The sequence below is a fragment of the Phytobacter sp. genome (genome assembly GCF_059074235.1).
Map to the genome: position 1 here is coordinate 514,491 of NZ_JCACPZ010000001.1, position 53,423 is coordinate 567,913.

Annotated in this window: 59 protein-coding genes and 3 pseudogenes (1 of these 62 only partly in view); 48 read left to right on the forward strand and 14 right to left on the reverse strand. The window is 53.5% G+C overall.

The genetic code is table 11. The annotated features are described in order from the left end of the window. The 8 genes from hofQ to trpS all read left to right on the forward strand — a co-directional run. Positions 1 to 946 carry the 3' portion of a DNA uptake porin HofQ gene (gene hofQ / locus AC5JPW_RS02355; protein ID WP_494238064.1) on the forward strand. The gene continues 305 nt to the left of window position 1, outside the view, so only the last 946 of its 1,251 coding nucleotides appear in the window; its start codon lies off the left edge, out of view; the stop codon is at positions 944 to 946. Positions 947 to 1,239: 293 nt separating this feature from the next. Then, complete coding sequence (gene aroK / locus AC5JPW_RS02360) at positions 1,240 to 1,761, forward strand: shikimate kinase AroK (protein ID WP_494238065.1); 522 nt, start codon at positions 1,240 to 1,242, stop codon at positions 1,759 to 1,761. Positions 1,762 to 1,816: 55 nt separating this feature from the next. After that, complete coding sequence (gene aroB / locus AC5JPW_RS02365; protein ID WP_494238066.1) at positions 1,817 to 2,905, forward strand: 3-dehydroquinate synthase; 1,089 nt, start codon at positions 1,817 to 1,819, stop codon at positions 2,903 to 2,905. 89 nt (positions 2,906 to 2,994) lie between these two features. Then, entirely contained in the window at positions 2,995 to 4,296 is a 1,302-nt protein-coding gene (gene damX / locus AC5JPW_RS02370; RefSeq protein WP_494238067.1) for a cell division protein DamX, read from the forward strand. 67 nt (positions 4,297 to 4,363) lie between these two features. After that, complete coding sequence (dam, locus tag AC5JPW_RS02375) at positions 4,364 to 5,185, forward strand: adenine-specific DNA-methyltransferase (RefSeq protein WP_494238068.1); 822 nt, start codon at positions 4,364 to 4,366, stop codon at positions 5,183 to 5,185. A 74-nt stretch (positions 5,186 to 5,259) separates the two neighbouring features. Continuing rightward, on the forward strand, positions 5,260 to 5,937 hold the full coding sequence (gene rpe, locus AC5JPW_RS02380; protein ID WP_494238069.1) for a ribulose-phosphate 3-epimerase: 678 nt from the start codon (positions 5,260 to 5,262) through the stop codon (positions 5,935 to 5,937). Then, entirely contained in the window at positions 5,930 to 6,691 is a 762-nt protein-coding gene (gph, locus tag AC5JPW_RS02385) for a phosphoglycolate phosphatase (protein ID WP_494238070.1), read from the forward strand. The genes rpe and gph overlap by 8 nt, the downstream gene beginning before the upstream one ends. Beyond that, positions 6,684 to 7,688 carry a tryptophan--tRNA ligase gene (gene trpS, locus AC5JPW_RS02390; protein WP_494238071.1) on the forward strand — a complete coding sequence of 335 codons (1,005 nt, stop codon included), beginning with the start codon at positions 6,684 to 6,686 and terminating at the stop codon, positions 7,686 to 7,688. Before gph ends, trpS begins: the two co-directional genes overlap by 8 nt. Before the next feature lie 93 nt (positions 7,689 to 7,781). On the opposite strand, the gene cysG is transcribed toward trpS, so the two are convergent. From cysG to nirB, 4 genes are all read right to left on the reverse strand, one after another. Beyond that, positions 7,782 to 9,146 (reverse strand): siroheme synthase CysG, encoded by a 1,365-nt coding sequence (cysG, locus tag AC5JPW_RS02395; RefSeq protein ID WP_494238072.1) that lies wholly within the window; start codon positions 9,144 to 9,146, stop codon positions 7,782 to 7,784. Between the two features lie 139 nt (positions 9,147 to 9,285). Further along, positions 9,286 to 10,095: a nitrite transporter NirC gene (gene nirC, locus AC5JPW_RS02400; protein ID WP_494238073.1), complete on the reverse strand. Its 810-nt coding sequence runs from the start codon at positions 10,093 to 10,095 to the stop codon at positions 9,286 to 9,288. A 69-nt stretch (positions 10,096 to 10,164) separates the two neighbouring features. Continuing rightward, complete coding sequence (gene nirD, locus AC5JPW_RS02405; RefSeq protein ID WP_494238074.1) at positions 10,165 to 10,491, reverse strand: nitrite reductase small subunit NirD; 327 nt, start codon at positions 10,489 to 10,491, stop codon at positions 10,165 to 10,167. Next, the gene (gene nirB / locus AC5JPW_RS02410; RefSeq protein WP_494238075.1) at positions 10,488 to 13,031 is read right to left on the reverse strand and encodes a nitrite reductase large subunit NirB; all 2,544 of its coding nucleotides are present in this window, start codon (positions 13,029 to 13,031) and stop codon (positions 10,488 to 10,490) included. The genes nirD and nirB overlap by 4 nt, the downstream gene beginning before the upstream one ends. A 242-nt stretch (positions 13,032 to 13,273) precedes the next feature. Between nirB and AC5JPW_RS02415 the strand changes: the two genes are divergently transcribed. The 6 genes from AC5JPW_RS02415 to argD all read left to right on the forward strand — a co-directional run bounded on the left by AC5JPW_RS02415 (position 13,274) and on the right by argD (position 18,067). Continuing rightward, the gene (locus AC5JPW_RS02415; RefSeq protein WP_494238076.1) at positions 13,274 to 14,569 is read left to right on the forward strand and encodes a cytosine deaminase; all 1,296 of its coding nucleotides are present in this window, start codon (positions 13,274 to 13,276) and stop codon (positions 14,567 to 14,569) included. A 152-nt stretch (positions 14,570 to 14,721) separates the two neighbouring features. Continuing rightward, the gene (ppiA, locus tag AC5JPW_RS02420) at positions 14,722 to 15,294 is read left to right on the forward strand and encodes a peptidylprolyl isomerase A (RefSeq protein WP_494238077.1); all 573 of its coding nucleotides are present in this window, start codon (positions 14,722 to 14,724) and stop codon (positions 15,292 to 15,294) included. Positions 15,295 to 15,401: 107 nt separating this feature from the next. Next, positions 15,402 to 15,572, forward strand: a complete 171-nt coding sequence (locus AC5JPW_RS02425; RefSeq protein ID WP_494238078.1) for a YhfG family protein — start codon at positions 15,402 to 15,404, stop codon at positions 15,570 to 15,572. Next, positions 15,562 to 16,164 (forward strand): putative adenosine monophosphate-protein transferase Fic, encoded by a 603-nt coding sequence (locus tag AC5JPW_RS02430; RefSeq protein ID WP_494238079.1) that lies wholly within the window; start codon positions 15,562 to 15,564, stop codon positions 16,162 to 16,164. The genes AC5JPW_RS02425 and AC5JPW_RS02430 overlap by 11 nt, the downstream gene beginning before the upstream one ends. A gap of 30 nt (positions 16,165 to 16,194) precedes the next feature. After that, entirely contained in the window at positions 16,195 to 16,767 is a 573-nt protein-coding gene (pabA, locus tag AC5JPW_RS02435) for an aminodeoxychorismate synthase component 2 (RefSeq protein WP_494238080.1), read from the forward strand. 79 nt (positions 16,768 to 16,846) lie between these two features. After that, a complete protein-coding gene (argD, locus tag AC5JPW_RS02440) occupies positions 16,847 to 18,067 on the forward strand; it encodes a bifunctional acetylornithine/succinyldiaminopimelate transaminase (RefSeq protein ID WP_494238081.1) in 1,221 nt (406 codons plus the stop codon). On the opposite strand, the gene AC5JPW_RS02445 is transcribed toward argD, so the two are convergent. Further along, entirely contained in the window at positions 18,064 to 20,142 is a 2,079-nt protein-coding gene (locus AC5JPW_RS02445; protein WP_494238082.1) for a YccS/YhfK family putative transporter, read from the reverse strand. The two genes, argD and AC5JPW_RS02445, sit on opposite strands and share 4 nt — an antisense overlap. 48 nt (positions 20,143 to 20,190) lie before the next feature. After that, on the reverse strand, positions 20,191 to 20,823 hold the full coding sequence (gene crp / locus AC5JPW_RS02450) for a cAMP-activated global transcriptional regulator CRP (RefSeq protein ID WP_000242758.1): 633 nt from the start codon (positions 20,821 to 20,823) through the stop codon (positions 20,191 to 20,193). A 308-nt stretch (positions 20,824 to 21,131) separates the two neighbouring features. Here crp and AC5JPW_RS02455 point away from each other — a divergent pair, with 308 nt between their 5' ends. Further along, positions 21,132 to 21,536: an OsmC family protein gene (locus tag AC5JPW_RS02455; protein WP_494238083.1), complete on the forward strand. Its 405-nt coding sequence runs from the start codon at positions 21,132 to 21,134 to the stop codon at positions 21,534 to 21,536. Between the two features lie 69 nt (positions 21,537 to 21,605). On the opposite strand, the gene AC5JPW_RS02460 is transcribed toward AC5JPW_RS02455, so the two are convergent. The 4 genes from AC5JPW_RS02460 to AC5JPW_RS02475 all read right to left on the reverse strand — a co-directional run bounded on the left by AC5JPW_RS02460 (position 21,606) and on the right by AC5JPW_RS02475 (position 24,565). Continuing rightward, positions 21,606 to 22,475, reverse strand: coding sequence for a phosphoribulokinase (locus AC5JPW_RS02460; protein WP_494238084.1), 870 nt, complete (start codon positions 22,473 to 22,475; stop codon positions 21,606 to 21,608). 41 nt (positions 22,476 to 22,516) lie between these two features. Beyond that, a complete protein-coding gene (locus AC5JPW_RS02465; protein WP_494238085.1) occupies positions 22,517 to 22,735 on the reverse strand; it encodes a YheU family protein in 219 nt (72 codons plus the stop codon). Between the two features lies 1 nt (position 22,736). Further along, positions 22,737 to 23,753, reverse strand: a complete 1,017-nt coding sequence (locus AC5JPW_RS02470; protein WP_494238086.1) for a hydrolase — start codon at positions 23,751 to 23,753, stop codon at positions 22,737 to 22,739. A gap of 92 nt (positions 23,754 to 23,845) precedes the next feature. Continuing rightward, positions 23,846 to 24,565, reverse strand: a complete 720-nt coding sequence (locus AC5JPW_RS02475; protein ID WP_494238087.1) for an NUDIX hydrolase — start codon at positions 24,563 to 24,565, stop codon at positions 23,846 to 23,848. 193 nt (positions 24,566 to 24,758) lie between these two features. On the opposite strand from AC5JPW_RS02475, the gene prs reads away from it, so the two are divergent. The 10 genes from prs (at position 24,759) to mdcH (ending at position 34,394) form a co-directional block, all read left to right on the forward strand. Then, positions 24,759 to 25,619: a ribose-phosphate diphosphokinase gene (gene prs / locus AC5JPW_RS02480; protein WP_494238088.1), complete on the forward strand. Its 861-nt coding sequence runs from the start codon at positions 24,759 to 24,761 to the stop codon at positions 25,617 to 25,619. A 13-nt stretch (positions 25,620 to 25,632) separates the two neighbouring features. After that, positions 25,633 to 27,123, forward strand: coding sequence for a nicotinate phosphoribosyltransferase (locus tag AC5JPW_RS02485; protein ID WP_494238089.1), 1,491 nt, complete (start codon positions 25,633 to 25,635; stop codon positions 27,121 to 27,123). A gap of 213 nt (positions 27,124 to 27,336) precedes the next feature. Next, positions 27,337 to 28,992 carry a malonate decarboxylase subunit alpha gene (mdcA, locus tag AC5JPW_RS02490; protein ID WP_494238090.1) on the forward strand — a complete coding sequence of 552 codons (1,656 nt, stop codon included), beginning with the start codon at positions 27,337 to 27,339 and terminating at the stop codon, positions 28,990 to 28,992. After that, positions 28,992 to 29,849, forward strand: coding sequence for a triphosphoribosyl-dephospho-CoA synthase (locus AC5JPW_RS02495; protein ID WP_494238091.1), 858 nt, complete (start codon positions 28,992 to 28,994; stop codon positions 29,847 to 29,849). The genes mdcA and AC5JPW_RS02495 overlap by 1 nt, the downstream gene beginning before the upstream one ends. 9 nt (positions 29,850 to 29,858) lie before the next feature. Further along, the gene (gene mdcC / locus AC5JPW_RS02500) at positions 29,859 to 30,158 is read left to right on the forward strand and encodes a malonate decarboxylase acyl carrier protein (protein ID WP_494238092.1); all 300 of its coding nucleotides are present in this window, start codon (positions 29,859 to 29,861) and stop codon (positions 30,156 to 30,158) included. Continuing rightward, positions 30,151 to 30,984: a biotin-independent malonate decarboxylase subunit beta gene (locus tag AC5JPW_RS02505; protein WP_494238093.1), complete on the forward strand. Its 834-nt coding sequence runs from the start codon at positions 30,151 to 30,153 to the stop codon at positions 30,982 to 30,984. Before mdcC ends, AC5JPW_RS02505 begins: the two co-directional genes overlap by 8 nt. Beyond that, positions 30,984 to 31,784, forward strand: coding sequence for a biotin-independent malonate decarboxylase subunit gamma (gene mdcE, locus AC5JPW_RS02510; RefSeq protein WP_494238130.1), 801 nt, complete (start codon positions 30,984 to 30,986; stop codon positions 31,782 to 31,784). Before AC5JPW_RS02505 ends, mdcE begins: the two co-directional genes overlap by 1 nt. A 122-nt stretch (positions 31,785 to 31,906) precedes the next feature. Then, positions 31,907 to 32,866, forward strand: coding sequence for an AEC family transporter (locus tag AC5JPW_RS02515; protein WP_494238094.1), 960 nt, complete (start codon positions 31,907 to 31,909; stop codon positions 32,864 to 32,866). A 2-nt stretch (positions 32,867 to 32,868) separates the two neighbouring features. Further along, positions 32,869 to 33,486, forward strand: a complete 618-nt coding sequence (locus AC5JPW_RS02520; RefSeq protein WP_494238095.1) for a malonate decarboxylase holo-ACP synthase — start codon at positions 32,869 to 32,871, stop codon at positions 33,484 to 33,486. Positions 33,487 to 33,497: 11 nt separating this feature from the next. After that, complete coding sequence (gene mdcH, locus AC5JPW_RS02525) at positions 33,498 to 34,394, forward strand: malonate decarboxylase subunit epsilon (protein WP_494238096.1); 897 nt, start codon at positions 33,498 to 33,500, stop codon at positions 34,392 to 34,394. A gap of 44 nt (positions 34,395 to 34,438) precedes the next feature. On the opposite strand, the gene AC5JPW_RS02530 is transcribed toward mdcH, so the two are convergent. Together AC5JPW_RS02530 and AC5JPW_RS02535 are read right to left on the reverse strand one after the other, a co-directional pair. Continuing rightward, entirely contained in the window at positions 34,439 to 35,371 is a 933-nt protein-coding gene (locus AC5JPW_RS02530) for a LysR family transcriptional regulator (protein WP_494238097.1), read from the reverse strand. Positions 35,372 to 35,389: 18 nt separating this feature from the next. Next, positions 35,390 to 37,294, reverse strand: coding sequence for an ABC transporter ATP-binding protein (locus AC5JPW_RS02535; RefSeq protein ID WP_494238098.1), 1,905 nt, complete (start codon positions 37,292 to 37,294; stop codon positions 35,390 to 35,392). A gap of 172 nt (positions 37,295 to 37,466) precedes the next feature. Between AC5JPW_RS02535 and kefG the strand changes: the two genes are divergently transcribed. The 4 genes from kefG to slyD all read left to right on the forward strand — a co-directional run bounded on the left by kefG (position 37,467) and on the right by slyD (position 40,728). Continuing rightward, the gene (kefG, locus tag AC5JPW_RS02540) at positions 37,467 to 38,018 is read left to right on the forward strand and encodes a glutathione-regulated potassium-efflux system ancillary protein KefG (RefSeq protein ID WP_494238131.1); all 552 of its coding nucleotides are present in this window, start codon (positions 37,467 to 37,469) and stop codon (positions 38,016 to 38,018) included. Then, positions 38,018 to 39,823: a glutathione-regulated potassium-efflux system protein KefB gene (gene kefB / locus AC5JPW_RS02545; RefSeq protein WP_494238099.1), complete on the forward strand. Its 1,806-nt coding sequence runs from the start codon at positions 38,018 to 38,020 to the stop codon at positions 39,821 to 39,823. Before kefG ends, kefB begins: the two co-directional genes overlap by 1 nt. A 10-nt stretch (positions 39,824 to 39,833) precedes the next feature. Then, entirely contained in the window at positions 39,834 to 40,034 is a 201-nt protein-coding gene (locus AC5JPW_RS02550; protein ID WP_437887669.1) for a YheV family putative zinc ribbon protein, read from the forward strand. 94 nt (positions 40,035 to 40,128) lie between these two features. After that, on the forward strand, positions 40,129 to 40,728 hold the full coding sequence (slyD, locus tag AC5JPW_RS02555; protein ID WP_494238100.1) for a peptidylprolyl isomerase: 600 nt from the start codon (positions 40,129 to 40,131) through the stop codon (positions 40,726 to 40,728). 58 nt (positions 40,729 to 40,786) lie between these two features. Here the strand turns inward: slyD and AC5JPW_RS02560 are convergent, their stop codons facing one another. Next, entirely contained in the window at positions 40,787 to 41,005 is a 219-nt protein-coding gene (locus tag AC5JPW_RS02560) for a protein SlyX (protein WP_458045518.1), read from the reverse strand. Positions 41,006 to 41,239: 234 nt separating this feature from the next. On the opposite strand from AC5JPW_RS02560, the gene fkpA reads away from it, so the two are divergent. The 11 genes and pseudogenes from fkpA to bfr all read left to right on the forward strand — a co-directional run bounded on the left by fkpA (position 41,240) and on the right by bfr (position 49,442). Beyond that, complete coding sequence (gene fkpA, locus AC5JPW_RS02565; RefSeq protein WP_494238101.1) at positions 41,240 to 42,067, forward strand: FKBP-type peptidyl-prolyl cis-trans isomerase; 828 nt, start codon at positions 41,240 to 41,242, stop codon at positions 42,065 to 42,067. A gap of 163 nt (positions 42,068 to 42,230) precedes the next feature. Continuing rightward, the gene (locus tag AC5JPW_RS02570; RefSeq protein WP_007369798.1) at positions 42,231 to 42,953 is read left to right on the forward strand and encodes a helix-turn-helix transcriptional regulator; all 723 of its coding nucleotides are present in this window, start codon (positions 42,231 to 42,233) and stop codon (positions 42,951 to 42,953) included. Continuing rightward, the gene (gene tusD, locus AC5JPW_RS02575; protein WP_494238102.1) at positions 42,953 to 43,339 is read left to right on the forward strand and encodes a sulfurtransferase complex subunit TusD; all 387 of its coding nucleotides are present in this window, start codon (positions 42,953 to 42,955) and stop codon (positions 43,337 to 43,339) included. Before AC5JPW_RS02570 ends, tusD begins: the two co-directional genes overlap by 1 nt. Next, entirely contained in the window at positions 43,339 to 43,698 is a 360-nt protein-coding gene (tusC, locus tag AC5JPW_RS02580) for a sulfurtransferase complex subunit TusC (RefSeq protein ID WP_494238103.1), read from the forward strand. The genes tusD and tusC overlap by 1 nt, the downstream gene beginning before the upstream one ends. Positions 43,699 to 43,705: 7 nt before the next feature. After that, positions 43,706 to 43,993, forward strand: a complete 288-nt coding sequence (gene tusB / locus AC5JPW_RS02585) for a sulfurtransferase complex subunit TusB (protein ID WP_494238104.1) — start codon at positions 43,706 to 43,708, stop codon at positions 43,991 to 43,993. 124 nt (positions 43,994 to 44,117) lie between these two features. Then, positions 44,118 to 44,492, forward strand: a complete 375-nt coding sequence (gene rpsL, locus AC5JPW_RS02590; RefSeq protein ID WP_003023654.1) for a 30S ribosomal protein S12 — start codon at positions 44,118 to 44,120, stop codon at positions 44,490 to 44,492. Between the two features lie 95 nt (positions 44,493 to 44,587). Continuing rightward, complete coding sequence (rpsG, locus tag AC5JPW_RS02595; protein WP_004106370.1) at positions 44,588 to 45,058, forward strand: 30S ribosomal protein S7; 471 nt, start codon at positions 44,588 to 44,590, stop codon at positions 45,056 to 45,058. A gap of 96 nt (positions 45,059 to 45,154) precedes the next feature. Beyond that, a complete protein-coding gene (gene fusA / locus AC5JPW_RS02600) occupies positions 45,155 to 47,269 on the forward strand; it encodes an elongation factor G (protein ID WP_494238105.1) in 2,115 nt (704 codons plus the stop codon). A gap of 67 nt (positions 47,270 to 47,336) precedes the next feature. Then, entirely contained in the window at positions 47,337 to 48,521 is a 1,185-nt protein-coding gene (gene tuf, locus AC5JPW_RS02605; protein ID WP_494238106.1) for an elongation factor Tu, read from the forward strand. Positions 48,522 to 48,697: 176 nt separating this feature from the next. Continuing rightward, complete coding sequence (bfd, locus tag AC5JPW_RS02610; RefSeq protein WP_437889941.1) at positions 48,698 to 48,892, forward strand: bacterioferritin-associated ferredoxin; 195 nt, start codon at positions 48,698 to 48,700, stop codon at positions 48,890 to 48,892. A 72-nt stretch (positions 48,893 to 48,964) separates the two neighbouring features. Continuing rightward, positions 48,965 to 49,442: pseudogene (gene bfr, locus AC5JPW_RS02615) on the forward strand (bacterioferritin). Here the strand turns inward: bfr and AC5JPW_RS02620 are convergent. Continuing rightward, positions 49,426 to 49,945: pseudogene (locus AC5JPW_RS02620) on the reverse strand (prepilin peptidase). The pseudogenes bfr and AC5JPW_RS02620 overlap by 17 nt on opposite strands. Before the next feature lie 4 nt (positions 49,946 to 49,949). On the opposite strand from AC5JPW_RS02620, the gene AC5JPW_RS02625 reads away from it, so the two are divergent. From AC5JPW_RS02625 to AC5JPW_RS02660, 8 genes and pseudogenes are all read left to right on the forward strand, one after another. After that, a complete protein-coding gene (locus AC5JPW_RS02625) occupies positions 49,950 to 50,267 on the forward strand; it encodes a hypothetical protein (protein ID WP_494238107.1) in 318 nt (105 codons plus the stop codon). Between the two features lie 21 nt (positions 50,268 to 50,288). Beyond that, positions 50,289 to 50,600, forward strand: coding sequence for a 30S ribosomal protein S10 (rpsJ, locus tag AC5JPW_RS02630; protein ID WP_001181005.1), 312 nt, complete (start codon positions 50,289 to 50,291; stop codon positions 50,598 to 50,600). 32 nt (positions 50,601 to 50,632) lie between these two features. After that, positions 50,633 to 51,263, forward strand: a pseudogene (gene rplC, locus AC5JPW_RS02635) (50S ribosomal protein L3). Positions 51,264 to 51,273: 10 nt separating this feature from the next. After that, positions 51,274 to 51,879, forward strand: coding sequence for a 50S ribosomal protein L4 (gene rplD, locus AC5JPW_RS02640; RefSeq protein WP_494238108.1), 606 nt, complete (start codon positions 51,274 to 51,276; stop codon positions 51,877 to 51,879). Next, positions 51,876 to 52,178, forward strand: a complete 303-nt coding sequence (gene rplW, locus AC5JPW_RS02645; protein ID WP_004868363.1) for a 50S ribosomal protein L23 — start codon at positions 51,876 to 51,878, stop codon at positions 52,176 to 52,178. Before rplD ends, rplW begins: the two co-directional genes overlap by 4 nt. A 17-nt stretch (positions 52,179 to 52,195) precedes the next feature. Next, a complete protein-coding gene (gene rplB, locus AC5JPW_RS02650; RefSeq protein ID WP_230353535.1) occupies positions 52,196 to 53,017 on the forward strand; it encodes a 50S ribosomal protein L2 in 822 nt (273 codons plus the stop codon). Positions 53,018 to 53,033: 16 nt separating this feature from the next. Next, positions 53,034 to 53,312 (forward strand): 30S ribosomal protein S19, encoded by a 279-nt coding sequence (gene rpsS / locus AC5JPW_RS02655; protein ID WP_001138115.1) that lies wholly within the window; start codon positions 53,034 to 53,036, stop codon positions 53,310 to 53,312. Between the two features lie 14 nt (positions 53,313 to 53,326). Then, positions 53,327 to 53,423 (forward strand): large ribosomal subunit protein uL22 (locus tag AC5JPW_RS02660; RefSeq protein ID WP_494238132.1); only part of this gene is annotated, 97 nt, incomplete at its 3' end.

The following is a 53,423-nucleotide window of genomic DNA, read 5'->3' on the forward strand; positions in this document are numbered from 1 at the left end:
GCAGCAGCGGGATGCACGCGAAGCGGCTCTGGAAAAACAAAAACAAAACTTGCCTCTTGAGGATCGTAGCCTGACATTGCGCTACGCCGATGCTGATGAACTGGCTAAAACGGGAGCAAAACTGCTCGGGCCTAAGGGGAGTATCACCGTTGATAAACGCCTGAATCGCTTGCTGATACGTGACAATAGAGCTGCACTCATCGCATTGGAAAAATGGGTGGTGCAAATGGATCTTCCTGTTGAGCAGATAGAGCTGGCGGCGAATATTGTCACCATTAATGAAAAAAGCCTGCGCGAACTAGGGGTAAAATGGGGATTAGGCGATGCCACGAAACCCGCTAAACGGGGGCAAGTGTCGACACTTTCAGCCGATGTATCCGTGGAAAGCGCCAGTACGCGGGTGGGGTTTAACATTGGTACGATTAACGGTCGCTTGCTGGATCTTGAACTGTCTGCGCTTGAGCAAAAACAGCAACTGGAGATCATTGCCAGCCCGCGTCTGCTGACTTCCCATATGCAACCGGCCAGCATCAAGCAGGGGAGTGAAATTCCGTATCAGGTTTCTAGCGGGGAGAGTGGTGCAACCTCGGTGGAATTCAAAGAGGCGGTACTGGGTATGGAGGTGACTCCCACTGTTCTCCCGGAAGGACGTGTACGCCTGAAGCTGCGCATTACCCAGAATGTGCCCGGGCAAGTCCTTCAACAGGCCGACGGCGAAGTGCTGGCTATCGATAAGCAGGAAATCGAAACACAAGTGGAAATTAAAAGCGGAGAGACGCTGGCGCTGGGTGGCATTTTTTCGCAAAAAAACAAAACCGGAACCGACAGTGTGCCCGTTCTGGGGAGTATTCCCTGGGTCGGAAGGTTATTTCGTCATGATGGTAAAGATAATGAACGCCGGGAACTGGTGGTCTTTATTACACCACGCCTGGTCCCTGTTCGTTGATTGATACATATTACATGCCGCTTTTTCTGCTGAACTCGATACAGGTGTTTGACGTGAGAGATGATTTAGCTTACAAGGAGTACCGATTTGAGAGTCAGCGAATGCCAGCTACCCTAAATGGTGTCTACGGGTAGTTAGTGATTTATTCAGTTGCCAAAACGGTCATAGTACTGAGATAATTTTTGGTCTGACTCTCGAACTTACGTATATGAGGTTTCAGTTCATGTCCTGCTCCGCAAGGTGTCAACGAAGCAGGTTTATCATCAACGAATAGTCTTAGTAGTACCGAAAAAATGGCAGAGAAACGCAATATCTTTCTGGTTGGGCCTATGGGTGCCGGCAAAAGCACTATTGGGCGTCAGTTAGCTCAACAACTCAATATGGAATTTTACGATTCTGATCAAGAGATTGAGAAACGAACCGGAGCTGATGTGGGCTGGGTCTTCGATGTAGAAGGTGAAGAAGGTTTCCGCGATCGCGAAGAAAAGATCATCAATGAGCTGACGGAAAAGCAGGGAATTGTACTGGCTACCGGCGGCGGCTCTGTGAAATCTCGCGAAACCCGTAATCGTCTCTCCGCCCGAGGTGTCGTGGTTTATCTGGAAACCACCATCGAAAAACAATTAGCTCGTACACAACGTGACAAAAAACGTCCACTTCTGCAGGTGGAAACGCCGCCGCGTGAAGTGCTGGTGGCGCTGGCTGATGAACGCAATCCACTCTATGAAGAGATTGCCGACGTTACCATTCGTACTGACGATCAGAGCGCAAAAGTTGTCGCAAACCAGATAATTAATATGCTGGAAAGCAACTGATTCTGGCTCAACTCACAGGCCTGCGGGTTTAAGCATTTAAGGTGGATGTCGCGTCATGGAGAGGATTACAGTCACTCTTGGGGAACGTAGTTACCCTATCACCATCGCGGCTGGTTTGTTCAACGACCCAGCTTCCTTCTTACCCCTGAAGTCTGGTGATCAGGTTATGCTGGTCACCAACGAAACACTGGCTCCACTCTATCTCGACAAAGTCCGTCAGGTGTTGGAAACGGCGGGTGTGAAGGTTGACAGCGTGGTCTTACCGGATGGCGAGCAGTATAAGAGCCTGACGGTGCTGGACACTGTTTTTACCGCACTTTTGCAAAAACCCCACGGTCGTGACACAACGCTTGTTGCACTGGGTGGCGGAGTGGTCGGTGATCTCACCGGCTTCGCTGCAGCCAGCTATCAGCGCGGCGTTCGTTTTATTCAGGTTCCTACCACTTTGCTTTCTCAGGTCGACTCCTCAGTCGGCGGGAAAACAGCGGTAAACCACCCTCTTGGCAAAAACATGATTGGTGCGTTCTATCAACCGGCCTCAGTCGTGGTTGATCTTGATTGCCTTTCTACATTGCCAGCACGCGAGCTGTCGTCCGGTCTGGCTGAAGTCATTAAATACGGCATCATTCTTGATGGCGCATTTTTCGACTGGCTGGAAGAAAACCTGGATGCATTATTGCGTCTGGACGGCAAGGCGATGGCCTATTGTATTCGTCGTTGTTGTGAGCTGAAAGCCGAAGTTGTGGCTGCTGACGAGCGCGAAACAGGCTTACGTGCTTTACTCAATCTGGGACATACCTTTGGTCATGCAATAGAAGCCGAAATGGGTTACGGCAACTGGCTGCATGGCGAAGCCGTCGCCGCGGGTATGGTGATGGCTGCCCGAGCCTCTGAACGTTTGGGTCAATTTAGTCAAGAAGACACGCAGCGCATTATTGCCCTGCTCAAACGCGCCGGGTTACCTGTAAGCGGACCGCAGGAAATGTCTGCTCAGGCGTACATTCCACATATGCTGCGTGACAAAAAAGTGTTGGCTGGCGAGTTACGTTTAGTGCTCCCGCTGGCGATAGGGAAGAGTGAAGTACGTGGCGGAGTGTCACAAGAAGTTGTTCTTGGCGCTATTGCTGATTGCCAGCAGGCGTAACAATTAGAAAGGTTTGCCGCGTACGCGCGGTGTTTAAATTCGGGTTTTATGCACAGGTGGTTGGCATAAGCCTTTGAGTGGGGTGTTAAATGGATGAATTCAAACCAGAAGACGATCTGAAACCCGATCCAAGCGATCGTCGTACTGGTCGTTCTCGTCAATCTTCAGAGCGCGTCGATGAGCCGCAGATCAACTTTGATGACGTTGATCTGGAAGCTGACGATCACCGTCCTTCGCGTTCCCGCAAGGTGCGGGATGAGCGTGACGAGTACGAAGAAGAATACGAAGCGGAAGAGGAGTCACTTGACGAGGAACGTGCTGAACGCCGTCCACGCAAGCGTAAGAAAGCGGCTGCAACTAAGCCGGCTTCCCGCCAGTACGTCATGATGGGTGTGGGCATTCTTGTGCTCCTGTTACTCATCGTGGGAATTGGCTCAGCCCTCAAAGCGCCGTCCACCCCTGCGGCGAATCAAGCTGCATCGACTGAAAAGAATATCGACCTTTCTGGCAACAGTGGCACTGCAGCCGATCAAGCGAATGGCGCACAGCCTGCTCCAGGCAACTCCGCTACCCAAGATACTGCTGCGAATGCGAATGCATCCCGCGATATCTCTCTGCCGCCAATTTCTTCGACACCTTCTCAAAGTCAGGCCCCTGCTGCGCCGGAAGGCCAGCAACGTCTGGAAGTGCAGGGTGATCTGAACAGTGCACTGTCTACGCCACAGGGTCAGACTCAAATTAATAACGTTGTCGCCAACAGTACGTTGCCGACCGAACCTGCAACCGTTGCTCCGGTACGTGGCGGTAATGCCAATACTGCACATAGCGCAGCGGTGGAAAACAACGTTGCTGCTTCACGTCCAGAACGTAAACAGATGGTGATCGAGCCGAAGCCGCAGGTTAAGCAACCTGTAGCCAAAGCTGAACCGAAATCAGTTACGCCTCCTGCTGCTCAGCAGCCTAAGCATACTGAAACCGTAGCGGCAGCACCGGTCAAATCACCTGCTGCGACAGCTACCGCACCGAAAACGCCAGCGGCAACCGCTGCTCCTGCGTCTGCTCCTGTTGCGACCGCTGCGGCGCCGGCTGCTAGCGGAGGGGCTACGGGTAACGTGGGTTCGCTGAAATCTGCACCGGGTAGCCACTACACGCTACAGCTGAGCAGCTCATCTAACTCCAGCAACCTGAATGCCTGGGCGAAAAAGGAAAATCTGAAAAACTTCGTGGTTTATCAGACGACCCGTAATGGTCAGCCCTGGTATGTGCTGGTGAGCGGTGTGTACGCTTCGAAAGAAGATGCCAAGCGCGCAGTTGCAACCTTGCCATCTGATGTACAGGCGAAAAACCCGTGGGCGAAGCCGCTGCACCAGGTTCAGGCCGATCTCAAGTAATGTTTAAAGCGCAGGATGCTGTCGGAGCTGTCTCCACAGCCGGAGAGAGTGTAATCAATCATCCAGCATGAAAAAAAATCGCGCTTTTCTAAAATGGGCAGGGGGGAAATACCCCCTGCTTACCGATATTGAACGACATTTGCCTTCGGGTGATTGTCTTATCGAACCCTTCGTCGGTGCGGGTTCTGTTTTCCTCAATACTTCATATTCCCGTTATATTCTTGCGGATATCAACAGTGACCTGATAAGCCTTTACAACATCGTCAAAGACAATGTTGACGGTTATGTTGAAGCTGCACGGGCGCTGTTTACCCCGGAAACTAACCAGTCTGACGTTTACTACCAACTGCGTAGTGAGTTTAACCAGAGCCGGGATCCATTGCGTCGTGCTGCGCTCTTTTTGTATCTCAATCGCCATGGTTATAACGGACTCTGCCGCTACAATTTGCGCGGAGAATTTAACGTACCGTTTGGCCGTTATAAAAAGCCCTACTTCCCGGAAGCGGAGTTGTATCATTTCGCCGAAAAGGCGCAGAATGCCTTCTTTTACTGCGAATCCTACGCGGACAGTATGGCGCGTGCGGATGCCAGGTCAGTTGTGTACTGCGATCCACCGTATGCCCCGCTTTCTGCAACGGCGAACTTCACGGCTTACCATACCAATAGTTTTACTCTCGAGCAGCAGGCACACCTCGCCTCTATTGCGGAGAATCTGGTAAGCAACAGAATCCCGGTATTGATTTCCAACCATGACACGGCGCTTACCCGTGAATGGTACAGTCAGGCAAAACTGCATGTGGTGAAAGTGCGACGCAGCATTAGCAGCAACGGCGGGACACGCAAAAAGGTGGATGAACTGTTGGCGCTGTATCGTCCGACGACCGTGTAGCTCCTGTTTTCGCCGTCGTTACGCGTTCACCTTAGCCTGTAAAATGACTTTATTTTCTTCTCAAGGAGATGCGGATGACACAGTTTTTGATTGCCCCTTCGATTCTCTCAGCTGACTTCGCCCGTCTGGGTGAAGATACAGCAAATGCGCTGGCCGCAGGTGGCGACGTGGTGCATTTTGACGTGATGGACAACCATTACGTGCCGAATCTGACCATGGGGCCGATGGTGCTCAAAGCACTGCGTAACTATGGCATCACCGCACCGATTGACGTGCACCTGATGGTGAAACCGGTTGACCGTCTGGTCCCGGATTTTGCTGCCGCAGGCGCAAGCATCATTACCTTCCACCCGGAAGCCTCCGAGCACGTTGACCGCACGCTGCAACTGATTAAAGAGCAGGGCTGTAAAGCCGGGCTGGTCTTTAACCCGGCGACGCCGCTGAGCTATCTCGACTACGCGATGGATAAGCTGGATGTCATTTTGCTGATGTCGGTTAACCCGGGCTTCGGTGGTCAGTCTTTCATTCCTCATACCCTGGACAAACTGCGTGAAGTGCGCCGTCGCATTGACGAGTCAGGCTTTGATATTCGTCTTGAAGTCGACGGGGGGGTAAAAGCCAGCAACATTCGTGATATCGCTGCTGCTGGCGCGGATATGTTTGTTGCAGGTTCTGCGATCTTCGATCAGCCGGACTACAAAAAAGTTATTGATGAAATGCGCAGTGAACTGGCAAAGGTAAGTCATGGATAAATTGCAGGCAATTCGCGGGGTCGCATTTGACCTCGACGGGACACTGGTCGACAGCGCGCCGGGTTTGACCACGGCAGTAGACAACGCGCTCTATGCGCTGGAACTCCCTCAGGCCGGTGAAGAGCGCGTGATCACCTGGATTGGTAACGGTGCGGATGTGCTGATGTCGCGTGCACTGACCTGGTCTTTGCAGGAGCGTAATGCACAGCGTAGCTCTTCAGGCAAACCTGCCGTCAGTGCCGCGGATATCCCGCAGGAAGAGCAGGCGTTCATGCTGCGTAAGCTGTTCGATCGCTACTATGCGGAGTCGGTTGAAGAGGGGAGTTTCCTGTTCCCGGATGTTGCCCAGACGCTGGAAGCTCTTCATGCCAAAGGCCTGCCGCTGGCGCTGGTAACCAACAAGCCAACGCCGTTTGTTGCGCCTCTGCTTGAAGCACTCGGCATTGCCGGATATTTCAGTGTGGTCATCGGTGGTGACGACGTGAAGAACAAGAAGCCGCACCCGGAGCCGCTGCTGCTGGTTGCGGAGAAGCTGGGCCTGGCACCGAATGAGCTCTTGTTTGTGGGTGATTCCCGTAACGATATCCTCGCAGCTCAAGCGGCAGGCTGTTGCTCCGTAGGCCTGACCTATGGTTACAATTACGGCGAAGCCATTACCTTAAGCGAGCCGGACTATGTGTACGACCGCTTCAACGAATTACTGCCCGCACTCGGGCTTTCGCACAGTGAAAATCAGGACGTGAAACATGACTAAACCCATCGTATTTAGTGGCGCACAGCCTTCAGGTGAATTGACCATTGGTAACTACATGGGTGCGTTGCGTCAGTGGGTAAACATGCAGGATGACTATCACTGCATCTACTGCATCGTTGACCTGCATGCCATCACAGCGCGTCAGGATCCTGAGAAGCTGCGTAAAGCGACTCTGGACACACTGGCGCTCTATCTGGCATGCGGAATCGATCCTGAGAAAAGCACCATCTTCGTCCAGTCTCATGCGCCGGAACATGCGCAGTTGGGTTGGGCGCTGAACTGCTATACCTACTTCGGCGAACTGAGCCGTATGACGCAGTTCAAAGACAAATCTGCACGCTACTCTGAAAACATCAATGCCGGGCTGTTTGACTACCCGGTGCTGATGGCAGCGGACATCCTGCTGTATCAGACCAATCTGGTGCCGGTCGGCGAAGACCAGAAACAGCATCTTGAGCTGAGCCGTGATATCGCCCAGCGCTTCAACGCGATCTACGGCGATATCTTTAAAGTGCCTGAGCCGTTCATCCCGAAATCCGGTGCACGTGTGATGTCTCTGCTGGAACCGACCAAGAAGATGTCCAAGTCTGACGATAACCGTAATAACGTTATCGGCCTGCTGGAAGACCCGAAATCAGTCGTTAAGAAGATCAAACGTGCCATGACCGACGGTGATGAGCCGCCTGTTATACGTTACGACGTCAAAGAGAAGGCGGGCGTTTCTAATCTGCTGGATATTCTCTCCGGGGTCACTGGTCAGAGCATTCCTGAGCTGGAACAGCACTTTGAAGGCAAAATGTATGGTCATCTGAAAGGGGAAGTCGCGGAGGCCGTCTCTGGCATGCTGACTGAGCTTCAGGAGCGCTACCACCGTTACCGCAACGATGAAGCCTTCCTGCAGAAGATCATGAAAGAGGGTGCAGAGAAAGCCAGCGCGCATGCTTCTCAGACGCTGAAGGCCGTGTATGAAGCCATTGGCTTTGTCGCGAAGCCGTAGGTAAAAGCAAAATGGCAACCTCGGTTGCCATTTTTAGTCTGTACGCCCTCACCCGTGGGTGAGGGCATCAGGCTGTTATAGCCATGATTTTTGCTAGAACCACTTCAACTTATCGCGCAGGCCCACCACGCGGCCCACAATAATTAGCGCCGGACTTTCCACCTGCTGCGCCAGTTCACCAAGCTGCGTTAGCACACCGCTGACGACACGCTGTTTCACTGACGTGCCGTTTTCCACCAGCGCCACGGGCATATCAACCTGCATGCCGTGTTCCATCAGTTTTTGCTGGATGGTTGCCGCCTGATTCAGGCCCATATAGAAGACCAGCGTCTGTTTTTCGGCAGCCAGATTAGCCCAGTCCAGCTCGCCACCGGTTTTCAAATGTCCCGTCACCAGTCGCACGCTTTGCGCGTAATCGCGGTGAGTCAGCGGAATGCCGGAGTAGGCAGAGCAGCCGGATGCTGCGGTAATACCCGGCACCACTGAGAACGGAATACCTGCATGGCATAAGGTTTCCAGCTCTTCACCGCCGCGCCCGAAGATAAACGGGTCACCGCCCTTCAGGCGTACCACGCGTTTGCCCTGCTGGGCTTCATGCAGCAGGATCTGGTTAATCTCTTCTTGTGGAACGCAGTGATAACCGGCGCGTTTGCCGACGAACACGCGGTCTGCATCACGACGCACCAGATTCATGATCTCGTCGGAGACCAGGCGGTCATATACCACCACGTCAGCCTGTTGGATCTGTTGCAAACCTTTGAGCGTCAGTAATCCTGGATCGCCCGGACCTGCGCCGACCAGCACCACTTCACCGCGATGATCCAGCGGTTCAGCCAGCAGTTGTTCAGTGATCCCTTCAACAGCGGCGCTGTCCTGATTGGCCAGCGACTGCGCAAGGCGGTCATTAACGAACAGCTTTTCCCAGAAACGGCGGCGTTCAGCGACGCTGGCAAAGTGGTCTTTTACCCGACGGCGCAGTTTACCGGCATAGCTGGCAACGTGCCCAAGGTGCTGCGGCAGAATCGATTCCAGCTTTTCACGTAGCAGGCGTGCCAGCACCGGGGAAGTGCCGCCGGAAGAGACCGCCACCATCAGTGGGGAGCGGTCAATAATCGAAGGCATGATGAAACTCGCCTGTTTCGGCGCATCCACTACGTTACAGAAGATACGGCGCGATTCCGCTGCGTCACTGACGTGCTGGTTAACCGCTTCGTCATCCGTTGCGGCAATCACCAGCCAGCAAGGGTCGAGCAGGCTTTCGTCGAAATTACCTTCTACCAGCGTCAGCATGCCTTCGTTCGCCCAGACATGGAACTGGGGAACGAAGGCGAGCGAGTTCACGGTAAGTCGTGCACCAGCGTCCATCAAAAGTCGGGCTTTACGTTCTGCGACATCACCACCGCCTACCAGCAGGCAGTCGCGTTCGCGTAATTGACAAAAAATGGGTAAGTGGTCCACGACATCACCTCAAATACACGTCATTCTTCGCGCCGCAGGTTCGTTGGCTGCCTCGCTCGCCCCAGTCACTTACACCCGTAAGCTCCTGGGGATTCGCTGCTTTGCCGCCTGCCTGCAACACGAATTATTTGTGTCTTTATTAGTTGGTTGTAATTGGTTGGCTCTTCGCTGTCTTCTCAACGGACGGGCGTTCGGCTTTTGGCGTAGCATACCAGTAACCCAGGCCCATAAACACGGCGCCGGAGAAAGTATTGCCGAGGGTGACCCACAACAGGTTATGACCAATACCAGACAGCGTATAAGCCTCGCTGTGGTGACCGAACCAGGAGAGGGCGAACAGCGTCATGTTGGCAACGGAGTGCTCATAGCCAGACGCGATAAACGCCAGCAGACACCACCAGATGGCGAGGAACTTCGCCGCACCTTCAGTACGGATTGCCATCCAGATTGCCAGGCACACTAACCAGTTACACAGTGCCCCTTTGAAGAACAGTACGCCTGCGGGTGCAGCTGTTTTTGCTAGCGCGGCAGTGTGGACGAGGCTGGTATCCAGCGGTAACAGGCTACCGCCACCCCAGTTGTACAACAGCGCCACCAGAACAGAACCCAGCAGGTTGCCTAACCAGGTTTGTGGCAGGATGGCCCACATCTGGCCCTGGCTGATGGTGCCTGCTTTAACGCCCAGCGTCAGAAACATGGTGTGGCCGGTGAACAGTTCAGAACCGGCGATGATGACCAGTGTTAACGCAATACCGAAGGTGGCACCCATCACCAGCGGACGCACGGACGGGTCGAGCAGATTACCGAGGGTAAATATCAAAATAATCCCTAAGCCCACATACGCACCTGCCATAGCAGAGCTTATCCAGAAGGAGAGCGGGTTATTCGCTGAGAGTCGTGCAATGCGCGCAGCGTTAGCCGCACACTTATTAATAGTGTCTGTAAACATAGTGTTGATTACCCAAAGTTAAAAAAGAAAAAGGTTTAAAAAGTGGGGGCATTGCACCCCCACTGAAAATTACGCTTTAAGTTGCACGACACCGTCTTTTACACGTGCGTCAAAATGGGCCACGGAACGACTTTCGTCTTCCATGCACAGCCCGTCACGTAAACGGAAACGCTGTTTTTTCAGCGGGCTGGCGACCCACAGGTCGCCATTGTGTTCGCCAATCAGGCCACGGGAGAGCACGCTTGCCTGGAAGAACGGGTCGATATTGCTGATGGCATAAATCTGGTCGTCATGACGCGGGCGGAAAATAGCGACTTGCTTGTCATTCAGCAGCGCGCAGACGCCTGTTGCCGGGACGATATCATCGATTTTGCAGATAGTGTTCCACTGGCTCATACGGTTTCCTCCACTAACATAACCGGAATACGTTCATACGGTGTGGCCGGACGGTGTTGCTCGCGCTCTGGCACAACCTGTACCGCCGGGTCGCGTTTGTCGCTGTTGATAAAGTGTTTGAAGCGAACCTGCGCCTGCGGGTTGTTCACAGTCTCCGTCCATTCGCAGATAACGGCGTCGCGCAGACGGGCCATTTCGGCTTCAAGCTGGTCGTTAAGGCCCAGTTTGTTGTCGATGATGACGCTCTTCAGGTAGTCGATGCCGCCTTCCAGGTTATCCAGCCATGGTGCGGTACGAGTCAGTTTATCCGCGGTACGGATATAGAACATCATGAAGCGGTCCAGGTACTGGAGAAGGGTTTCGCGGTCGATATCCGCCGCCAGCAGATCAGCATGACGCGGTTTCATCCCGCCGTTACCGCACACGTACAGGTTCCAGCCTTTCTCGGTGGCAATAATACCGACGTCTTTACCCTGCGCTTCGGCGCATTCACGGGTACAGCCAGAGACGCCGAACTTCATTTTGTGCGGAGTACGAATACCTTTGTAGCGGTTTTCCAGCTCAACGCCGAAGCCCACGCTGTCGCCCACGCCGTAGCGGCACCAGGTGCTGCCCACGCAGGTTTTCGCCATACGCAGTGCTTTGGCATACGCATGACCAGTTTCGAAGCCCGCTTCCACCAGCTGACGCCAGATTTCCGGCAGGTCATCTTTTTGTGCGCCGAACAGGCCGATACGCTGAGAACCGGTGATTTTGGTGTAGAGGTTAAATTCACGGGCGATACGGCCCACTTCCATCAGCCCTTCCGGAGTGATTTCGCCACCGGCAGAACGTGGAATAACAGAGTAAGTGCCGTCTTTCTGGATATTCGCCAGGAAGTTGTCGTTGGTATCCTGCAGTGGCGTGTTCTGCGGTTTCAGAACGTATTCGTTCCAGCAGGATGCCAGCAGCGAACCGACGGTCGGTTTACAGACTTCACAACCGTAGCCTTTGCCGTATTTTTCCAGCAGCTCGTCGAAGGACTTGATGCCTTCAACGCGAATAAGGTGATACAGCTCCTGGCGGGAGTAAGCGAAGTGTTCACACAGGTTGTTGGTGACTTCGATACCCTGTTTTGCCAGTTCCGCATTCAGCACCTGGGTGACAAGTGGGATACAACCGCCGCAGCCGGTACCGGCTTTGGTTTCTGCTTTCAGCGCTGCAACGGTGTGGCAGCCTTTGTTGATCGCGGCGACCAGCATACCTTTGGTCACGTCGAAGCAGGAACAGATTTGCGCGCTATCCGGCAGTTTGTCCACGCCGATAGACGGTTTGCCGCTGCCTGCATGAGACGGCAGAATCAGCGCGTCCGGGTTTTCCGGTAGCTCAATGGCGTTCAGTACCAGTTGCAGCAGGTTGCCGAAATCACTGGTGTCGCCCACCAGCACCGCGCCAAGCAGCGTTTTGTTATCCGGGCTGACGATAAGACGTTTATAGACTTCTTTACTTTCGTCCAGGTAGACGTAGCTGCGCGCACCCGGTGTACGACCGTGCGCATCGCCGATACCGCCTACGTCCACGCCCAGCAGTTTCAGCTTGGCGCTCATGTCCGCACCGGCAAAGGCGTTATCGTTGCCGAGGATGTGGTCTACAGCAACCTGCGCCATTTTGTAGCCAGGGGCGACCAGACCGTACACGTGGTTATCCCAGCTGGCGCACTCGCCAATCGCGTAGATATCCGGGTCAGAGGTCTGGCAGGTATCGTTAATTTTGATGCCGCCACGCTGAGCCACTTCCAGACCACATTGGGTCGCCAGTTTGTCGCGTGGGCGAATACCGGTAGAGAAGACGATAAAATCGACTTCCAGATCGGTGCCGTCGGCAAAGCGCATGGTTTTACGCGCTGAAGTGCCTTCCTGAACGATCTCTTTGGTGTTTTTGCTGGTGTGCACGCGCACGCCCATGCTTTCAATCTTGCGCTTAAGCTGTTCGCCACCCATCTGATCAAGCTGTTCTGCCATCAGCATCGGGGCAAATTCGATAACGTGGGTTTCGACGCCTAAGTTTTTCAGTGCACCGGCCGCTTCCAGACCGAGCAGACCACCGCCGACCACGGCGCCACGTTTGCTGCGACGCGCGCAGGATTCAATGGCGTTCAGATCTTCGATGGTGCGGTAAACAAAGCAGTCCTGGGTTTCAGAGCCTTTGATCGGCGGGATCCACGGGTATGAACCCGTTGCCATGATCAGTTTGTCGTAATAGACGGTACGACCAGCGCTGGAGTGGATCACCTTCTCCTGACGGTTGATGGTGATAGCACGTTCGCCAACCAACACGTTGACGCCATGTTTTTCATAAAACCCTTCACGTACCAGCGACAGTTCTTCCGCAGTATGGTGCGAAAAATAGGAAGACAGGTGAACGCGATCGTAGGCTTTACGGGGTTCTTCACAAAAAACGGTAATGTCGAACTGACTGGCGTCGGATTTGTCGAGAAGATCCTCAACGAAACGGTGGCCGACCATGCCGTTACCGATGATAGCGAGTTTGAGTTTGCTCATTTTTGCCTCGATTTCTTTTCTATTACTGCCTACCTTAACGATTCAGCAGGGGTAGTTATTGATGTACATCAATTACATCTTCACCTACCACTTAATGGGTAGATAATTGATTTTTCATGAGTTTTCTAAGTTGCGGATCTGTCAGGCTTTTCATGATTGCGGAAATTGTGTACAAAAAAGAGAGCGGATTTATGGCAATTGCCTGAAACAACGTTTCAGCGTTAACCCCAGGGGGTAGAGGTATGTCGGCAACACCACTTTGGCTGGTTCAGAACGTCCATCTGCCGGGACGTGAAGGGCTATGGCAAATAGCCATTGAGAAGGGGCGCTTTGGTGACGTTACGCCAATGGGTGCGGTGCAGAATGAAAGTTATGAGGTGCTGAATGCGCGCGGCGGCCTCGCATTACCGCCGTTTATTGAGCCACATATCCACCTTGATACCACCCAGACGGCAGGCGAGCCGAGCTGGAACCAGTCAGGCACTCTCTTTGAAGGAATAGAGCGCTGGGCTGAACGGAAAGCCCTGCTCAGTCATGAGGATGTCAAAAAGCGCGCCTGGCTGACGCTGAAGTGGCAAATGGCGAACGGCATCCAGCACGTGCGCACCCATGTGGATGTGTCAGACCCCAGTCTGACGGCGCTGAAAGCGATGCTGGAGGTCAAACAGGAGGTCGCGCCCTGGATAGATCTGCAAATTGTTGCTTTCCCACAAGAGGGGATTTTGTCTTACCCCAACGGAGCAGCCTTGCTGGAAGAGGCGTTACGGCTGGGGGCTGATGTGGTGGGGGCGATTCCTCACTTTGAATTTACCCGCGAGTACGGTGTTGAATCGCTCCACATTGCTTTTGAATTGGCGAAAAAATACGATCGGCCGCTGGATATCCATTGTGATGAAATTGACGATGAGCAGTCGCGCTTTGTGGAAACTGTCGCCGCGCTGGCGCTGAAAATGGAGATGGGCGAGCGGGTTACGGCCAGCCATACCACGGCGATGCACTCCTACAACGGCGCATATACCTCTCGTTTGTTCCGCCTTCTCAAACTCTCCGGGATTAACTTTGTTGCCAACCCACTGGTTAATATCCACCTGCAGGGGCGCTTTGATGACTATCCGAAGCGGCGTGGCGTGACGCGTGTGAAAGAGTTGCTTGAGGCCGGCATCAACGTCTGTTTTGGGCATGATGATGTGTTTGATCCCTGGTATCCGCTCGGGACGGGCAATATGTTACAGGTGCTTCACATGGGGCTCCACGTCTGCCAACTGATGGGTTATCAGCAAATTGATGAGGGTGTGAACCTCATTACCCACAACAGTGCGCGCACTTTTGGCCTGAAGGAGTACGGGATTGCGACGGGGAACCCGGCCAATATGATTATTCTGCCGGTAACCAGCGGCTTTGATGCGGTACGTTGCCAGTCGCCGGTACGCTGGTCGATTCGTCAGGGGCGCATTATTGCCACCACGCAACTGGCGCAAAGTTGGGTGCAAACGGACAGCGGTGGTGAAGAAGTGCTGTTTAGTCGCCCTGCAAAGTGAAGGCGGTAGCAGAATGGCCACGCGATGCGTGGTCAGTTCAGTTTACATGTGTTTCAATTGCGTAAAATTAAGTAAAAGGCTGGCCTGCTGGCGGACTGCTCTTTAGAATCAAGCCACTCGCTTTCTTACCTGCATTTCGTTAAGGAAACCTCATGGTTAAATCGACTCTGGCGGCTTTTGCGGCTGTATGTGCCCTCTCTGTGATCTCCACTTCCGCGCTCGCGGCAAAAGGTGATCCTCATGTTCTGCTCACCACCTCCGCCGGCAACATTGAACTGGAGCTGGACAAGCAGAAAGCCCCCGTTTCGGTGAAAAACTTTGTCGATTATGTGAACAGTGGCTTCTATAACAACACCACCTTTCACCGCGTAATCCCGGGCTTCATGGTTCAGGGCGGCGGTTTTAACGAACAAATGCAGCAGAAGCAGCCTAACGCGCCAATCAAAAACGAAGCCGACAATGGCCTGCGTAACACCCGTGGCACCATCTCCATGGCGCGTACGGCAGACAAAGACAGTGCGACCAGCCAGTTCTTCCTCAACGTGGCCGACAATGCATTCCTTGACCACGGTCAGCGTGATTTCGGTTATGCCGTCTTTGGTAAAATTGTGAAAGGTATGGATATCGCCGATAAAATTTCTCAGGTACCCACTCATGATGTTGGCCCATACCAGAATGTGCCGTCAAAACCTGTGGTTATCCTCTCAGCGAAAGTCCTGCCGTAAGCCTTTTGGGCACGGGTCATACTGACTCGTGCTGACATACCCTCCCTGCGTAACGCGTAAATGCTGCTTATACTTGTGGCAAATGAGCGAGATATCAGGGAGGCGTCATGACGAAAAAACTCACCGACCGACAAAAATCCCGACTCTGGGAGCAGCAGCGCAACGTCAATTTTCAGGCCAGCCGTCGTCTTGAGAATGTCGATAGTCCGCTGGTCACGCTAACGGCTGAAGAGGCCAATGTGCGCCTGGAAGAGCTGAGGAGGCACTATGAGCGATAAATTCGGCAATGGTCGCGATCCTTATCTCTACCCTGGCATCAACGTCATGCGTAATGTGCTGGATATTCACCAGGCGCAGCGTCTCGAACAGGCCGCGTATGAGCTAACGGCTTTGCGTGCGGCCACCCTTGAACTTGGGCCAAAGGCACGCGGTCTGCCTCATCTGTGTGCGATTCATCGTCATATCTATCAGGATATTTTTGCCTGGGCGGGCGAGTTTCGCGAAGTCGACATCTACCAGGGTGATACCCGTTTCTGCCATTTCGAGTACATCGAGAAAGAGGGCAATGCCCTGATGCGCAGCCTGGAAGGTGAAGACTGGCTGCAGGGGCTTGGGGAAGACGAATTTGTAGAGCGTCTGGCGCACTATTACTGCGAAATCAATGTGCTGCATCCTTTTCGGATCGGTAACGGCATCACGCAGCGCATTTTCTTCGAGCAACTGGCATTGCACGCTGGCTACCAACTCGACTGGCGCGGAATCGAGCCGCAGGCATGGGCTGAGGCGAATCAGGCCGGGGCGATGGGTGACCTGGCTCCGTTGAGGGCAATCTTTGGCAAAGTGGTAAGCGAAGCCAGCGAAACTGAGTAGAATAGGGCGGCACACATTTATGAGGCCGCCATGATCCTGCTTATCGACAATTACGACTCTTTTACCTGGAACCTGTACCAATATTTTTGCGAGTTGGGCGCGCAGGTTGAGGTCAGACGTAACGATGAGATAACCCTCGCGGACATTGCGACGCTCGCGCCCGAAAAGATTGTCATTTCTCCCGGCCCCTGCACGCCTGATGACGCGGGCATTTCGCTTGAGGTTATCCGCCATTACGCTGGCGTGATACCGATCCTGGGTGTTTGCCTTGGGCACCAGGCTATTGCTCAGGCCTTTGGTGCGCTCATTGTCCGCGCCAGACAAGTTATGCACGGAAAAACGTCACCGATTACCCATACGGGAAAGGGCGTTTTTCAGGGGTTGAACAACCCGCTTACGGTCACGCGTTACCACTCTTTGCTCATCGACCCCCCGTCGCTACCGGACTGTTTTGAGGTCACGGCACTAAGCGAAACGCAGGAGATTATGGGCATTCGCCATCGCCAGTGGGATCTGGAAGGGGTGCAGTTCCATCCGGAAAGTATCCTCAGTGAGCAGGGGCATGCGCTATTGAATAACTTTCTGCATCGCACCGATTTTTAGTTGCCATTGAGTGATTTTTTATGCATATTTCGTGATTATATTTTCACTTCTGCTTCTTATTTAACAAGGGTGGGGTCACATGGCAACTCAGCAAGACGCAATCACGCGCGCAACCTTCGATGACGTTATTTTACCTATCTTCGCACCGGCCGAATTTATTCCGGTGAAAGCTAAGGGCAGCCGCGTCTGGGATCAGCAGGGCAAAGAGTACGTTGATTTTGCAGGTGGCATTGCGGTGACGGCGCTGGGGCACTGTCATCCGGCACTGGTAGAAACATTAAAAACCCAGGGCGAAACCCTGTGGCATATCAGCAACGTATTCACCAATGAACCGGCGCTGCGTCTGGCGCGTAAGATGATTGATGCGACTTTTGCTGAGCGCGTCGTATTCATGAACTCCGGCACTGAAGCCAACGAAACGGCGTTCAAGCTGGCGCGTTTTTATGCCTCCACCCGCCATAGCCCGCACAAAACCAAAATTATCGCCTTCCATAATGCTTTCCATGGTCGTTCGCTCTTCACGGTCACCGTGGGCGGTCAGCCGAAATATTCTGACGGTTTTGGCCCGAAACCCGCCGATATTATCCACGTGCCGTTTAACGATTTGCATGCGGTCAAAGCGGTAATGGACGATCATACCTGTGCGGTTGTTGTTGAGCCGATCCAGGGGGAAGGCGGCGTGACGGCTGCGACGCCGGAGTTCCTGCAGGGGCTGCGCGATCTCTGTGACGAGCACAATGCGCTGCTGGTGTTTGATGAAGTGCAGTGCGGCATGGGCCGTTGTGGTGAGCTGTTTGCCTATATGCATTACGGCGTGACGCCGGATATCCTCACCAGCGCCAAAGCACTCGGCGGCGGTTTCCCCGTCAGCGCCATGCTGACCACGCAGGAGATTGCCAGTGCGTTCCATCCGGGCTCTCACGGCTCCACCTACGGTGGTAACCCGCTGGCCTGTGCCGTTGCCGGTACCGCGTTCGATATCATTAACACGCCGGAAGTCTTAAACGGGGTGAATGCGAAGCGCGAGCTGTTTGTGAAGCATCTGCAAAACATCAACGCGCAGTACAATATCTTCAGCGATATTCGCGGCATGGGCCTGTTGATTGGTGCTGAACTGACACCGCAATTCAAAGGCCGTGCACGTGATTTCCTGCTGGCTGCTGCTGATGCAGGGGTGATGGTGCTGAATGCCGGGCCTGATGTGATGCGTTTTGCGCCTGCGCTTATCGTTGAAGAGAGCGATATCGAAGAAGGCATGAGCCGCTTTGCTAAAGCGGTTGCAAAAGTGGTTAACGGCTAACGTCGTAACCGACGGTTTAACCAGATACCGTGATGTGGGCGCTGACGCCATGCTACCGACGAAATGGTGTGCATGGTGCTCAGATGCCCCAGAATACGTTGCAGATGCTGTTCCAGCGTACTCATCGGGCCGTGGGTCATCGTCTCCGGCGCTTCCAGAATATTTACATCCCCCGACTCTCCCGGCCCGTCATACTCCAGCCGCTGCTGACAGCGCTGCAGGGCAATCTCACACGACTGTAAGTACCGCTGCGCTAAATCCGGCGTGAGCATGGTGTGCTCGCGCGCAAGCGTTGTCATGGCATTGATATGCTCGACAATAAACTGGCTGTGGGTAACCCACAATTTCATATCCGACAGATAGCGCGTATCGAAACCGGGCTCCTGCATCGCCTGGTTGAGCGAGTTAAATAAAGCGTTGTGAGCCTGGTTGACGCGCATTCGCTGCCAGGCCAGTGGCGTAGCCTGCGGATCGTTGCTGAGAATAAGCTGGATAGCCTCCTGGTAAGTACCCAGAGCATCATGGGCGTTACGACGCAGCAGCCCGCTTTGCCACTGCGGCCAGAGCCAGAGGATGCCGCCAAAGGCAATCAAACAACCAATCAGGGTATCGATAAGCCGGGCCACGATAAACTGCTCACCATTCAGCGTCAGTAACTGGAGCGTGTACACCGCCGTCAGGGTAAAGCCCACCATCGCCCAGCCGTAGCTTTTACGAATGATCAGGTAGCTTATCAGCGTGACGATAAGCATGGTGGCGAGCGTGTAGCCCTCCGGCACATGGTAGTGCAGCGTGGCCCCGGCGATAATCAACCCAGCCATAGTGCCTGCCGCCCGGTGCAGGATGCGCACCCGCGTTGCGCCGTAGCCGTTCTGAGTGACGAACATGACCGTCATCATAATCCAGTAGGGTTTAGGCAAATGCAGCGCGCTGCCCATCAGGCTGGCTACGCTCAGCATGACGCTGATGCGTGCGGCGTTCCGTAAGGCCGCGGATTTGAAGGAGAGGTAGCTTTTCAACGCCGGAATGAGCGGCAGACGGCGCTGCTTTTCTGCCATTAAATCGCGAATATAGAGTGGGCGCTGAGTACGCAGCACACGGGCAATCTGGCTGAAATGCCAGGCGCAGAACTGGCCTACCGGGTTATCCGGATGCTGGAGGGCAATTTTCTCCAGCGCACTGATCTGCTTTTCCATGTTGAAACGCTGGGGATAGCGGTGATAGAGAATATCGTCCGCGATTACCCTCAACCGTGCAGCGACGGTTTGCGCGTTCCAGCGGATCACCTCTTCAGCGTGGCTGCGTTCCACCAGTTCCTGCACTTCCTGGGGCTGATGCAGGCTAACGGCAATGTGTTCCTGTAAATCCAGCGCCACCTGGAAGACCCGCCTTAATCTTTTGTAATCACCATTCTGATTTGCCGCCAGCATATGCAGTTGCTGGTAGCACTGGCTAATCATGTCCACTGCTTTTTGCTGACGCGCCAGCAGCGGCGGCAGGGCTTTTTCCGGGTCCGCGTGTTGGGTCAGCATGCTGTATTTTGCTTCGCAGTAATCGGCCAACTGACGATAGAGCAAACTCAACGACTCACGCAGCGGCTGCTCTCGCCAGAGCCAGAACCAGAAGGCGTTAAATGCGCCATACCACAGCGTGCCAAGGCTGTAGATCAACAGCGGTTCCCATACCGACATATTGCCCGCAAGGCTCAGGGTGAAAATGGCGGCAATCAGTGACGCGGGGAGCAACCTGCCGTGCAGCGCGCTGATTTCTGCAGTGACACCGAGGATAAGCGTCAACAGGGTCAAAATAAGCGGCAGGGGGATGTTTTCAAAAAGCAAAAATTGCACCGCGAGACTGCTGCCAGCAAAAAGCGAGCCGCCAATAATCACGCGCTTGAAGAAGCGCTTATGCAGCGTGTCGAGACCAGCGATGTTGCAACAGGCGGGGACTAATGAGAAAAGCAGCCCTAAATCCAGTCGGCCCACAATCAAGCCAACGGTCACAGGCAGGCATAACACCAGCGTTTGTCGCAGTGCATAGTTGATTTCGGGGTGGTAAATCAGCCTGCGCCACATGGGGAAACAAAAACGGCGCACTGCCAGGGGCAATGCGCCGTTCGGAGATTAACGTGTTCCGTACACGACGATCGTTTTACCGTGAGCGGAGATCAGGTTCTGATCTTCGAGCATCTTCAGGATGCGGCCAACGGTTTCACGAGAACAGCCCACGATCTGACCAATTTCCTGACGGGTTATTTTAATTTGCATACCGTCCGGGTGGGTCATTGCGTCGGGTTGTTTCGCCAGATTCAGTAACGTCTGAGCAATACGGCCTGTCACATCGAGGAAGGCGAGGTTGCCGACTTTTTCCGAAGTGACCTGCAGGCGGCGCGCCATCTGCGAGGACAAGCGCATCAGAATATCCGGGTTTACCTGGATCAACTGACGGAATTTTTTGTAGGAAATTTCGGCCACTTCACAAGCGGTCTTGGCGCGTACCCATGCACTGCGCTCCTGACCTTCTTCGAACAGACCCAGTTCACCAATAAAATCGCCCTGGTTAAGGTAAGAGAGGATCATCTCTTTCCCTTCTTCATCCTTGATGAGCACAGCCACTGAGCCTTTGACGATGTAATACAACGTTTCCGCTTTTTCACCCTGGTGAATCAGCGTGCTCTTCGACGGGTACTTATGAATATGGCAATGAGACAAGAACCATTCGAGAGTCGGGTCTGTTTGCGGTTTGCCAAGCACCATGCGCGGTTATCCTCTGTTATAAGCTGGCTCCAGACTCAGGATCTGCGCCCTGTGACTGGGGTTGCAATCTGTCTTCCCGATACCTGGGAAGTGCACCGTCAGACATGTCTGCGGCCTCTAAGATGTGATGTCCTCTGCGTACATGCAGTACATCAATGTATCACTGTAGCATCCAGACTGTTTTAGCATAGCTTTAATCGCCTGTCTCCTGGTGTCTCGCTTCAGCTTGACGCAGGTCGCCTTCCGTTGCGAGTTTTCTTATGTACGCGTAATCTGTAGAGAAAATTGCTACTCCGGAGTTAATTAAAATGCATGCTCGTGTGAAATGGGTTGAAGGTTTGACGTTCCTGGGTGAGTCTGCTTCCGGGCACCAGATTTTGATGGACGGTAACTCAGGCGATAAAGCCCCGAGCCCGATGGAGATGGTACTGATGGCCGCAGGCGGATGCAGCGCTATCGATGTGGTTTCTATCCTGCAAAAAGGGCGTCATGACGTGACGGATTGCGAGGTGAAATTGACATCCGAGCGTCGTGAAGAAGCGCCACGTCTGTTCACCCACATCAATCTGCATTTCATTGTGACAGGCAAAGCGTTGAAAGATGCCGCGGTGTCGCGTGCAGTAGACCTTTCAGCTGAGAAGTATTGCTCTGTTGCGCTGATGCTGGAAAAAGCGGTGAATATCACGCACTCGTATGAAGTGATTGAAGCGTGATGGGTTGAGGGCATTGTGCGGTCTGATGCCCTCAACCTGACCCTCTCCCACGGGGAGAGGGGACTGATGTTACTCGATTTTCTTACCTTCCATCAGCCGTTCTACCAGCGGTGTCATGATGAGTTCCATCGCCAGCCCCATTTTGCCGCCCGGCACCACTAACGTATTCATATGAGAAATAAACGAACCCTGTAACATGGCTAGCAGCCAGGGATAATCAATGCCTTCCAGATTGCGGAAATGAATCACCACAAAGCTTTCATCCAGCGACGGAATGACTTTGGCCGCAAACGGGTTAGAGGTGTCGACGGTGGGGACGCGCTGGAAGTTAATATGGGTACGAGAAAACTGCGGCGTAATGAAGTTGATGTAGTCGTCCATTGAACGCACCACGGAATCCATTACCGCTTCACGGGAGTGGCCGCGTTCGCTGGTATCCCGCACCAGTTTTTGCATCCATTCCAGGTTGACGATAGGCACCACGCCCACCAGCAGATCCACATGGCGTGCGACGTCATGCTGCGGTGTGACCACACCACCGTGCAATCCCTCATAGAACAGTACGTCCGTTGGCTCCGGCAGCGGCTGCCAGGGTGTAAAGGTTCCAGGAACCTGATTCCAGGGAACCGCTTCGTCATAGGTGTGCAGGTATTTGCGTGCCTGGCCCTTACCCGTGTGGCCGTACTCGATAAACGTCTGTTCCAGTAGTCCGAAGTCATTGGCTTCAGGGCCAAAATAGCTGATGTGACGGCCTAAATCTCGCGCCTTGCGAATCGCCATGTCCATTTCGGGACGGGTGTAGCGGTGAAAACTGTCGCCTTCAACTTCAGCAGCATGCAGATCGAGTTGGGCGAAAATTTTACGAAACGCGAGGCTGGTGGTGGTGGTTCCCGCACCGCTGGAGCCTGTAACAGCGATAACCGGATGTTTAGCAGACATAGCGACTCCAGAAAATAGCGATGATGTTCGCTTGAGCTTTGTTAATCGCGAAACTGTGTGCGTGGCATGATGTTGACGCTTTCGTGTAATTCCGACCACACCAGCACGGCTTCGCCGCTTTTTAGTTGTCGCTTAACATCAGCAACTTTTTGGGCAAACGCGCGTTCATGTTCACCATAATCAGTGCCTTCGCGCAAGACAAAGCTCTCAATAAGGTTATCCAGCGTTTCAGGCGCCAGATCTTGCCAGGGAATAATCATCTTAGTCTTCCAGCCAGGTTTTCAGCCAGTCAGGGATACGTTTCTCAAGCCACATTTCTGGCCGCATCAGGGTGCCACCTACAAAGCCGACGTGACCACCGTGTTCGGTCAACTGATACTCCACGCAGGGCGGCAGCGTTGCCGGATCCGGGATCACATGGCTGTCCATAAAGGGATCATCTTTCGCATGGATGATGAGCGTAGGGCAGGTGATTTTGTTTAATAACGGCATGGCGCTGCACTGACGATAGTAATCAATGGCGTCAGCAAAGCCATGAATGCGCGCCGTGATCAAATCATCGAATTCACGCAACCGGCGCACCCGTTTTAGCTGCAGCAGATCGATTGGCAAAGTGCCGGGGTACGCTTTCAGTTTTCTCGATGCGTTGCCTTTGAGCAAATTCAGCAAGTAGTGCTGATACACCCGCGAAAAGCCTTTTTCGATATGCGCGCTGCACGCTTCCAGCACAAAAGGCGCGGAGACAATCACGGCGGCATCCAGAGGCACATGGTTGCCCTCTTTTGCCAGCAGGCAGGCAAGCATATTGCCGCCCAATGAGTACCCAACGGCGGCGGTGCGAGCCTCACCAAACTCACGTTTTAGCCAGTGCAGGAACCAGGTGCCGTCTTCGGTCTCACCGGAGTGATAAATACGATTAAGACGATTAGGTTCGCCACTGCAGCCACGAAAATGCATGACCACGCCCAGCCAGCCACGGGCTTTTGCTGCTTCGATCAGGCCATGAGCATAAGGGCTATGCAGGCTGCCTTCCAGCCCGTGGAAGACCACCAGCCGGGGTTTATGTTTGGCCTGATGAGGGTCTTCGCTCCACGCCAGGTCGACAAAATCACCATCCGGCAGTTCGAGGCGTTGCCAGGTGGGTGTAAAACCCAGCTTGCGGCGAATCACACGCGGCAGCATGGTCTGGAAATGAGGGTTACGCCCACCGCGCATCGGGCGGAAATCCTGCGTATTCTCTTCAATTTCCGAAAGTCGTGAGGGGGTAATTTCAGCCATAGTACGGAAAATCAATAAATTGTTGGGGGACGACTATAACAACACGCAATGTTTACGTTTGCTCATTTCATGGGCTACGTGTGTGTTACAGGCTAATCCGCCAGTAAATTACGGGAAAAGAGATGGATGTCGACATCCGGCTTACGCCGCCACAAGCGCGCTTTTCGCGCCCCTGTTGCCACGCTCTCGCCAGTCTCTTCAAACATGCCCGAGGCCTCGAAGCGGCGAATCAGGCTCTTTCGCTGGATAGGCTGGCCGAGGATTATCTCTGTCGCCTCCTGCAATTGCGTCTGGGTAAACGTATCAGGTAGACAATAAACAGGCAGTAAAGAGTACATCGTTTTCTGCCGTAACCGCTGCAGTGCAGTCTGAATTATCTCCCGGTGATCGAACGCCAGACTGACATCATCAATCGCGCCGACCGGCACCCATCTGGCGTCGCTCACGCTTGCGATATGTGGCGCGCAGGCGACCCATGAGATTAACGCATACCAGGCGATGGTCAGGCTCCAGCCGCGTGGGTCACGCTTTGCCCCGGAAAAGGTATCCAGCTGTTCCAGCCAGGAGGGGGAGACGCCCGTTTTCTCGGTGAGTTTACGCAGCGCAGTGGCGCGCGTTGATTCATCCTGTTCCATATCGATAAAGCCGCCCGGTAAGCCCCAGCGGCCTTGCTGCGGCTGGCTCGCGCGCTCCACCAATAAAACGCAAAGCGCCTTGTCATGCAGCGTGAACAGCACACTGTCTACCGTCACCAGAGGTGAAGGGAACCGGCTGGCATCATATGAATCCAGATACTCTGCTTCGCTGATCATCGTTTACTCATCCTGTTCAACACGCCACAAGTTTATCAGTCTGCCAGAGTGCGGCAAGGTAACTTTTATTTAGCTATATATCATGGGGTTAATGCGGTTTTTGCGCATTGGTTAAAAAAATACTTGCGAGTAAGTGTCTTATAGACAATATTGTATGTGTCTTAGGGACATTAATTGAGTGGTGAGGTGAATCATGACCAGTAAAATCGAGCTAACACTGGATAATCAACAGATTGAAATCGAACGTGGCGTCTTTCCTGATGGTGCAGTATGGCTGAAAGTGAGCGGCGAGCTGCCTCGTTTTGCTCAGATCATGCGGATTCGCGTTGCGGCCATGCGTGATATGAACGATTTCATGTTGTTAGCACAACTGGTCGATGCCGTGCGTCATGTTACCGACATTACAGTTAGTCATCTTGAACTGGCCTGGCTGCCCTGGGCGCGTCAGGACCGGCATATGGTTAACGGCGACAGTTTTGCGCTCAAAGTGTTTGCCACCCAGTTGAATACGCTGAACTTCAGCAGAGTCTTCTTGCTGGATCCGCACAGCGATGCGGCAGCAGCGGCGATCAACAACAGCGTGGTGATTGCTCAGGAGACCTGCCTGATGCAAAGCGAACGCCTGCGTCAGGCAATAGGCGCGGGCAAACTGATGCTGGTTGCACCCGATGCGGGGGCATTAAAGAAAATTCATAACGTGGCAAAAGCCAGCGGTGCGCGAGATTACGCCATCCTGACCAAGGAGCGTGATGTGGCAACCGGCAACCTGACCGGCTTTGCGCTGGTCTCGGGTGACGTGGCAGGCAAAGATGTGTTGATTGTCGACGACCTTTGCGATGCGGGCGGGACTTTTATTGGTTCAGCGCAGGTGTTACGCGATGCCGGTGCGCGCAGCGTGAGCCTGTATGTCACCCACGGTGTGTTTTCCAAAGGGGTGGAAAACCTGCTGAATAATGGCATCGACGCCATTTACACCACAACCTCTTATATGTCATCAGCGCTGCGTGAACCGCGCGTTGAGCTTATTGATATTGACACCATTTTTAAGGCTTAAGGGAGATAACACCATGAAAATGAATCCAATCTTGGCAATCGACGGTTATAAAGTTTCCCATCGAGCGCAGTATCCACAGGGCACGACGCAGGTCTATTCCAACTTTACGCCGCGCAGTGACCGTTTTTTCCAGTCTCCCCTGGCAGACGGCAAGCTGGTATTTTTTGGTCTGCAGGGTTTTTTGCAGTGGTTCATGGTGGATTTGTTCAACGACGCTTTTTTTGCCCGTCCTGAAGACGATGTGGTGGATGAGTACAAAACCGTGATGGACAGCTATCTGGGCAAAGATGCGGTGCCGGTGGACCATATCCGCGCATTGCACCGCCTGGGCTATTTGCCGCTGCACATTAAATCTCTCGATGAAGGCAGCAAAGTGCCGATGAAAGTGCCGGTACTGACCATCACCAACACCCAGGATGAATTCTTCTGGCTGGTGAATTACCTCGAAACCGTGCTCTCCGCCGAGCTGTGGAAAGCTTCCACCAACGCCACCATCGCACACCACTACCGTAAAATCTGCGAACAGTGGGCGGCAAAAACCTGCAGCGATATGGCGCACCTCGATTTTCAGTGCCATGACTTCTCCTTCCGTGGCATGGCGGGGCTTCAGGACACCATGCAGGCCGGTGCCGGGCATTTGTTGAGTTTTAAAGGCACTGACAGCATCCCTTCACTGCTCTATGCCCGCGACCACTACACTGGCGGTGAAGAGTATTTCATTGGTGCAAGCATTCCGGCGACTGAACACAGCGTGATGTGCATGGGCGAGAAAGAACATGAAATCGAGACTTTCCGCCGCCTGATTGCCGATCTCTATCCGCAGGGATTTGTCTCTATCGTCTCTGATACCTGGGATTACTGGCGCGTCATTACGGAATACACCCGGGAGCTGAAACAGATAATCCTTGGTCGTGAAGGTCGTGTGGTATTCCGCCCTGACAGCGGTGACCCGGTTGAGATCCTGTGTGGCACCAGGGCAGACAACGATACCCGCAGCGACCGTAGCCCGGAGGAGAAAGGTTCAGTTGAAGTGTTGTGGGAGATCTTCGGCGGCACGGTAAATGAGAAGGGCTATAAAGTGCTCGATCCGCACGTTGGCCTGATTTACGGCGATTCCATTACTCTCGCGCGTGCTGATGAGATCCTGCGTCGCCTGGAAGCAAAAGGTTTCGCCAGTTCAAACGTGGTCTTCGGCGTCGGTTCTTTCACCTATCAGTACAACACCCGCGACACCTTTGGATTTGCGATGAAAGCGACCTGGGGTGCGGTCAACGGTGAAGGGCGAATGATTTTCAAAGAGCCGAAAACCGACAATGGCCTGAAACGCTCAGCGCGTGGGCTGCTGCGGGTTGAAAGGGATGCGCAGGGTGAGTTGCAACTGCACGATGAACAAAGCTGGGAACAAGAGAAAAGCGGTGAACTGAAAACCCGCTTCCTTGATGGGAAATTGTATAACACCGATCACTTTGAACAGATTCGCCAGCGCCTGGCTGCACAGGTGTAATTAATCTCTACTCCATTCTGGGGGCGCGTCGTGCCCCCTTCGTGCAACTTCTTTTCTTCTCTTAAAATGATCTCCGTCACAAATTGTCACTTTGATTATTACTCTCAGGCTAACGATTCTTCTCTACGCTTAATTGATGCCTTTCTCATCAGAGAGCAGAATTTACTCAGCGTTAAGCAAATCAAAATGATTAGCTGAATCAGGAGGTTAATAATGTTATCTGGGCAAACGCCACCACGGGTATGGAATACACGACGCAGCGAGAAGCAGCGCCGTCTGGCCTCCGTACCGGTGCAGGGCAAAGTGCTGCCGACCGACGACCTGGTCGCCATGCTGGAAAAACTGATCGCGCCGGGTGACCGCGTGGTTCTCGAAGGGAACAACCAAAAGCAGGCCGATTTCCTTTCTCGTGCACTGGCTGAGGTCAACCCACAGAAAGTGCATGACCTGCATATGATCATGCCAAGCGTCGGGCGCAGCGAGCACCTCGACATTTTTGAAAAAGGCATCGCCCGCAAGCTGGACTTCTCCTTCTCAGGCACACAAAGCCTGCGTATTTCCCAGCTGTTAGAAGATGGTTTGCTGGAAATCGGCGCCATTCACACCTACATCGAACTTTACTCCCGCTTGTATGTTGACCTCTCGCCGAACGTGGCGCTGATTGCCGGTTATAAAGCTGACCGCAAAGGTAACCTCTACACCGGTCCGAGTACGGAAGATACCCCGGCGCTGGTGGAAGCAGCCGCATTCCGCGACGGTATTGTTATCGCTCAGGTCAACGAACTGGTGGATGACGAGTGTGATTTACCGCGTGTGGATATCCCCGGCTCGTGGATTGATTACGTGGTTGTGGCAGACAAACCGTTCTTTATCGAACCGCTATTTACCCGCGACCCGCGCCTGATCAAACAGGAACATATCCTGATGGCGATGATGGCCATCAAAGGGATTTACGCAGAGCACCAGGTGCAGTCGCTGAACCACGGTATCGGCTTTAACACCGCGGCGATTGAACTGCTGCTGCCGACCTACGGCGAACAGCTCGGTCTGAAAGGTAAAATCTGTAAACACTGGACGCTGAACCCGCATCCGACGCTGATCCCGGCTATTGAGAGCGGTTGGGTGGAGAGCGTGCACTGCTTCGGTGGTGAGTTGGGAATGGAAGAGTACATTCGCGCCCGTCCGGACATCTTCTTCACCGGTGCTGACGGCTCCATGCGTTCCAACCGTGCTTTCTGTCAGCTTGCCGGGCAGTACGCCGTGGACATGTTCATCGGCTCGACGCTGCAAATCGACGGTCTGGCTAACTCCTCCACGGTCACCCGTGGTCGCCTGTCCGGTTTCGGTGGTGCGCCAAACATGGGTCATGACCCACACGGTCGCCGTCACGCGACTCCGGCCTGGCTTAATATGATCACTGAACCTGACCCAATGCAGCGCGGTAAAAAGCTGGTGGTGCAGATGGTCGAAACCTTCCAGGCGGGGGCTAAACCGAGCTTCGTCGAAACCCTGGATGCCGTCGAAGTGGCGAAATCCTCCGGGATGCCGCTGGCTCCGGTGATGATTTATGGCGATGACGTGACCCACGTGCTGACCGAAGAGGGGATTGCCTACCTCTACCGTGCTGAAAGCATGGAAGAGCGCCGTGCGATGGTCGCTGCGGTTGCCGGTATCACCGATATCGGTTTGGGTGTGGATGCCAAACGGGTCGCGCAACTGCGCCAGAGCGGCAAAGTAGTCTACCCGGAAGATATGGGGATTCGTCGCACCGATGCTACCCGCTCTCTGCTGGCGGCAAGCAGCGTGGCAGACCTGGTGGAATGGTCTGACGGTCTGTACAACCCACCTGCGAAATTCCGGAGCTGGTAATGAAACTTCTGCCCCAGATTCAGGTTGAAGGCGGTGCCGAATGGCTGGCGCGAACCGCCACGCAGTGTCTGATTGACGAAGCACGATTGAGCCCGAAACCCGGTCTGGTGGACAGTCGGGGGAACGGCGCACATCACGACTTAACGCTCGCGTTAATGGAACGGTCTGCTCATAGCCTGACCCCTACGTTTCAGGCGCTGGCGCAACAAAGCTGGCAACGGCCTGCGGATATTGCGCTGCGACAAACCATCGGACGGCTCGGCCGTGAAGGCGAGCAGCAGATGATGGCTGCAACGGGCGGTGTGAACACCCACCGTGGTGCCATTTGGGCGCTGGGATTGTTGGTGAGCGCCGTGGCGATGCTCGGCGGGGATGCGACGGCTCCGGTTGTTGCAGAGATGGCTGCTACGTTGGCCAGACTGCCGGATGCCGCTGCGCCCAAAGTCTTCAGCAAAGGGCTTCGTGCGACTCATCGTTACCGCGTTCCTGGCGCCAGAGAAGAAGCCCAGCAGGCCTTCCCGCATGTTTTGCAGTATGCGCTGCCTCAACTGCGTTTGAGCCGAATGAACGGTGGCAGTGAATCGCATGCCCGGATTGATGCCCTGATGGCCATCATGACCTCGCTCACCGACACCTGCGTGCTTTCACGCGCCGGGATGGAAGGACTGGAGGCCATGCAGCATGGTGCACGTGCCGTTTTACAGACGGGGGGCAGTGCGACACCGGAAGGCGCTCAGGCGCTGGCGACGCTGGATCGCCAGATGCTGGCACTCAATGCCTCGCCCGGTGGTGCCGCAGACTTACTCGCTGCCACACTGTTTCTCGACCGCGTCGGGACGCCCTATTTCAAGCATTAAGAGGATGTTATGGAAAAAATCACATTAACCGTGCCCGCCAGCCGTACTTTAAACGGCAAGGCGCTGGCAGGGGTTGTTGGTTCAGGGGATATGGAGGTGCTTTTCACCGCCGACCAGAGCCAGAACTTAACCATTGATATCACCACTTCCGTTGACAACAGCCGCGGTCGCTGGGAAGCGCTGTTCAACCGTCTGCAGACCGTCAGCAGCCTGCCAGCAGGCAAACTCGTTATTCACGATTTTGGCGCGACGCCCGGTGTTGCACGCATCCGTATCGAACAGGTTTTTGAAGAGGTGAGCTATGCGTGATGACCGCAGTTTTATCGAATTAAAAGCACGCCAGCGTGCGCATGCGCTGCTGGATGAAGGGAGCTACCGCGAGTTGCTCGATCCTTTTGACGGCATTGAGTCACCGTGGCTCGGTGCCCAGGGCATCGTACCGCAGGCTGACGACGGCATGGTGGTAGCGAAAGGCACCATCAACGGCAAGCCTGCCGTGGTTGTCGCCATAGAAGGCGCATTCCAGGGTGGCAGCATGGGCGAAGTCTCCGGCGCAAAAATGGCGGCGGCACTCGAACTGGCAGCAGAAGACAACCGCAACGGTATTCCGACCCAGGCAGTACTGAGCCTCGAAACCGGCGGTGTACGTCTGCAAGAGGCCAACCTTGGTCTGGCGGCGATTGCCGATATTCATGCGGCAATTGTTGACCTGCGTCGCTACACCCCGGTGGTCGGTATTGTGGCCGGGACCGTCGGTTGTTTCGGTGGTATGTCCATCGCAGCCGCCTTGTGCAGTTACCTCATCGTTACCCGTGAAGCCCGTCTTGGTCTGAATGGCCCGCAGGTTATTGAGCAGGAAGCGGGGATTGAAGAGTATGACTCCCGTGACCGTCCGTTTATCTGGAGCATGACCGGTGGCGAAGTACGTTATCAAAGCGGGCTGGTGGAAGCGCTGGTGGGTGATGGCGTCAATGCGGTGAAAGCGGCAATGAACGAGGCGCTGGCTAAAGGCGTTCCGGCGAAGCATCGCACCGATAATTACGATGACTACCTCGCACGTCTGACGAATTTCGACACCCGCAAACAGGCCGATGCCGAACAGATTAAAGCGCTTTTTGCCCGGGAGGTGAAATGATGAGTAATGCAATTAGCCGTGGCGAACTCTGGCTGGAAACGCTCGCCCCGAATGCACAGCGTCTGGCAGGATTGTGCCCGTCCGTACAAGCGGCAGACGGCGAAATCAACGGTGAAGCGGTACGTTTCATTGCTGTTGTGCCGGATGCGAACAACCACTTCCCACGTGCTGCTAAAGGCGAAGTGGGCCTGCTGGAAGGCTGGACGCTGGCAAAAGTGGTCAGCGAAACCATCGCTGCGGATGTGAATAGCGCCGTCAAACGCCCGATTGTGGCGGTGATTGATGTGCCAAGCCAGGCATACGGTCGTCGTGAAGAAGGTTTCGGTATTCACCAGGCGCTGGCCGGTGCCGCTGCGGCGTACGCCAATGCGCGCCTCGCCGGTCACCCGGTGATTGGCCTGATTGTGGGTAAAGCGATGTCCGGTGCGTTTCTGGCGCACGGTTATCAGGCCAACCGCCTGATTGCGTTCAACGACAAAGGCGTACTGATCCACGCGATGGGCAAAGAGTCTGCGGCGCGTATTACTCTGCGTACCGTTGAGGCGCTGGAAAAACTGGCGGCGACTATTCCGCCAATGGCTTACGACATCAGTAACTATGCGACGCTGGGGCTGCTGGAAAATCTGCTGGATATCAGCAACCCGGATGCACCTTCGTCAACCGATCTGGCGCTGGTGAAAACCACGCTGCAAAAAGCCATCAATGACGCTCGTCAGGACACCACGCTGAAAAATCGTCTGGGTGCTGACAACCGCCGCAGCTCTGCTCTTGTGCGCGAACGCATGAAAGCAAGCTGGTAAGAAAAAAGAGACCTGCCAGAGGTAAGACCCCGTGGGCGCACCCGCTGCGCCCGCGCGGGTGACTGCATCTGAAAAATAATAATCATCGCGACAGTGCTTAAACTTCTTATTACAGGTGATTTATGACTTATGTGATTGTTCATGCCCTCGCACCGATTTTCATCATCATGCTGCTGGGCTTCTGGGCGGGCAAGGCCAAACTGGTTGATAATAAAAACGTTTCCCTGCTCAATATCTTCGTAATGGACTTTGCTTTACCCGCTGCGCTGTTCAGTGCGACGGTGCAGACTCCGTGGACCGGCATTGTGGCTCAGTCGCCGCTGATTCTGGTGCTGACGCTGGCAATGTGGATAACCTACGCGGCTATCTACTTCCTCGCGACCAAAGTCTTCAAAAAATCGCCACAGGATGCCGCCGTGCTGACCCTGACCGTGGCGCTGCCGAACTACGCCGCGCTTGGCCTGCCGATTCTCGGCAGCGTGCTGGGTGAAGGCGCATCAACCTCGCTATCCGTGGCTGTGTCTATTGCCTGCGGCTCCGTACTGATGACCCCGTTCTGCCTGCTGATCCTGGAGCGTGAAAAAGCGCGTGCAGAAGGTGGCAATAGCGGATCCACGATGGCGATGCTACCAGTACTGATGTGGCGTTCATTGAAAAAACCCATTGTAATGGGCCCGCTGCTGGGTGTGATCCTCTCGGCGATTGGCATCAAAATGCCGGAACTGCTGCTGGCCTCAATTAAACCGCTCGGACTGGCAGCGACGGCTGCGGCGCTGTTCCTGACGGGTGTCATCCTGTCAGCGCGTAAACTGCAAATCAACACCATGGTCATTACTTCCACCATTGCAAAGTTGCTGATTCAGCCTTTGATTGCCTGGGGTATTGTGCTGGTCTTCGGTCTGCACGGTTCCGTCGCGATTACCGCTATCCTGATGATTGCGCTGTCTGCTGGCTTCTTTGGCGTGGTGTTTGGTAACCGCTTTGGTGTGCAGTCGCCGGATGCGGAAGCGGTGCTGCTGTTGAGCTCGGTACTGTGTATCCTGTCACTGCCGCTGTTTATCTCGCTGACTTCAGGAATGTAATCATGACCTCAACACCACGCCCACACGATCTTCTTTGGCTGACCACTCGTGATGCGCTGGAAGGCATTAGCGAGGCCTGGGTGGAAAGCGCATGGCACATCGGTTTACCGGTTGTGGTGCGGCGTGATGTTGATGCTAACGGACGCATCCCGGTGGGGGTGCGTGGTCTGAAGCGCGACCAACGAGCGGCAGGATGGGTTAATCCGCAGAACGTCGCACGTGTGGTCTCACCCGAGCAGTTGGCGGTTGAAAATGACCTGTTGCGATCACCGTTTATCACTCAGCCACCGGTTCAGGTGGCTGTACAGCTTTCCCGCCAGTCATGGCCCTGGACATGGGGCATTACCGGCAGTACTGGCTATGCGCTGGCCACCGGGATTCCGGTTATCCATGCCGACAGTGACCTTGATTTGATTATTCGCGCACCGCGCCCGTTATTGCCTGCCGATCTTGCGTTCTGGCAATCGCAACTTAGCGATGCACTGTGCCGGGCTGACACTCAGGTGGATACCCCAGAAGGGGGTTTTGCTCTGGCAGAGTGGCTGCGTGACGGGAAAACGTTGCTGAAAACTGCACTGGGGCCGCGGCTGGTAAGCGACCCCTGGCACAGGGAAGCGTAAGGGAGGCATACATGAAAATTCTGTTCACTTTTCCGGGGCAAGGAACTCAGCACCCGGGAATGTTACACAACCTACCGGGTAATGAGCTGGCGCAGGCGCGTGAAGTTTTAGGCGCAGAAGCCGACACACTGGATTCTGCGGATGCCCTGCACCACACCCGCGCCGTGCAGTTGTCGTTACTCATTGCGGGTGTGGCCTGGGCGCGTGAACTGGAGCGCCGTGGTGTATCGCCGGATATTGTCAGTGGCCTTTCGATTGGTGCCTATCCGGCAGCGGTGGTGGCAGGTGCACTCGATTTCGCCGATGCGCTGAAGCTGGTGGCGCTGCGTGGCGATCTGATGGAACAGGCATATCCGCATGGGTACGGGCTGACGGCAATTATGGGCCTGACGTTATCGCAGGTGGAAACGTTGCTGGAAGGAAGTGGGGCCTACGTTGCCAACCTCAACGCAGAAACGCAAATTGTGATTGCCGGTCGCGATGAAGATATGGCCGCCGTTGGAGAAAGGGCGATGGCGAAAGGGGCGAACAAAGTGCGCCGCCTTGACGTGAGCGTGCCATCCCACTGCGAACTGTTAGCGGAACCGGCGCAAAAGCTGGTGCAGGCGTTTGCCGACGTCACGCTCCATCGTCCGACACGTACGTATCTCAGCGGCAGTACCGGTCGCGTGCTCTGGCAGCCGGAAAAGATTGCCGACGACCTGGCGATGAACATGGCGCGCACTGTGCGCTGGCAGGAAGCGGTCATCGCGGCGAATGAACGTGAAGCCCGGCTGGCGATTGAGATGCCACCTGGTGGAATCCTGACCTGTCTGACGCGGCAGGCGGCCTGGGTTGGCGAGTCAATATCGTTAGAACGTAGCGGTATGGATGTGGCGTTGCACCTGGCGCAGCGGCTTAACGCGTAGCGTTGTTATGCCGGATGGCGGCGCTAGCGCGTCTTATCCGGCACTCAATTATCGGTGTGAAATCTGCGTGCGTACATACGGCCTTCGGCGGCCAGCGCCAACAAATTTGGGTCACGCTCCCGGTTACGGGCAAAGACGATCGCTATCTGCTGTTGCATCTGGTACGGCTGGGCGAGCTTCAGCAACTGCACCGAATTTTCATAGGCCTTCTTCATACGGCCTGGCATCAGTGAAAAACCAATCCCCGCCTGCACCAGGCTTAGCATCGAGAAGATGTCGTTCACGCGGGTGACGATTTCAGGCTCAAACCCGGCGATGTGAAATGCTTCCTGGAACCCGGCGTAGGTGGCAAAACCCTCGGCAAGCGAGACAAACTTCTCCTGACGATAATCACGCAGATCCGCAGGTTTTGAGGTATCGAGTGACGCCGTAGCCGGAGCGGCCAGGTAGATCTCATCATGGAACAGCGGCAGCATTTCGAGGTTAGATTTGTCTATTTCCGTTTCGGAAATGGAGATCAGGATGGCGTCCAGTGAACCTTCATCGAGCTTATGCAGCAGCGTGTCATTAGAGCCCATAGTCAGATCCATCTCCAGATCTGGACGGCGCAGCTTCATGCCCATGATCAACTGCGGGACAGTTTCCAGCGTCAGCGAGTAGAGCGTTCCAACCCGAATTCGACCCTGCCCGATCCCCGCCATTTTGCGTGCTTCCGCAAGACCTCGTTCCATGATTTGCGTGGCCTCCTGGCAATATTCCAACAGGGTCCAGGCGGCAGGCAGGGGCAATAAATTGCGCCCTTTGTGGGTAAACAGCGGACAGCGAACATTCTCTTCCAGCGTGTGCAGTGCACGGTGCACGCTCACGCCGCTCAGGTTGAGGGCTTCAGCGGCTCGCGCGATATTGCCTTTTTCCATAAAGGCCATAAAGATCGCGAGCTTGCGAAAGGTAATGTCACTGGTCACGTCCGGGTTCATCTCAGCCTGCCTTTGGAGTTAGTCGGCTTGCAGCATTGCCTCAAGTTGTTCCTGCGCGTCCAGCCAGGCCATCTCACACTCTTCCAGACCGGCTTTGGCTTTTGCCTGCTGTTGCAGACACTCGGTCAGTTCCGCTTTGCGGCTTTGATCGTACAGACCGCTGTCGCCCAACTTCTCTTCGGCCTGTGCGAGCTGCGCATTGAGTTTTTCCATCTCTTTTTCGAGACGGGTTATCTCTTTACGCAGCGGCTGTGTTTGGGTGCGCAGTTCCGCTTCGCGACGCTTCTGGTCTTTACGCGACTGGGCGCTGTTGGCGTTATCTTTAGCGGCATCCGCAGGTTGGTTTTCCTGCTTTTGCACATCGCTCAGCCACTGCTGATAATCTTCCAGGTCGCCATCGAACGCTTCAACTTTGCCGTCATGCACAAGGTAGAGGTCATCGGTGGTGGAACGCAGCAGGTGACGGTCGTGCGAGACCACGACCAGTGCGCCCTCAAACTCAATCAGCGCTTCGGTCAGAGCCTGACGCATGTCGAGGTCGAGGTGGTTGGTTGGTTCATCGAGCAGCAGCAGGTTCGGACGCTGCCAGACGATCAGCGCCAGTACCAGACGGGCTTTTTCGCCACCGGAGAAACGACGCGTCTCCTCGGTGACTTTATCGCCCTGGAAGCCGAACCCGCCGAGGTAGTCGCGTAACTTCTGCTCCAGCTCCTGCGGTGCCATGCGTGCCAGATGTTGTAACGGCGACTCATCGGCGCGTAAAAATTCGAGCTGATGCTGGGCGAAGTAGCCCAGTTTGATGCCCTTAGCTAAGCCAATATCACCACTAAACGGGGTCAGTTCACCCGCCAGCAGTTTAATCAATGTTGACTTACCTGCGCCGTTACGTCCGAGCAGACCGATGCGTGAGCCGGGAACCAAATTGAGCTTGATGGAATCCAGAATGACGCGTTCGCCGTAGCCAGCGCTGATTTTTTCCATTTTCAGCAAAGGGTTAGGCAGACTTTCCGGGGCACGGAAACTAAAGTGGAACGGGTTATCCACGTGCGCCGGGGCAATCATCTCCATGCGTTCGAGCATCTTGATACGGCTCTGGGCCTGCTTCGCTTTACTGGCTTTGGCTTTAAAGCGATCGATAAAGCTTTGCAGATGCGCCACGCGCTCCTGCTGGCTTTCGAACATCGCCTGCTGTTGTGCCAGACGCGTTGAACGCTGACGTTCAAACGAGCTGTAGTTGCCGGTGTACTCGAACATGGATTCCTGTTCGATATGAATAATTTTGTCCACCACCGGATCGAGGAAATCACGGTCATGGGAGATCAGGATCAGTGTGCCCTGATAGCTCTTCAGCCATTTCTCCAGCCAGATAACCGCGTCGAGATCGAGGTGGTTGGTTGGTTCATCGAGCAGCAGTAAGTCTGAACGGCAGACCAGCGCCTGGGCGAGGTTGAGACGCATACGCCAGCCACCGGAAAAGTCGCTGACCGGACGCTCCAGTTGCTCATTGGAGAAGCCCAGACCGTGCAGCAGACTGGAGGCGCGGGAACGAATCGTCCAGGCGTCAATGGCGTCGAGTTTGCCGTGGACGGTGGCAATTGCATGCCCGTCGTTACGTTCATTCGCAGCGTTCAACTCGGCTTCAAGGCGGCGATACTCACGGTCGCCATCAATGACGTAATCCAGCGCAGGCATCGGCAGGGCAGGGGTTTCCTGATTCACCCAGGCCAGTTGCCAGTTATTGGGGAAGGTGAAACTGCCGCCGTCGGCGCTCAGCTCGTTCTTCAAAAGCGCCAGCAGCGTGGATTTGCCGCAGCCGTTTTTGCCGACCAGGCCGACTTTTTGCCCTGGGTTAATGGTGGCTGTGGCGTTGTCCAGCAGGACACGTACACCGCGACGAATTTGTAACGAGGAGAAAACAATCATAAGGCGCCGTATGTTCAGACTATGTTAATTTGTCATTATGATAATGTAAGGTGTGGGCGATTTGCCCCACCGGGCCCGCAATGGTAGCCCAAAACAAAGAATTTACACAAAATCATTCTGGCGGCAGTGTAAGCGCCGCGAAATGATGGGGTCGAAACGCGGGAGGGGGATGATGTCCCAGACAGCGAAGGTACTGCTGCTGTATGCCCATCCGGAATCACAGGACTCGGTGGCTAACCGGGTTTTGCTTAAGCCGGCAACGCAACTGCACAATGTCACAGTGCATGACCTCTATGCACACTATCCGGATTTTTTTATTGATATCCCACGGGAACAGGCATTGCTCCGTGAGCACGATGTCATCGTATTTCAACATCCTCTTTATACCTATAGCTGCCCGGCGCTGCTCAAAGAGTGGCTCGATCGCGTGCTGACCCGCGAGTTTGCCAGTGGCCCCGCAGGGAATCAGCTTGCGGGAAAGTACTGGCGCAGCGTCATCACCACCGGTGAACCGGAGGCCGCCTATCGCTATGACGGCCTGAACCGTTACCCGATGAGCGACATTTTACGGCCCTTTGAACTGACGGCCGCCATGTGCCGTATGCACTGGATGCCCCCTGTTATTGTGTACTGGGCGCGCAGACAGCCGCCACAGGATCTGGCTAATCATGCTAAAGCCTACGGTGACTGGCTGGCCGCACCAACAATGACGGGAGGCCGCTGATGGAAGGTTCGAATTTATTGCTGGCCGGTGTGCTCTTTCTTTTTGCCGCCGTGGTGGCGGTTCCGCTCGCGGCAAGACTGGGGATTGGCGCGGTGCTAGGCTACCTGCTGGCGGGGATTGCCATTGGCCCCTGGGGTTTGGGCTTTATCAGCGATGTGGAGGAGATCCTCCACTTCTCTGAGCTTGGCGTGGTTTTCCTGATGTTCATCATCGGCCTTGAGCTGAATCCCTCCAAGCTGTGGGAGCTCAGGCGTTCCATCTTCGGGGTAGGGGCGGCACAGGTGCTGTTCAGCGCGGCGATTCTGGCCGGGCTGTTAATGCTCACGCAGTTCTCCTGGCAGGCGGCCGTGATTGGTGGTATTGGGCTGGCGATGTCCTCCACGGCGATGGCACTGCAACTGATGCGCGATAAAGGCATGAATCGCAGTGAATCCGGTCAGTTGGGCTTCTCCGTTCTGCTGTTTCAGGATCTGGCCGTTATTCCTGCCCTGGCGCTGGTACCACTGCTTGCAGGGAACGGCGATGACCATCCTGACTGGATTAAAATCGGCCTGAAGGTACTGGCATTTGCCGGAATGCTCATTGGCGGACGCTATCTGCTGCGCCCCGTATTCCGCTACATTGCAGGCTCCGGCGTGCGTGAAGTGTTCACCGCTGCAACCTTGCTGCTGGTGCTCGGTTCTGCGCTGTTTATGGATGCGCTTGGCCTGTCGATGGCGCTGGGGACCTTTATCGCGGGTATCCTGCTGGCGGAAAGTGAGTATCGTCATGAGCTGGAAATTGCCATTGATCCTTTTAAAGGGTTGCTGTTGGGACTGTTTTTCATCTCGGTGGGCATGGCGTTAAATCTCGGTGTGCTTTATACCCATTTGTTGTGGGTGCTGGTGAGCGTCGCGGTGTTGGTGGCGGTCAAAACGGGCGTGTTGTACGCGCTGGCCCGTATTTACGGTCTGCGCAGTTCCGAAAGGATGCAGTTTGCCGGAGTGCTGAGCCAGGGTGGTGAGTTTGCTTTTGTCCTTTTCTCATCGGCCTCTTCGCAACGCTTGTTTCACGGCGATCAGATGGCGCTGCTGCTGGTCACGGTGACACTGTCGATGATGACCACGCCACTACTGATGAAGCTGATTGATAAGCTGTTGTCGCGCCGGTTTAACACACCGGAAGATGAAGACGAAGCGCCGTGGGTGGAAGACGATCAGCCACAAGTCATTGTGGTCGGGTTCGGCCGTTTCGGGCAGGTGATTAGCCGTTTGTTGATGGCCAATAAGATGCGTATTACGGTTCTGGAGCGCGATATCAGTGCGGTAAACCTGATGCGAAAGTATGGCTATAAGGTGTATTACGGAGACGCCACTCAGCTTGAGTTACTGCGTTCGGCTGGGGCGGAGGCTGCGCAGTCTATTGTTATCACCTGCAATGAGCCGGAAGATACCATGAAGGTGGTGGAGTTATGCCAGCAGCATTTTCCCCATCTCAATATTATGGCCCGGGCACGTGGGCGCGTTGAAGCCCATGAATTACTGCAGTTGGGCGTGACCCAGTTCTCGCGTGAAACCTTCTCCAGCGCACTGGAACTGGGGCGCAAGACGCTGATTTCGCTTGGCGTCCATCCGCATCAGGCGCATCGCGCGCAGCAGCATTTTCGTCGCCTGGATATGCGTATGTTGCGCGAGTTGATGCCAGTCCATACCGATACGTCGCAGATTTCCCGCGTCAGGGAAGCGCGACGCGAGCTGGAAGAGATTTTCCAGCGAGAAATGCAACAGGAACGTCGTCAACTGGATGGCTGGGACGAGTTCGAGTAAGAGGAAATGTATGGCAATTCGTAAACGTTTTATTGCCGGGGCGGTGTGTCCGTCCTGCAAAGCACAAGACTCAATGGCAATGTGGCGTGAAAATAATATTGATATTGTTGAGTGTGTTAAGTGTGGTCATCAGATGCGTGAAGCGGATAAAGAAGCGCGCGAGCATGTCCGTAAAGATGAGCAAGTTATTGGGATCTTTCATCCGGACTAGCGATATACCCAGAGTTTTTTTAAGCTAAAGGGTACACGGGTGCGGATTTCCGTTACAATCTGCGCCAGCAATTTTCCCACGCTCAGGAGATATCATGAAAGTAGCAAAAGACCTGGTGGTCAGCCTGGCCTATCAGGTACGTACAGAAGACGGTGTATTGGTTGATGAGTCTCCGGTGAGTGCGCCGCTGGACTACCTGCACGGTCACGGTTCCCTGATTTCTGGTCTGGAAAACGCGCTGGACGGTCACGAAGTTGGCGATAAATTCGATGTTGCTGTAGGCGCAAACGACGCTTACGGCCAGTACGACGAAAACCTGGTACAACGCGTTCCTAAAGACGTGTTCATGGGCGTTGACGAACTGCAGGTTGGCATGCGCTTCCTGGCAGAAACTGACCAGGGTCCGGTGCCAGTTGAAATCACCGAAGTGGAAGACGAGCACGTTGTGGTTGACGGTAACCACATGCTGGCTGGCCAGAATCTGAAATTCAACGTTGAAGTCGTGGCAATCCGCGAAGCAACGGAAGAAGAGCTGGCGCACGGCCACGTCCACAGTGCTCATGGCCACGATCATGACCACGACCACGGTCACGATGGTTGCTGCGGCGGCCACGGTCACGACCATGATCACGACCATGGCCATAGCCACGGTAAAGGTGGTTGCGGCGGTAACGGCGGCTGCGGTTGCCACTAATCACCGGTCTTTAAGACGTTGATAATAAAAAAGCGGGTTATCCCGCTTTTTTTACGTCTCAATAATGGGGCGGTGGCGTCTCTTCTGACTGCGAGGCGAGATGTGAAGGCTGGCTCGCTTTCAGTTTCTCCGTCACCAGACGCATGAGATCGCGCAGCTTCGCCATCTCCAGTTCGTGAGCGATAACCGTCTGATTCAGCTCTTCAATGGTCATCTCCTGAAAGGCCAGACGACTTTCCAGTTCTGCCAGACGCGCTTCCAGTGTTACATCCTGCATACTTCACCTCATTCAATTTCTGGCGCGATTACCGCTGGAATGACGGATTTTACTGAACTTTCCCGCTGCCTGCAGCATTAAGCGGGACGAGCGAAACTAATTTAAACAAAAATAGTCTGAAAACTGTCGAATTCAGGGAGCGTGCTTATGTTGATTTGTCCCGCAACGTTTTATAGTACGTTCCTCATTTACGTTTAAACCCTGGGGTGAGAGGCCCCGGCCCTGGAGAAATGGATGAAATCACTGTTTAAAGTCACGCTGCTGGCGACCACGATGGCCGTTGCATTGAATGCGCCGCTTACCTTTGCTGCAGAAACTGCAACCAAAGAGGCTCCGGCAGCGGCAGCTGACGCAAAATCGGCTTTTAAAAATGACGACCAGAAATCTGCATATGCACTGGGTGCGTCTTTGGGCCGTTACATGGAAAACTCTCTCAAAGAGCAAGAAAAACTGGGCATCAAACTGGATAAAGCTCAGCTTATCGCCGGTGTTCAGGACGCGTTTGCTGATAAGAGCAAACTGACTGACCAGGAAATCGAACAGACTCTGCAAGCCTTTGAAACCCGCGTGAAGACTTCTGCGCAGGAAAAAATGGAAAAAGACGCGCTGGAAAATGAGACCAAAGGTAAAGCTTACCGCGATGCATTTGCTAAAGAGAAAGGCGTTAAAACCTCTTCTACTGGCCTGGTCTATCAGGTAGAGAAAGAAGGTACCGGTGATGCGCCGAAAGACAGCGACACCGTAGTGGTTAACTACAAAGGTACGCTGATCGACGGTAAAGAGTTTGATAACTCCTACACCCGTGGTGAGCCGCTCTCCTTCCGTCTTGACGGTGTTATCCCTGGCTGGACAGAAGGCCTGAAAAACATCAAGAAAGGCGGCAAAATCAAGCTGGCTATCCCACCAGATCTGGCCTACGGCAAAAATGGCGTTCCGGGTATTCCGGCCAACTCCACGCTGGTCTTTGAAGTAGAGCTTCTGGACATCAAACCGGCACCGAAAGCCGATGCAGCACCGGCAGCACCGGCAGGCGATAAAGCCGCTGACGCGACCAAAAAATAAGAATGATGAAAACCGCCGCCTTAAAGGCGGCGGTTTTTTTATTGCAGTAAGGATATAATTCTGGAAAGCGTAACCTACGCTGTATTAATTTAGTTGTTCGTGTTTATGTCGAGCCTGCCCTGAAAACTTAACGACAGGCTCCTGAAAAGGAGTGTTTTTTTTCATGTCCAGGTCGCTTTTAACCAACGAAACCAGTGAACTCGATTTACTGGATCAACGTCCTTTCGATCAGACTGACTTCGATATTTTAAAATCTTACGAAGCAGTGGTGGACGGGTTAGCGATGCTCATTGGTTCTCACTGTGAAATCGTTTTGCACTCCCTGCAGGATCTGAAATGTTCCGCCATTCGTATTGCCAACGGCGAACACACCGGGCGTAAAATCGGCTCGCCGATTACCGACCTTGCATTGCGTATGCTGCATGATATGACCGGTGCGGACAGTAGCGTCTCAAAATGTTACTTCACGCGCGCGAAAAGCGGCGTCTTAATGAAATCCGTGACTATTGCTATCCGCAATCGTGATCATCGGGTCATTGGGTTGTTGTGTATCAACATGAACCTCGATGTGCCGTTCTCACAAATCATGAACACCTTTATTCCGCCGGAAACGCCAGATGTGGGCTCTGCCGTTAACTTTGCCTCCTCCGTTGAGGATCTGGTAATGCAAACGCTGGAATTCACCATTGAGGAAGTCAACGCCGACCGGAACGTATCCAACAATGCGAAAAATCGTCAAATCGTCCTGAATCTGTATGAGAAAGGGATCTTTGATATCAAGGATGCGATTAACCAGGTTGCGGATCGTCTGAATATTTCTAAACACACTGTGTACCTCTACATCCGTCAATTCAAAAGTGGTGATTTCTCGGGGCAAGATCGTTAATGCGTTTTGCTCTTATGGTCACCGGTCCAGCTTATGGTAGCCAGCAGGCCAGTAGCGCTTATCAATTTGCACGTGCAGTGCTGGAAAGCGGTCATGAGTTGGGTAGTGTCTTTTTCTATCAAGAGGGCGTCAGCAATGCGAATGTGCTGACGTCTCCCGCCAGCGACGAGTTTGATTTGGTTCGCGCCTGGCAGTGGCTGCATGACGAACATCACGTTGAATTACATATTTGCGTGGCTGCTGCTCTTCGTAGAGGCGTGGTCGATGAAAGTGAGGCGAAGCTACAAGGTCTTTCTGCCGCCAATCTCCAGCCCGGTTTTTCGCTTTCCGGATTAGGTGCGTTAGCTGAGGCCGCATTGACCTGCGATCGCATGGTGCAATTCTAATGAAACGTATAGCGTTTATCTTTACTTCTGCGCCGCACGGTTCGACTGCCGGACGAGAGGGCCTTGATGCGTTAATGGCCGTGTCAGCGTTCACCGACGATATCGGCGTGTTTTTCATGAGTGACGGTGTCTTCCAGCTAATTGCAAACCAGCAGCCTGGCGCGATTCTGGCACGGGATTACATCGCTACTTTTAAAGTTCTTCCTCTTTATGACATTGAAGAGTGTTGGGTTTGCCGGGTATCTGCGTACGAGCGCGGCCTGGATGACGCGACGCCGTTTGTGTTGCCAGTACAGTTTCTGGAACCTGACGCATTGCGCGACAAACTGGACACGTACGATGTTGTGATGACGTTCTGAGGCGCTTATGTTGCACACTCTGGCTCAATCGCCCTGGCAATGTGATATGGCAACATTGCTGCGTACTGTGCGTGAAGGGGATGATCTTTTACTGCTATCTGATGGCGTCATTGCTGCGCTGAAAGGGGGGCGGTACCTTGAGTTACTGCTAAATGCCCCCATAACGGTCCATGTGCTTAGAGAAGATATTGATGCACGCGGCCTCTCTGGTCAAATTTCGAGCAGTGCCGTCAGGGTTGGCTATACTGATTTCGTTGGTTTGACGTTAAAACATGAGACTCAGATGCGTTGGTGAGCTGGGATCGCTGTATATTTCTTGACACCTTTTGAGCACAGCCATAAAATTCTGCGTCCTCATATTATATGAGGTCGTTTTATTACGTGTTTACGAAGCAAAAGCTAAAACCAGGAGCTATTTAATGGCAACAGTTAACCAGCTGGTACGCAAACCACGTGCACGCAAAGTTGCGAAAAGCAACGTGCCTGCGCTGGAAGCATGCCCGCAAAAACGTGGCGTATGTACTCGTGTATATACTACCACTCCTAAAAAACCGAACTCCGCACTGCGTAAAGTATGTCGTGTTCGTTTGACCAACGGTTTTGAAGTGACTTCCTACATCGGTGGTGAAGGTCACAACCTGCAGGAGCACTCCGTGATCCTGATCCGTGGCGGTCGTGTAAAAGACCTCCCGGGTGTTCGTTACCACACCGTTCGTGGTGCGCTTGACTGCTCCGGCGTTAAAGACCGTAAGCAATCACGCTCCAAGTATGGCGTGAAACGTCCTAAGGCTTAATGGTTCTCCGTTAAGTAAGGCCAAACGTTTTATATTAATGTCAAACTAAACTCTCTGAGTTTTGGACAATCCTGAATTAACAACGGAGTATTTCCATGCCACGTCGTCGCGTCATTGGTCAGCGTAAAATTCTGCCGGATCCTAAGTTCGGATCAGAACTGCTGGCTAAATTTGTAAATATCCTGATGGTAGATGGTAAAAAATCTACTGCAGAAGCAATCGTATACAGCGCGCTGGAGACCCTGGCTCAGCGCTCTGGGAAAAATGAACTGGAAGCTTTCGAAGTCGCTCTCGACAACGTTCGCCCGACTGTAGAAGTTAAATCCCGCCGTGTAGGTGGTTCTACTTATCAGGTTCCAGTTGAAGTTCGTCCGGTTCGTCGTAATGCTCTGGCAATGCGTTGGATCGTTGAAGCTGCTCGTAAACGCGGTGATAAATCCATGGCTCTCCGCCTGGCGAACGAACTTTCTGATGCTGCAGACAACAAAGGTACTGCAGTTAAGAAACGTGAAGACGTTCACCGTATGGCTGAAGCCAACAAGGCGTTCGCACACTACCGTTGGTAATCCCTTCGTAGTATTAGTCACCAGGCGGGCGCTTCAGATGGGGCGCCCGTTCTGGGTCACTTAACTGAATGCCTAATGCAATAAACGAGGAATAAAATGGCTCGTACAACACCTATCGCACGCTACCGTAACATCGGTATCAGTGCGCACATCGACGCCGGTAAAACCACGACTACCGAACGTATTCTGTTCTACACCGGTGTTAACCATAAAATCGGTGAAGTTCATGACGGCGCCGCTACCATGGACTGGATGGAGCAAGAGCAGGAACGTGGTATCACCATCACTTCCGCTGCAACTACTGCATTCTGGTCTGGTATGGCCAAACAGTATGAACCGCATCGCGTAAACATCATCGACACCCCGGGGCACGTTGACTTCACCATCGAAGTAGAACGTTCCATGCGTGTTCTTGACGGCGCGGTAATGGTTTACTGCGCAGTTGGTGGTGTTCAGCCGCAGTCTGAGACCGTATGGCGTCAGGCAAACAAATATAAAGTTCCACGTATCGCGTTCGTTAACAAAATGGACCGTATGGGTGCGAACTTCCTGAAAGTTGTTGGTCAGATCAAATCCCGTCTGGGCGCGAACCCTGTTCCGCTGCAGCTGGCAATTGGTGCTGAAGAAGGTTTCACTGGTGTTATTGACCTGGTGAAAATGAAAGCCATCAACTGGAACGAAGCTGATCAGGGCGTTACCTTCGAATACGAAGATATCCCGGCTGACATGCAGGACCTGGCTGACGAATGGCACCAGAACCTGATCGAGTCCGCTGCAGAAGCCTCTGAAGAGCTGATGGAAAAATACCTGGGCGGCGAAGAGCTGACCGAGGAAGAAATCAAGAAAGCTCTGCGCCAGCGCGTTCTGAACAACGAAATCATTCTGGTTACCTGTGGTTCTGCGTTCAAAAACAAAGGTGTACAGGCAATGCTGGATGCGGTAATTGATTACCTGCCAGCACCGACCGACGTACCGGCAATCAACGGTATGCTGGACGATGGTAAAGATACTCCGGCTGAGCGTCATGCTAGCGATGAAGAGCCTTTCTCTGCACTGGCATTCAAAATCGCAACCGACCCGTTCGTGGGTAACCTGACCTTCTTCCGTGTTTACTCCGGTGTGGTTAACTCTGGTGATACCGTACTGAACTCCGTGAAAGCTGCACGTGAGCGTTTCGGTCGTATCGTTCAGATGCACGCTAACAAACGTGAAGAGATCAAAGAAGTTCGCGCGGGCGATATCGCTGCTGCTATCGGTCTGAAAGACGTGACTACTGGTGACACCCTGTGTAACCCGGATCACCCGATCATTCTGGAGCGTATGGAATTCCCTGAGCCAGTAATCTCCATCGCAGTAGAACCTAAAACCAAAGCTGACCAGGAAAAAATGGGTCTGGCTCTGGGCCGTCTGGCTAAAGAAGACCCATCATTCCGCGTATGGACTGATGAAGAATCTAACCAGACTATCATCGCTGGTATGGGTGAACTTCACCTGGATATCATCGTTGACCGTATGAAACGTGAATTCAACGTTGAAGCTAACGTAGGTAAACCTCAGGTTGCTTACCGTGAAGCGATTCGTGCGAAAGTTACCGATATCGAAGGTAAACACGCTAAACAGTCTGGTGGTCGTGGTCAGTACGGTCATGTTGTTATCGACATGTACCCACTGGAGCCGGGCTCAAATCCGAAAGGCTACGAGTTCATCAACGACATTAAAGGTGGCGTAATTCCTGGCGAATACGTTCCTGCCGTTGATAAAGGCATCCAGGAGCAGCTGAAATCTGGCCCGCTGGCCGGTTATCCGGTAGTTGACCTGGGTGTGCGTCTGCACTTCGGTTCTTACCATGACGTTGACTCCTCTGAACTGGCGTTTAAACTGGCCGCTTCTATCGCCTTCAAAGATGGCTTTAAGAAAGCGAAACCAGTTCTGCTTGAGCCGATCATGAAGGTTGAAGTAGAGACTCCGGAAGAGAACACCGGTGACGTAATTGGTGACTTGAGCCGTCGTCGCGGTATGCTGCGCGGTCAGGAATCCGAAGTGACTGGCGTTAAGATCCACGCTGAAGTTCCGCTGTCTGAAATGTTCGGATATGCAACTCAGCTGCGTTCTCTGACCAAAGGTCGTGCATCCTATACTATGGAATTCCTGAAGTATGATGATGCGCCGAACAACGTTGCTCAGGCCGTAATCGAAGCCCGTGGTAAATAAGCCGCAGGGTTAAAACCAAAGTCCCGTGTCCCCTCAGAGAGGGGGCACTATAGTAAGGAATATAGCCGTGTCTAAAGAAAAATTTGAACGTACAAAACCGCACGTCAACGTCGGTACTATCGGCCACGTTGACCATGGTAAAACTACCCTGACTGCTGCAATCACCACCGTTCTGTCCAAAACCTACGGTGGCCAGGCTCGTGCATTCGACCAGATCGATAACGCGCCGGAAGAAAAAGCACGTGGTATCACCATCAACACTTCTCACGTTGAATACGATACCGAAATCCGTCACTACGCACACGTAGACTGCCCGGGCCACGCCGACTATGTTAAAAACATGATCACTGGTGCTGCGCAGATGGACGGCGCGATCCTGGTTGTTGCTGCGACTGACGGCCCGATGCCGCAGACTCGTGAACACATCCTGCTGGGTCGTCAGGTAGGCGTTCCTTACATCATCGTGTTCCTGAACAAATGCGACATGGTTGATGACGAAGAGCTGCTGGAACTGGTAGAAATGGAAGTTCGTGAACTTCTGTCTCAGTACGATTTCCCGGGCGACGACACTCCGATCGTTCGTGGTTCTGCTCTGAAAGCGCTGGAAGGCGAAGCAGAGTGGGAAGCGAAAATCATCGAACTGGCTGGCTACCTGGATTCTTACATCCCGGAACCAGAGCGTGCGATTGACAAGCCGTTCCTGCTGCCTATCGAAGACGTATTCTCCATCTCCGGCCGTGGTACTGTTGTTACCGGTCGTGTAGAGCGCGGTATCGTTAAAGTGGGTGAAGAAGTTGAAATCGTTGGTATCAAAGAGACTGCTAAGTCTACTTGTACTGGCGTTGAAATGTTCCGCAAACTGCTGGACGAAGGCCGTGCTGGTGAGAACGTTGGTGTTCTGCTGCGTGGTATCAAACGTGAAGAAATCGAACGTGGTCAGGTACTGGCTAAGCCGGGCACCATCAAGCCGCACACCCAGTTCGAATCTGAAGTGTACATTCTGTCCAAAGACGAAGGCGGCCGTCATACTCCGTTCTTCAAAGGCTACCGTCCTCAGTTCTACTTCCGTACAACTGACGTGACTGGCACCATCGAACTGCCGGAAGGTGTTGAGATGGTAATGCCGGGCGACAACATCAAAATGGTTGTTACCCTGATCCACCCAATCGCGATGGACGACGGTCTGCGTTTCGCAATCCGTGAAGGCGGCCGTACTGTTGGTGCGGGCGTTGTAGCAAAAGTTATCGCTTAATAAGCGTTAATTGAAAGAGGGCGCTTCGGCGCCCTTTTTTATATCTGCTCATTTATAAAATGCTGCTTTGGTAAATCCAACATTTACGATTCTCTTGCCGCTTTCTAATTCCCGTCTATTGTAATCATAACTATTCTCATTTACACTTTGTGATCATAAATTGAACGGGAGTGATCATGTACGTTTGTTTGTGTAATGGTGTGAGCGATAAAAAAATTCGCCAGGCTGTACGCCAGTTCCACCCTCAGTCTTTTCAGCAGTTACGTAAGTTTATTCCCGTTGGTAATCAGTGTGGTAAATGCATTCGCGCTGCTCGCGAAATAATGCAGGATGAATTGCTGCAGATCCCGGAATATAAAGAAACCGCCTGAGCTCCCCGCTTTTTTTTGACTTCCTTGTAGCCCGTTCTACGCTTCAATGAGTGGAAGCGGAGGGACTACATAATGAAAGGTGATGTCAAGGTAATAAATTATCTCAATAAATTATTGGGAAACGAGCTTGTCGCAATAAACCAATACTTTCTCCATGCGAGAATGTTCAAAAACTGGGGCCTGACGCGCCTCAACGATGTCGAGTACCATGAATCCATTGATGAAATGAAACACGCAGATAAGTATATCGAACGTATTTTGTTTCTTGAGGGGATCCCAAACCTCCAGGATTTAGGCAAAGCTCGGTATCGGTGAAGATGTCGAGGAAATGCTGCAGTCCGATCTTCGACTTGAGCTTGAAGGGGCGAAAGATCTGCGTGAGGCCATCGCGTATTCTGATAGCGTTCATGACTACGTCAGCAGAGATATGATGATTGAAATCCTTGCTGATGAAGAAGGGCACATCGACTGGCTGGAAACGGAACTGGATCTGATCGGGAAAATTGGTCTGCAAAACTATCTGCAGTCACAAATCAAAGTTGAAAGCTAGCACTACCAAGAAACAGCTCCTCATAACCGACAAGTAAACCCGCGCTGGCCAGAAATGGACCAAATGGCAGCGGGTTTTTTAGTTTCTGCGCTCTTTTCGATGTAAAAAATAAAGCGCACGCAAAAATACACGCAAGTGATGCAGCAACAAAAACCAGTGTGCTTAAGGCTTGCCAGCCATGCCATGCACCAAGTGCCGCAAGATATTTAACATCGCCATAGCCGAGACCTTCATGACCCACGCGCCAGGCGATACAACCAGTAGATTGATGCAAATCCGATGTAACCAGCAATGGCTCCCCATACTTTTTGTGACAGTAAATCCACATCAGACATACAGGCGTAAGCTAATCCAAACCATAGAAGAGGGCAGGTCAATCTATCCGGCAGGAGCCTGTAGCGCAGGTCTTGCCAAACCAACAAGCCATTAAGCAGAACATAAGTTGCCAGAAAGAAACTGCAGTCACGAACATTACCCCGGTTGTTGATCTCAGGGGTTAGCATCTTCATGCCCATGCGAAATAGTGAACAGAGACCTGTTCACATTGCGCATTGGCTTCAGAAAAAGTATCGGCATACAAAGAAATTGGTCATCAGCGATTTGCGTGGTCGTGATGAAGAAGCGGCAAATTTGTACACTGCTCTTGCGTTAAGCCCAGATTTACGTATAATGCGCGGGCTTGTCGTAATTGACGGCTGGTTCGATATGAACCCTGATAGCGCTTTTGGCTATCAAACAATGCTCCCAATCGGGGGGCTACGTAAGAACGATTACACTCCTCCATCAATCGTAATGGATGTGGGTAGTAATTATTTTCGTCTATAAAATAATTGGAGCTCTGGTCTCATGCAGAACCAAAGAATCCGTATCCGCCTGAAAGCGTTTGATCATCGTCTGATCGATCAATCAACCGCGGAAATCGTCGAGACTGCTAAGCGCACTGGTGCGCAAGTCCGTGGTCCGATCCCGCTGCCGACCCGCAAAGAGCGCTTTACCGTTCTGATCTCCCCGCACGTCAACAAAGACGCGCGTGATCAGTACGAAATTCGCACTCACAAGCGTCTGGTTGACATCGTTGAGCCAACTGAGAAAACCGTTGATGCTCTGATGCGTCTGGATCTGGCTGCCGGTGTAGACGTGCAGATCAGCCTGGGTTAATCAGGTCATCGAGCGATTGAGAGGTTGATACAATGATTGGTTTAGTCGGTAAAAAAGTGGGTATGACCCGCATCTTCACTGAAGATGGCGTTTCTATCCCAGTAACCGTAATCGAAGTTGAAGCAAACCGCGTTACTCAGGTTAAAGATCTGGCTAACGATGGCTACCGTGCCGTTCAGGTTACCACTGGTGCTAAAAAAGCTAACCGTGTAACTAAGCCGGAAGCGGGTCACTTCGCTAAAGCTGGCGTTGAAGCTGGCCGTGGTCTGTGGGAATTCCGTCTTGCTGAAGGCGAAGAATTCACCGTAGGTCAGGACATTAGCGTTGAGCTGTTTGCTGAAGTTAAAAAAGTTGACGTAACCGGTACCTCTAAAGGTAAAGGTTTCGCCGGTACCGTTAAGCGCTGGAACTTCCGTACCCAGGACGCTACTCACGGTAACTCCTTGTCTCACCGCGTTCCGGGTTCTATCGGTCAGAACCAGACTCCGGGCAAAGTGTTCAAAGGCAAGAAAATGGCAGGTCAGCTGGGTAACGAACGTGTAACCGTTCAGAGCCTGGACGTAGTACGTGTTGACGCTGAGCGCAACCTGCTGCTGGTTAAAGGTGGTGTTCCGGGTGCAACCGGTATGCGACCTGATCGTTAAACCAGCTGTGAAGGCGTAAGGGGATAGCAATGGAATTAGTATTGAAAGACGCGCAGAGCGCGCTGACTGTTTCCGAAACTACCTTCGGTCGTGATTTCAACGAAGCGCTGGTTCACCAGGTTGTTGTTGCTTATGCAGCTGGTGCTCGTCAGGGTACTCGTGCTCAGAAGACTCGTGCTGAAGTAACTGGTTCCGGCAAAAAGCCGTGGCGCCAGAAAGGTACCGGCCGTGCGCGTTCAGGTTCTATCAAGAGCCCGATCTGGCGTTCAGGTGGCGTGACCTTCGCTGCGCGTCCACAGGACCACAGTCAAAAAGTTAACAAAAAGATGTACCGCGGCGCGCTGAAAAGCATTCTGTCCGAACTGGTACGTCAGGATCGTCTGATCGTTGTCGAAACGTTCTCTGTAGAAGCGCCTAAAACTAAGCTGCTGGCACAGAAACTGAAAGACATGGCTCTGGAAGATGTGCTGATCATCACCGGTGAGCTGGACGAGAACCTGTTCCTGGCTGCGCGCAACCTGCACAAGGTTGACGTACGCGATGTAACTGGTATCGACCCGGTTAGCCTGATCGCCTTCGACAAAGTCGTAATGACTGCTGATGCTGTTAAGCAAGTTGAGGAGATGCTGGCATGATTCGTGAAGAACGTCTGCTGAAGGTGCTGCGTGCACCGCACGTTTCTGAAAAAGCGTCTGCTGCGATGGAAAAAACAAACACCATCGTTCTCAAAGTTGCTAAAGACGCGACCAAAGCAGAAATCAAAGCTGCTGTGCAGAAACTGTTTGAAGTCGAAGTCGAAGTCGTTAACACCCTGGTAGTTAAAGGGAAAGTTAAACGTCACGGACAGCGTATCGGTCGTCGTAGCGACTGGAAAAAAGCTTACGTCACCCTGAAAGAAGGCCAGAATCTGGACTTCGTTGGCGGCGCTGAGTAAGTCGGAGGAGTAATACAATGGCAGTTGTTAAATGTAAACCGACATCTCCGGGTCGTCGCCACGTTGTTAAAGTGGTCAACCCAGAGCTGCACAAGGGCAAACCTTTTGCTCCGCTGGTTGAAAAAAACAGCAAATCCGGTGGTCGTAACAACAATGGCCGTATCACCACCCGTCATATCGGTGGTGGTCACAAGCAGGCTTACCGTATTGTTGACTTCAAACGCAACAAAGACGGTATCCCGGCAATTGTTGAACGTCTTGAGTACGATCCGAACCGTTCCGCGAACATCGCGCTGGTTCTGTACAAAGACGGCGAACGCCGTTACATCCTGGCCCCTAAAGGCCTGAAAGCTGGCGACCAGATTCAGTCTGGCGTTGATGCTGCAATCAAAGCAGGCAACACCCTGCCGATGCGCAATATCCCGGTTGGTTCTACCGTTCATAACGTAGAAATGAAACCAGGTAAAGGCGGTCAGCTGGCACGTTCCGCTGGTACTTACGTTCAGATCGTTGCTCGTGATGGTGCTTATGTCACCCTGCGTCTGCGTTCTGGTGAAATGCGTAAAGTCGAAGCAGACTGCCGCGCTACCCTGGGCGAAGTTGGCAATGCTGAGCATATGCTGCGCGTTCTGGGTAAAGCAGGTGCTGCACGCTGGCGTGGTGTTCGTCCTACCGTTCGCGGTACTGCGATGAACCCAGTCGACCACCCACATGGTGGTGGTGAAGGTCGTAACTTTGGTAAGCACCCGGTATCTCCGTGGGGCGTTCAGACCAAAGGTAAGAAGACCCGCAGCAACAAGCGTACTGATAAATTTATCGTACGTCGCCGTAGCAAATAATTTTAGAGGATAAGCCATGCCACGTTCTCTCAAGAAAGGTCCTTTTATTGACCTGCACTTGCTGAAGAAGGTAGAGAAAGCGGTGGAAAGCGGAGACAAGAAGCCCCTGCGCACTTGGTCCCGTCGTTCAACGATCTTTCCTAACATGATCGGTTTGACCATCGCTGTCCATAATGGTCGTCAGCACGTTCCGGTATTTGTTTCCGACGAAATGGTTGGTCACAAACTGGGTGAATTCGCACCGACTCGTACTTATCGCGGCCACGCTGCTGATAAAAAAGCGAAGAAGAAATAAGGTAGGAGGAAGAGATGGAAACTTTAGCTCAACATCGCCATGCTCGTTCTTCTGCTCAGAAGGTTCGCCTTGTTGCTGACCTGATTCGCGGTAAGAAAGTGTCGCAGGCCC

Coding starts and splice junctions, on each gene's coding strand:
- aroK (WP_494238065.1), top strand. CDS start 1,240: ATGGCAGAGAAACGCAATATCTTTCTGGTTGGGCCTATGGGTGCCGGC.
- aroB (WP_494238066.1), top strand. CDS start 1,817: ATGGAGAGGATTACAGTCACTCTTGGGGAACGTAGTTACCCTATCACC.
- damX (WP_494238067.1), top strand. CDS start 2,995: ATGGATGAATTCAAACCAGAAGACGATCTGAAACCCGATCCAAGCGAT.
- dam (WP_494238068.1), top strand. CDS start 4,364: ATGAAAAAAAATCGCGCTTTTCTAAAATGGGCAGGGGGGAAATACCCC.
- rpe (WP_494238069.1), top strand. CDS start 5,260: ATGACACAGTTTTTGATTGCCCCTTCGATTCTCTCAGCTGACTTCGCC.
- gph (WP_494238070.1), top strand. CDS start 5,930: ATGGATAAATTGCAGGCAATTCGCGGGGTCGCATTTGACCTCGACGGG.
- trpS (WP_494238071.1), top strand. CDS start 6,684: ATGACTAAACCCATCGTATTTAGTGGCGCACAGCCTTCAGGTGAATTG.
- nirC (WP_494238073.1), bottom strand. CDS start 10,095: ATGTTTACAGACACTATTAATAAGTGTGCGGCTAACGCTGCGCGCATT.
- nirD (WP_494238074.1), bottom strand. CDS start 10,491: ATGAGCCAGTGGAACACTATCTGCAAAATCGATGATATCGTCCCGGCA.
- nirB (WP_494238075.1), bottom strand. CDS start 13,031: ATGAGCAAACTCAAACTCGCTATCATCGGTAACGGCATGGTCGGCCAC.
- AC5JPW_RS02415 (WP_494238076.1), top strand. CDS start 13,274: ATGTCGGCAACACCACTTTGGCTGGTTCAGAACGTCCATCTGCCGGGA.
- ppiA (WP_494238077.1), top strand. CDS start 14,722: ATGGTTAAATCGACTCTGGCGGCTTTTGCGGCTGTATGTGCCCTCTCT.
- AC5JPW_RS02425 (WP_494238078.1), top strand. CDS start 15,402: ATGACGAAAAAACTCACCGACCGACAAAAATCCCGACTCTGGGAGCAG.
- AC5JPW_RS02430 (WP_494238079.1), top strand. CDS start 15,562: ATGAGCGATAAATTCGGCAATGGTCGCGATCCTTATCTCTACCCTGGC.
- pabA (WP_494238080.1), top strand. CDS start 16,195: ATGATCCTGCTTATCGACAATTACGACTCTTTTACCTGGAACCTGTAC.
- argD (WP_494238081.1), top strand. CDS start 16,847: ATGGCAACTCAGCAAGACGCAATCACGCGCGCAACCTTCGATGACGTT.
- AC5JPW_RS02445 (WP_494238082.1), bottom strand. CDS start 20,142: ATGTGGCGCAGGCTGATTTACCACCCCGAAATCAACTATGCACTGCGA.
- crp (WP_000242758.1), bottom strand. CDS start 20,823: ATGGTGCTTGGCAAACCGCAAACAGACCCGACTCTCGAATGGTTCTTG.
- AC5JPW_RS02455 (WP_494238083.1), top strand. CDS start 21,132: ATGCATGCTCGTGTGAAATGGGTTGAAGGTTTGACGTTCCTGGGTGAG.
- AC5JPW_RS02460 (WP_494238084.1), bottom strand. CDS start 22,475: ATGTCTGCTAAACATCCGGTTATCGCTGTTACAGGCTCCAGCGGTGCG.
- AC5JPW_RS02465 (WP_494238085.1), bottom strand. CDS start 22,735: ATGATTATTCCCTGGCAAGATCTGGCGCCTGAAACGCTGGATAACCTT.
- AC5JPW_RS02470 (WP_494238086.1), bottom strand. CDS start 23,753: ATGGCTGAAATTACCCCCTCACGACTTTCGGAAATTGAAGAGAATACG.
- AC5JPW_RS02475 (WP_494238087.1), bottom strand. CDS start 24,565: ATGATCAGCGAAGCAGAGTATCTGGATTCATATGATGCCAGCCGGTTC.
- prs (WP_494238088.1), top strand. CDS start 24,759: ATGACCAGTAAAATCGAGCTAACACTGGATAATCAACAGATTGAAATC.
- AC5JPW_RS02485 (WP_494238089.1), top strand. CDS start 25,633: ATGAAAATGAATCCAATCTTGGCAATCGACGGTTATAAAGTTTCCCAT.
- mdcA (WP_494238090.1), top strand. CDS start 27,337: ATGTTATCTGGGCAAACGCCACCACGGGTATGGAATACACGACGCAGC.
- AC5JPW_RS02495 (WP_494238091.1), top strand. CDS start 28,992: ATGAAACTTCTGCCCCAGATTCAGGTTGAAGGCGGTGCCGAATGGCTG.
- mdcC (WP_494238092.1), top strand. CDS start 29,859: ATGGAAAAAATCACATTAACCGTGCCCGCCAGCCGTACTTTAAACGGC.
- AC5JPW_RS02505 (WP_494238093.1), top strand. CDS start 30,151: ATGCGTGATGACCGCAGTTTTATCGAATTAAAAGCACGCCAGCGTGCG.
- mdcE (WP_494238130.1), top strand. CDS start 30,984: ATGAGTAATGCAATTAGCCGTGGCGAACTCTGGCTGGAAACGCTCGCC.
- AC5JPW_RS02515 (WP_494238094.1), top strand. CDS start 31,907: ATGACTTATGTGATTGTTCATGCCCTCGCACCGATTTTCATCATCATG.
- AC5JPW_RS02520 (WP_494238095.1), top strand. CDS start 32,869: ATGACCTCAACACCACGCCCACACGATCTTCTTTGGCTGACCACTCGT.
- mdcH (WP_494238096.1), top strand. CDS start 33,498: ATGAAAATTCTGTTCACTTTTCCGGGGCAAGGAACTCAGCACCCGGGA.
- AC5JPW_RS02530 (WP_494238097.1), bottom strand. CDS start 35,371: ATGAACCCGGACGTGACCAGTGACATTACCTTTCGCAAGCTCGCGATC.
- AC5JPW_RS02535 (WP_494238098.1), bottom strand. CDS start 37,294: ATGATTGTTTTCTCCTCGTTACAAATTCGTCGCGGTGTACGTGTCCTG.
- kefG (WP_494238131.1), top strand. CDS start 37,467: ATGTCCCAGACAGCGAAGGTACTGCTGCTGTATGCCCATCCGGAATCA.
- kefB (WP_494238099.1), top strand. CDS start 38,018: ATGGAAGGTTCGAATTTATTGCTGGCCGGTGTGCTCTTTCTTTTTGCC.
- AC5JPW_RS02550 (WP_437887669.1), top strand. CDS start 39,834: ATGGCAATTCGTAAACGTTTTATTGCCGGGGCGGTGTGTCCGTCCTGC.
- slyD (WP_494238100.1), top strand. CDS start 40,129: ATGAAAGTAGCAAAAGACCTGGTGGTCAGCCTGGCCTATCAGGTACGT.
- AC5JPW_RS02560 (WP_458045518.1), bottom strand. CDS start 41,005: ATGCAGGATGTAACACTGGAAGCGCGTCTGGCAGAACTGGAAAGTCGT.
- fkpA (WP_494238101.1), top strand. CDS start 41,240: ATGAAATCACTGTTTAAAGTCACGCTGCTGGCGACCACGATGGCCGTT.
- AC5JPW_RS02570 (WP_007369798.1), top strand. CDS start 42,231: ATGTCCAGGTCGCTTTTAACCAACGAAACCAGTGAACTCGATTTACTG.
- tusD (WP_494238102.1), top strand. CDS start 42,953: ATGCGTTTTGCTCTTATGGTCACCGGTCCAGCTTATGGTAGCCAGCAG.
- tusC (WP_494238103.1), top strand. CDS start 43,339: ATGAAACGTATAGCGTTTATCTTTACTTCTGCGCCGCACGGTTCGACT.
- tusB (WP_494238104.1), top strand. CDS start 43,706: ATGTTGCACACTCTGGCTCAATCGCCCTGGCAATGTGATATGGCAACA.
- rpsL (WP_003023654.1), top strand. CDS start 44,118: ATGGCAACAGTTAACCAGCTGGTACGCAAACCACGTGCACGCAAAGTT.
- rpsG (WP_004106370.1), top strand. CDS start 44,588: ATGCCACGTCGTCGCGTCATTGGTCAGCGTAAAATTCTGCCGGATCCT.
- fusA (WP_494238105.1), top strand. CDS start 45,155: ATGGCTCGTACAACACCTATCGCACGCTACCGTAACATCGGTATCAGT.
- bfd (WP_437889941.1), top strand. CDS start 48,698: ATGTACGTTTGTTTGTGTAATGGTGTGAGCGATAAAAAAATTCGCCAG.
- AC5JPW_RS02625 (WP_494238107.1), top strand. CDS start 49,950: ATGCCCATGCGAAATAGTGAACAGAGACCTGTTCACATTGCGCATTGG.
- rpsJ (WP_001181005.1), top strand. CDS start 50,289: ATGCAGAACCAAAGAATCCGTATCCGCCTGAAAGCGTTTGATCATCGT.
- rplD (WP_494238108.1), top strand. CDS start 51,274: ATGGAATTAGTATTGAAAGACGCGCAGAGCGCGCTGACTGTTTCCGAA.
- rplW (WP_004868363.1), top strand. CDS start 51,876: ATGATTCGTGAAGAACGTCTGCTGAAGGTGCTGCGTGCACCGCACGTT.
- rplB (WP_230353535.1), top strand. CDS start 52,196: ATGGCAGTTGTTAAATGTAAACCGACATCTCCGGGTCGTCGCCACGTT.
- rpsS (WP_001138115.1), top strand. CDS start 53,034: ATGCCACGTTCTCTCAAGAAAGGTCCTTTTATTGACCTGCACTTGCTG.